Origin of the sequence: Streptomyces hilarionis (genome assembly GCF_024539675.1) — a bacterium.
Classification (GTDB): domain Bacteria; phylum Actinomycetota; class Actinomycetes; order Streptomycetales; family Streptomycetaceae; genus Streptomyces; species Streptomyces hilarionis.
Genome location: NZ_JAHHIT010000075.1, coordinates 1 through 49,200 on the forward strand (window position 1 = coordinate 1; position 49,200 = coordinate 49,200).

Sequence of the window (49,200 nt, forward strand, 5' to 3'; positions counted from 1 at the left end):
CCGCCGGACCGACCCCCGCCCCCCCCCGGAGCCGCCCGGCGGACCGGCGGACCGGCGGACCGGCGGGCCGGCGGGCCGGACGGACCGGACGGACCGGACGGACCACACGCGGTGTGCGCGGCCAGGCGGGTCGGGCAGGCCAGGCAGGTCAGGGAGGCCAGGCAGGTCGGGCAGGTCAGGCGGGGTCGCGCTCCGAAGGGCCCGCGGTCCTCGGGGTGAGGCGGAACACCCGGATCTCGCGCTCCACCCGCGCCTGGTAGGTCGCGTACGGCGGCCAGAAGGCCAGCAGCTCCTTCCACACCGCCGCCCGTTCCTCCCCCGCCAGCATCCTCGCGGTCACCGGGACGTCGGCGCCCTTCCAGCTGATCTCCGCCTCGGGGTGGGCGAGGAGGTTGGCCGTCCAGGCGGGGTGCCCGGTGCGGCCGAAGTTGGACCCGACGAGGATCCAGCTCCGGCCGTCGGGTTCGGGCATGCAGGCCAGCGGCGTCCGGCGCGGCGCCCCGCTCCTCGCGCCGGTGGCGGTCAGGATCACCCCCGGCAGCATCTGGGCGCTGAGCAGCACCTTCCCCCGGGTGAGCCGGTGGACGGCCCGGTCGAGGGCGGGGATCACCCGCGGGGCGACCTTCGCGAAGGCACGCGTCGAGGACACCTTCTGCACCAGCCGGACGCCGATCACACCGTCACCTCCGTCCGGGTGAACAGGGCGGCCCGCTCGGCCGCGTGGGCGCGCAGCCGGTGCACGGGCCCGAACAGCAGTTCGTCGCCGGCGGCCCGCTTGAAGTACAGGTGGGCCTCGTGCTCCCAGGTGAACCCGATGCCGCCGTGCAGCTGGACGCCTTCGGAGGCGGCGAGGCGCAGGGCCTCCAGGGCCTGGGCGAGCGCGAGCCCGCCGACGTGCTCCGCGGCGTCCCCCGTGGCGCCCTCCGGGACGCCGTCCGGGACGCCGTCCGGGACGCCGTCCGTCCGGCCGGCCGCCCACGCGGCGTAATAGGCGGCGGACCGGGCCGCCTGGAGCTGGACGTAGACGTCCGCCAGCCGGTGCTGCACGGCCTGGAACGAGCCGATCGGCCGTCCGAACTGCACCCGCTGCCCCAGGTGGTCGACGGTGCGCTCCAGCACCCGGCCGGCGGCCCCCACGGCCTCGCAGGCGAGGAAGGCGGCGGCGAAGTCACCGGCTTCGGCCAGGGCTCGCGGGACGTCCGCCGCCTCGTCCCCCAGCAGTTCGGCGGTCACGTGGCGCAGTTGGACGCGGGCCTGCGGTCTGGTCGCGTCGAGCGCGGTCTGCCGCGTCCGGACGACGCCGGGGGCGTCCCCCGCCACCAGGAACAGCAGGGTCCGCGACCGTACGAACCCGCCGGTGTGCGCGGCGACCAGCAGCAGCCCGGCGCTGTGCCCGTCGAGCACCTGCGCGGCCTCGCCGTACAGGCGCCAGCCGCCCTCGGCCGGACGGGCCTGGACGCCGCCCGCGCGGCCCCCGCCGGCCCAGTCGCCGCCGCCCGGCCCGGTCAGGGCGAGGGCGGTGGCGAGGGCCGGGGCGGGCACGGCGAGGGCGGCGGTGAGCGTGCCGTCGGTGATCGGCGGCAGCAGACGGGCGCGCTGGGCGTCGGAGCCGAGGGCGAGGATCAGGGGCGCGGCGAGGACGGACGTCGCGAGCAGCGGGGTGGGGGCGAGGGCCCGGCCGGTCTCCTCGGCGGCGAGCGCGAGGTCGGTGCGGGGGCAGCCGACGCCGCCGTAGCGCTCCGGGAGCGCGAGACCGGGCAGCCCGAGCTGTTCGGCGAGGGCGGCCCACAGGGCGGGGTCGTGTCCGGTGGGGGCGTCGAGGGCGGCGCGCAGCTCCCCGGGGCCGCAGCGTTTGTGGAGCAGTTCCCGCAGTGTGCGGCGGATCTCGTCCTGTTCGGCTGTGAAGCCGGGGTCCATGGCCGCCCCTTCCTCCCGATCTGACGGTCCGTCATATTAGGAGCCCGGGAACGAGATGCACAGAGGAAGGTGGCCTCTCATGACAGCGCGGACCCGAAACGTGGCCGTCGTCGGCGTCGCCCTGTCCGACTGCGGTCGGGTGGACGACGCCACCCCCTACGCCCTGCACGCCCAGGCGGCCCGCCGGGCGCTGGCGGACGCGGGGCTGGGGCGGGAGGCGGTGGACGGCTTCGCCTCCGCGGGCCTCGGCACGCTCGCCCCGGTGGAACTGGCCGACTACCTGGGCCTGCGCCCCACCTGGGTCGACTCCACCTCGGTGGGCGGCGCCACCTGGGAGGTGATGGCCGCGCACGCGGCCGACGCGATCGCCGCCGGGCACGCGAACGCCGTCCTGCTGGCGTACGGCTCGACGCCCCGGGCCGACATCAGGGCGGGTCGCCGCACGGGCACCTTCGCCTTCGGCGCACGCGGCCCCCTCCAGTTCGAGGCCCCCTACGGGCACACCCTGATCGCCAAGTACGCGATGGCCGCCCGCCGTCACATGCACCGGTACGGCACGACGATCGAGCAGCTGGCGCAGGTCGCGGTGCAGGCGAGGGCGAACGCGGCGCTGAATCCCGAGGCGATGCACCGCGACCCGATCACCGTCGACGACGTCCTGTCGGGGCCGATGATCGCCGACCCGTTCACGAAACTGCACTGCTGTCTGCGCTCCGACGGCGGCGCGGCCGTGCTGCTGGCGGCCGAGGAGTACGTACGCGACTGCCGCACGGCGCCGGTGTGGGTCCTGGGGACCGGCGAGCACGTCTCGCACGCCTCGATGTCGGAGTGGGACGACTTCACGGTCTCCCCCGCGGCGACGAGCGGCCGCCTGGCCTTCGCACGGGCGGGACTGCGCCCGGACGAGATGGACTTCGCCGAGATCTACGACGCGTTCACCTACATGACGCTGGTGACGCTCGAGGACCTGGGCTTCTGCGCCAAGGGCGAGGGCGGCCCGTTCGTGGAGAAGGGGCGGCTCCGGGTGGCGGGAGGGGAGTTCCCCGTCAACACGGACGGCGGCGGCCTGTCGGCCCAGCACCCCGGCATGCGCGGCCTGTTCCTCCTGGTCGAAGCGGTACGGCAGCTGAGGGGGGAGGCAGGGGCCCGTCAGGTGCGCGACGCCGCCGGCGACCTCCCCCGCCACGCGGTGGCCTCGGCCACGGGCGGCTGGTTCTGCTCCTCGGCGACGGTGGTCCTGGGCCGGGGGTGAGGCGGGCGGCCCGTCAGCCGGCCGGGGTGCGGTGGGTGACGGAGCCGTCGATGTCCGCGTCCAGGGTGCCCGTGCCGTGGGGGCCGGTCACGGTGACGCGCAGGGTCGGGGGGCCGGTGAGCCGGACCGCGGTGAGCTGCCAGGTGCTCGGGGTCCCGGCGCCGAGCGTGGTGCGCGCCTGCTCGACCAGGGCGGGGATGCGGGCGTAGGGCAGGGAGTCGAGGTCGAACCGCGGGACGCCGGCGACGTCCGGCGCGAACACCACCGACACGAGCCGCTCCTGGACGACGACGGTGACGGCCCGGCTCCCGCCCGCGCCCCGGTTCCTGGTCAGGGAGGCGACCGCGCGACGCAACTCGCCCGCGTCCAGCAGGGACTGCCGCGGTCCGACCGACACGGTGCCGGTCATCGACGTGGACGTGACCGTGGTGGACGACGTGGAGACCGACGGCTCGGCGGTGGCGGGCGGCCGCCCGGGGCCGTCGGAGCCGAACGCCTCGGACAGGTCGCCGCGGAACGGCACGACCACGGCGGCCGCCGCGAGCACCAGGCCGACGAGGCGGACGGCCGCGTGGTCGAACCGCGCCGACGGCCGGCGCACGAGGGCGGACTCCGGCGCGGAGTCGATCGCCGCGTCGGCCGCCCGCGCCGCCCACTGCGGCCCCGGCGGCTCGACGATCCTCGTCCGCCACGGCCGGTCCGGCGGGTAGGAGACCACGACCGTGCGACGCGGCCGGTACGCGGGAAGATCGACGAGGTTGACGTGCAGGCGGGTCGCCACCCGGAAGGCCGGCGCCGCGTCCGGCGCCACGGTGAGGACGAACCGGAGCGGCACGTCCCCGGTGTCGCTCGACTCCGCGCGCACGCTCTCGATCCCGGCGAGGGCCGTGACCGGCGTGACGGCCGCGCGCCGGGCCCGCCGGGGCCCGCCCGCCGCGAACGCGATCACGCCTGCCGCCAGGGGCAGTCCGAGCCCGGCGAGGAGGAGGGCGCCGCTCCCGACGACGTAGCCGACCGCCAGAGCGGCCAGGGACCCGCCGCCGACGGAGCCGGCCAGGAACGCGCGCACGAGCCGGGCCGGGTCGTCGCGCACGGGCGTGGGGCCGCCGGTCCACGGGTCGTCGGTCTGCGGGTCGTCGGTCTGCGGGTCGTCGGTCTGCGCGCCGCCCGTGATCGCCATGAGGCGATTGTGCCGCTCCCGGGTGGCCGCCGGAAGACCCCACGACAGCGGTCAAGGGCCCCTCGGGGAAAGGGCGGAGGCGGGCGGCAACCTTTTCGGCTCCGGCGGCCACTGGGAGTCGGCAGGTGCGGCTTTCCCGAGCCCTCTGCCGAACGTGCTCCGCCGACTCGCGTAAGGATCCCTCCGTGGCAAGCTCCTCGCACCGACGTTCCCGCCGCCCCGACGGGCGCCCGGGCCGTCGTGTCCCCGTCGTCACCGTGGTGGCCGTGGCCGCCGTCGCGCTCGTGGTGTCCCTGGTCGTGGCCCTCCGCCCCGGCGGCGGGGACGACGGCGGGGCGCGGGCGGTCGAGCCGGCGGCCGGGTCCGCGGTGAGCGCGACGCCCGCGGCGAGCCCGCCCGCGACGGCGTCCGCGTCACCGACGGCTTCGCCGTCGCCGTCGCCGAAGTCGTCCACGGCGTCCGGCAGCCCGAGCCCGGCCGGAACGGCCGGCGCCTCGAAGGCGCCGTCGCCGCGGCCCGCGGCCGGGTCCGCGGCCCGCACGGCTTCCGGCACGGCCGCGTCGGCCGGACGCGTCCGGCCCGGGACCACCCACACCGGGGTCGCCACCGCCTACGACATCGGCGACGGCAACGGCGCCTGCTCCTACGGCCCGACCTCCGACGTGATGACCGCGGCGATGAACACGGCCGACTACGACACGGCGCAGGCGTGCGGCGCGTACGTGTCCGTCCGGGCGTCGAACGGGGCGTCCGTGACGGTCCGGATCACCAACGAGTGCCCGGCGCCCTGCGCGGTCGGCCAGATCGACCTCAGCCAGCAGGCCTTCGCCAAGCTCGCGCCGCTCGTGACGGGCCGGATCCCGATCACCTGGAGCGTGCTGAGCCCGGCCACGTCCGAGACGATCTCGATCCGCTACAAGACCGGTTCCTCCCCGTACTGGTGCGGCATCCAGGCCATCGGCCACCGCAACCCGCTGGCCCGCCTGGAGGTCCGCACGGGCGCGGGCTGGACCCGGCTCGCGCGCACCGGCTACAACTACTTCCTCTCCGAGCACGGCGCCGGCTGCGGCAGCGCGATCCGGCTCACCGACGTCTATGGCGAGCAGCTCGCCGTCGGCGCGCCGGCCGTCCGGGCCGACGTGGTGCAGCCGACCCGCCTGCAGTTCGCCCGGCACTGACCGGATACTCGGTACATGACCGAGGATCTGCACGAACTGCTGAGGACGCTGCGGGTGTGGGACCCGGAGGTGACGGAACTGCCGCCCTTCGACCCGGCGTCGGCGCCCGCCGAACCGCTGCCCCTCTTCACGCGGTGGTTCGCGCAGGCGGTCGCGGCGGGCGAGCGGGAGCCGCACACCACGACCCTCGCCACCGTCGGCGAGGACGGTCTGCCCGACGCCCGCGTCGTCATGCTGCACGGCGCGGACGCGGACGGCTGGTCCTTCGCGTCCCACGCCACCAGCCGCAAGGGCCGCCAGCTCGCCGCCCGCCCCTACGCGGCGCTCACGTTCTACTGGCCCGTGCTCGGCCGCCAGGTCCGGGTGCGCGGCCCGGTCTCGTCCGCCCCCTCCGAGGAGGCCCAGGCCGACCTGCACGCCCGCTCGACCGGCGCCCTGGCCGCCGCGCTGACCGGCCGGCAGAGCGAGGTCCTGGCCTCGCCGGAGGAACTGGCGCGGGCCTCGGAGGCCGCCTGGGAACACGCCCGCCGCGACCCGACGGCGAGATCCGCGACCTGGACCCTGTACCGACTGCGCCCGCACGAGGTGGAGTTCTTCCAGGGCGACGCCGCCCGCCGCCACACCCGCCTGAGCTACCACCGCACGGACGACACCTGGACCACCCGCCTCCTGTGGCCCTGACCCCGTCAGCACCGATCGGTGACACGCGGGCGCCCTGCCGCCGGTCACCGGCCTCACCCGAAAGAGGGCGTGCGGCGACGCGCCCCTACGCGAACTCGTGGGCCGCGAAGTCGGCCACCGGGCGGTAGCCGATGCGCTGGTAGAGGCCGTTGCTCGTCGGGTTGGAGAGGTCGGTGAAGAGGAGCACCTCCGCCGCGCCCGAGGCCAGCGCCGCCCTGCTCACCTCGGCCGTGGCCGCACCCGCGTAGCCGCGGCCGCGCAGTTCGGCCGGGGTGTAGACGGGGGCGACCCTGATCTGGCCGGCCACCTCGGGGGTGACGCCGGCCATGGCGACGGGGACGCCGTCGGGCGTCTCCCAGAAGGTGATCCCGCCGTAGGAGACACGGGAGTCGGCCCACGCCCCGCCGTCCTGGACGGGGTGCCCGCCGACCTGGGCCGAGAACTCCTCGTACCAGCGCACGAGCAGGTCCCGGTCGGCCGCGTCCGCCACCCGCGCCCGGCCCGCGGGGGCGGGTTCCGGCGGCGTCAGCTCCGCCAGGCGGTACAGGCGCTGCCGTACGGTCACGCGGGACCCGGAGCCCGTCCGCCGCTGCCACGCCCGCGCGAACGCGGCCGCGGTGTCGCGGTCGGCGGAGACTCCGGGGAAGCGGTGACCGGCGGCGGCCAGCGTCCCCGCGAGGGCGTCGGCCTCCTGCGCCGTCAGGGACGTGAGGTAGATCCCGTGCGGCGGCGTCCGGAAGAACACCGCGCGGACCCCGCCGCCGGTCCCGGCCGGGGCGTCCCCGCCCAGCACGCCGAAGACGGGGTCTTCGTCGCCGTACACGTGCGGGCCCCTGCGCCGCAGGCTGTCGACGACGGTCAGCGGGACCGTGTGCAGGGCCGGGCGGGAGGCGAGGAAGTCGCCGGCGCGGTCGAGGAACGCGTCGAGGTCATGGGTGAGACGCCACTCGCCGGGACCGTCAGGGCTGTCAGGGCTGTCAGGGCTGTCAGGGCTGTCAGGGCTGTCAGGGCTCATGGTCCATCGTCGCCTGCGGGGGGCGTGGGCCGCCTGCGAATTACCGGGGGCTCAGGGGGACTCGGGGAACTCCGGCTCCGGGTCCGTCGCCAGGCGCGCGTGCAGATGGACGTCGCGGAAGGCGTCGCGGCGGCCCTCCTCCCACATCGCCCCGCGCAGGGTCCCCTCGTGGCGGAACCCGCAGCGCTCGGCGATCCGGCACGAGGCCTCGTGGCCGAGGGCATGACCCAACTCCAGCCGGTGCAGGCCGACTTCGGTGAACGTCCAGCGCGCCGCGAGCAGCAGGGCGCCGGTGGCGACGTGCCGGCCGCGCGCCTCGGGCAGGACCCAGTAACCGACCCGGGCGAAGCTCAGCACACGGTCGATCATGTTGACGGCGACCTGCCCGAGGATCGTCCCGTCGGCCGCGTCCGTGACGCAGAACGGCAGGGCGTGCCCGGCGGCGGCGTCCGCCTTCCTGCCCTCCAGGGAGGCCCGGGCGCCGGCGGTGTCGGCGACCGTGCGCAGCGGCGTGTTCCAGCGCCGGAACTCCGGGTCGAGATGCCCGCGCAGCCACGCCTCGACGTCGTCGGCGGACTCGGGGTCCCAGGCGCGCAGCCGCAGTCCGTGGCCTTCGAGCACGGGCGTCGCGCAGGACGTGGAGGGGGATTCACGAGTGTCGGTCATCCGGTCATTGAACACCCGTCCGGGCGGACGGCGGCGGGTCGTCCGCCGCCGCCCGGAACACCGGGATCCCGTCCCGGAAGGCGACCGTCAGCGCCATGCCGATGCGCGGCTCGGCGTCCCCCACCAGCTCGGTCGACATCCGCGGCCCCTCGGCCAGGTCGACCACGGCCGCGACGTAGGGCGTGCGCTCCCCGAACGGCGGCAGGTCGTTGCGGTGGACGACGGACCAGGTGTAGAGGGTGGCCCGGCCGCTCGCGTCCTCCCAGACCACGTCCTCGCTCCAGCAGTGCGGGCAGAACTCGCGGGGGTAGTGATGGGCCCGCCCGCAGGCCCCGCAGCGCCGGACGAGCAGCCGGCCCGTGGCGGCGGCCTCCCAGTAGGTGCGGGTGAAGGCGTCGGCCTCGGGGAGGTCGTACCGGGCGGCGGTCAGCGGAACCACCCCAGCGCGTTGTCCAGGGACCACGTCTGCCAGGCCATGCCGCCCAGCGCCACCGCCGAGATCAGCGCCATCATCGAGTTCTGCCCCTGCTCGGCCCAGTCGTGGATCATGAGGACGAGGTAGAGGAGGTTGAGGAGCAGGCCGCAGGCCAGCGCGACCGGGGTGAGGAAGCCGGCGACCAGTCCGAGCCCGAGCGCGAGTTCCGCGTACACCACGACGTACGCCATGACGCGCGGGCGGGGCCGCACCACCGCGTCGAAGCCGGAACGGACGGCGGTCCAGCGGTGCTTGCCCGCCACGTCCGCGGCCCAGGCGATGCCCGACCCCTCGGCGAACCAGGCCTTCTTGTCCTTGTGCCGCCAGCTCTCCAGCCACCACAGCCCGAGTCCGATCCGCAGCACCGCCAGCCACTCGGCCCCGTCGAGCCAGATCGCATCCATGAATCTGACGGTACGTCAGATGCGTGCTTCCCGGAACCCCGCGCGTGCGCGGCAGCGGGGCCGCCGCGCACCGCGCATGAGCACCCCCCCCCTTCGCCCACGACGAAGTGGCCTACGTCACCGAATCCGCACCCCTCTCCCCCACATGTGATCGATCCGCAACCAATTCCGGTCTTGACCGAGACCCATCAACGGATCGCGTGATTACGCTCGCGCTCATGGAAGACTCCGCACCGCGCCCGGCCTCCCAGGCGATCACCGCCGCGAACCCGGCCGACCGTCCCGTCTACGTGATCGGCGGCGGCCCCGGCGGCCTCGCCACCGCGTACGCGCTGCGTGCCCAGGGCATACGCGCGGTCGTGGTGGAGAAGGCCGGCACGGTCGGGGCGTCCTGGCGACGGCACTACGACCGGCTGCATCTGCACACCACCCGGGGGCTGTCCGCCCTGCCGGGCCTGAAGATGCCGCGCCGGTTCGGACGGTGGGCGGCCCGCGACGACGTGGTGCGCTACCTGGAGAAGTACGCCGAGGTGCACGAGCTGGAGATCGTCACCGGCGTCGAGGTCTCCCGCGTCGAGCGCACCGCCGACGGCGCCGGATGGCTGCTGCGCGCCACGGGCGGCCGTGAGCTGGTCGGCTCGGCGGTCGTCGTCGCCACCGGCTACAACCACACCCCGTACCTGCCGGACTGGCCCGGCCGCGAGGAGTTCTCCGGCGAGCTGACCCACGCCGGCTCCTACCGCGACGGCGCGCCCTACGCCGGCCGGGACGTCCTCGTCGTGGGCGTCGGCAACACCGGCGCGGAGATCGCCGTCGACCTGGTGGAACACGGGGCCGGGCGGGTGCGGCTCGCGGTGCGCACCGTCCCGCACATCGTGCGGCGCTCCACGGCCGGCTGGGCCGCGCAGTACAGCGGCATCCTGGTGCGCCGCCTGCCCGTGGCGCTGGTCGACCGGATCTGCCGGGTGATGGCCAGGGCGAGCATCCCCGACCTGTCCGCGCACGGGCTGCCGCGCCCCGACACCGGGCTCTACACCCGCGCCCGGCAGGGCGCCATCCCGGTGCAGGACGTCGGTCTGATCGACGCCGTGCGCCGGGGCCGGGTGGAGATCGTGGCCGCCGTCGAGGGCTTCGAGGACGGCGGCAAGGTCGTGCTCGCCGACGGGACGCGGATCTCCCCGGACGCGGTCGTCGCGGCCACCGGTTACGTCCGCGCCCTGGAGAGCCTGGTCGGCCACCTCGGGGTGCTCGACGAGCGGGGCAGACCCGTCGTCCACGGCGCCCGCACCGGCGAGCAGGCCCCGGGCCTGTACTTCACCGGCTTCACCACCCCCATCAGCGGCACGCTGCGCGAGCTGTCGATCGACGCCGCGAAGATCGCGAAGGCGGTGCGCCGCTCCCGGCGGTGAACACCCCCGCCGTCAGCTGTAACTGTCGGTAACTTCCTTGATTCCGCTGCCCGTTACATCTGTGCCAGATGTGGCGGGGACGTTGTCGTGCGCCCGTGCGCGGAGCCAGAATGTGAGCCCTGTTCACCTTTTCGGCTCCACCCACCTCTCGCTCCCGAAGCCCGACGGAGGACGCACGTGGCAAGTGAAAGACAGCCCACCCCCAGGATGTCCCGCCGCTCCCTGCTCGGCCGCACGGCCGCGGTGGCCGCCGGCGCGACCGCGCTCGGCGCGACCGCCGCGGGTCCGGCCGCCGCGGCCACCCGGGAGGTGGACGTCGCGATCGTGGGCGCCGGCCTGGCCGGTCTCACCGCGGCCCGCGACCTGGTGGCCGCCGGCCGCACGGTCGCCGTCCTGGAGGCCCGCGGGCGGGTGGGCGGCCGCGTCGTCAACCTCCCTCTCGCGAACGGCGGGGTCACCGAGGGGGGCGGCGAGTTCATCGGCCCCACCCAGGACCGCATCAAGGCGCTCGCCGACTCCCTGGGCGTCGCCACCTTCCCCACCTACAACGCCGGCAAGAACCTGCTCTACAAGGACGGCAGGAAGACCCCGTACGCCACCGACGGCCTGCTCGGCTCGGTGCCACCGGTCGACGCGGCCGGCCTGGCCAACGCGGCGATCGTGCAGGCCTCACTGGACGACATGGCCAAGACGGTCCCGGTCGACGCGCCCTGGACCGCCGCCAAGGCCGAGGAGTGGGACCGCCAGACCTTCGAGACCTGGCTGCGCGCCAACGCCGTGGTCCCCTCGGCCAAGTTCCTCCTGGACGTCGCCTGCACCTCGATCTTCTCGGCCGAGCCGCGCGAGCTCTCGCTGCTCTTCGTGCTCTTCTACATCGCCGCCGCGGGCAACGACTCCACGCCCGGCACCCTGGAGCGCCTCACCGAGACCGCGGGCGGCGCGCAGGAACAGCGCTTCGTCGGCGGGTCCCAGCAGGTGCCGATCAGGCTCGCCGCCACGCTCGGCGACCGGGTGGTGCTGAACGCCCCGGTGCGCACGATCGCCCGCTCCGGCGGGAAGTACGTGGTGACGGCCGACGGCGTCACCGTCACGGCCGGGCGGGTCGTCGTCGCCGTGCCGCCGCCGCTCGCGGCGCGCATCACGTACGACCCGCTGCTGCCCGCCGCCCGCGACCAGCTCACCCAGCGCCTGCCGATGGCCTCGGTCGGCAAGGCGATCGCGATCTACGACACCCCCTTCTGGCGGGCCGACGGCCTCAACGGCCAGGTCGTCAGCGACACCGGCGTGGTCAGCTCCACCTTCGACAACTCGCCGCCGGACGCCTCCTACGGCGCGCTGATGGGCTTCATCGAGGCCGACGAGGCACGGGCGTACGACGCCGCGAGCGAGGCGGAGGTCAAAGCGGCCGTGCTCAAGGACTACGTGACGTACTTCGGCCCGAAAGCGGCCTCCCCCACGTCCTTCGTCCTGCAACGCTGGAACAACGAGGCCTACACGCGCGGCGGCCCGGTCTCGCTCGCCGCGCCCGGCGTCCTGACCCGGTACGGCCGCGCCCTGCGCGAGCCAGTCGGCGGGATCCACTGGGCCGGGACGGAGACCTCCGTCCACTGGATGGGCTTCATGGACGGAGCCGTGCGCTCGGGCGAGCGGGTGGCGGCGGAAGTGCTGGCCGCCCTGTAGGCGAGGGGCGCGGGTCCGCCCTTTCTGTGTGCACGACCATTCCTGACGGACCGTCAGCTATGTAACCTGACAGAGCGTCAGTTACTCGACGGTCACTCACGGCAGTCACACAGGAACGGGCGGACCGATGCTTGGATCAACCCACGGCACCCTCACCACCGGTTCCCGCCGGGCCCGGGTCGTCGCGTGCGGCGAGACGCCCGGACCCGCCGTCCACGGCCGGCCGGACCAGGCGGACGACCTCGACGTCAGCGGCCGCCCGCTGTACGCGGACGTCCCCGATCTGGACCGGTTCTTCCGGCCCGAGTCCGTCGCGGTCATCGGCGCCTCGGACGCCGAAGGCCGCCCGAACACCGGCGTCACCCGGCAGCTGGTGAGCTGGGCGGAGCGGGTGGGGGCGCGGCTGCATCCCGTGCACCCCACCCGCGCGAGCGTGTTCGGCCTGCCCTGCGCCGCGTCCGTCGCCGACCTGCCCGACCAGGTCGACCTGGCCGTCCTGCTGGTCTCCGACCCGCTGCCGGTGATCGAGCAACTGGCCGAGACGAAGGTGAAGTTCGCGGTCGTCTTCGCCTCCGGGTTCGCCGAGACCGGCGAGGAGGGCGCGGCCGCCCAGGAACGGCTGGCGGCGGCGGTGGAACGTTCCGGCATGCGTCTGCTCGGCCCCAACACCAACCTCAACGCCTTCGAGCGGTTCCGCGACGACCTCACCGGACCGGCGATCGCGCTGATCACCCAGTCCGGTCACCAGGGCCGCCCGGTCTTCGCCCTTCAGGAGCTCGGCGTGCGCCTCTCGCACTGGGCGCCGACCGGCAACGAGGCCGACCTGGAGACCGCGGACTTCCTCTCGTACTTCGCCGAGCGCCCGGAGGTCGGCGCGATCGCCTGCTACGTCGAGGGTCTCAAGGACGGCCGGTCCTTCCTGCTGGCCGCCGACCGGGCCGCCCGGCGCGGGGTCCCGGTGGTCGCGGTCAAGGTCGGCCGCACCGAGGCGGGCGCCCGCACCGCCGCCTCCCACACCGGCAAGCTGACCGGTGCGGACGAGGTCGTCGACGCGGCGATGCGGCAGTACGGGGTGATCCGCGTCGACGGCCTCGACGAACTCCAGGACACGGCGGCCCTGTTGGCGCGGGCGCGGCCGCCGCGGGCCACCGGCGTGGCGATCTACTCCATCTCCGGCGGCACCGGCGCCCACGCGGCCGACCTGGCCACGGCGGCGGGCCTGCACCTGCCGGCCCTGTCGAGCGCGAAACAGGCCGAGCTGCACCAGTGGATCCCCGCGTACCTGAACGTGGCCAACCCGGTCGACAACGGCGGCCACCCGGTGGGCGACTGGCGCGGACGGAAGATCATCGACGCGATCCTCGACGACCCGGCGGTGGGCGTCCTGATCTGTCCCGTGACCGGCCCCTTCCCGCCCCTCAGCGACCGGCTGGTCCAGGACCTGGTGGACGCCGCGGAGCGGACGGACAAGCTGGTGTGCGTGGTGTGGGGCTCCCCGGTGGGCACGGAACCCGCCTACCGCGAGGTGCTGCTGGGCTCCTCCCGGGTGGCCACCTTCCGCACCCTGGCCAACTGCCTCTCGGCCGTCCGCGCCCACCTCGACCACCACCGTTTCGTCACCGGCTACCGGTCCCCCTTCGACCAGGCCCCGCGCACCCCGTCCCCGTCCTACCGCAAGGCCCAGCTGCTGATGCGGCCGGGACAGCAGCTGAGCGAGCACGCGGCCAAGCAGCTGCTGCGCGCGTACGGCATCCGGGTCCCGCGCGAGCAGCTGGTGACCAGCGCGGCGGCGGCCGTGCGGGCGGCCGGGCTGGTCGGCTACCCGGTGGTGATGAAGGCGTCCGGCGCGCAGATCGCCCACAAGACCGAACTGGGCCTGGTCAAGATCGGCCTGACCTCGGCGAGCCAGGTCCGCGACGCCTACCGCGAGCTGACCGACATCGCCCGCTACGAGGGCGTCGCGCTGGACGGCGTCCTGGTGTGCCAGATGGTCGAGCGGGGCGTGGAGATGGTGGTGGGCGTCACCCACGACGACCTGTTCGGGCCCACGGTCACGGTCGGGCTGGGCGGGGTCCTGGTGGAGGTCCTGCGGGACGCCGCCGTGCGCGTCCCGCCCTTCGGCGAGGACCAGGCCCGCGACATGCTGGCCGAACTGCGCGGCCGGGCGCTGCTGGAGGGCGTCCGCGGCCGCCCGCCGGCCGACGTCGACGCGCTCGTCGAGGTCGTCCTGCGGGTGCAGCGCATGGCCCTGGAGCTCGGCGAGGACCTGGCCGAGCTCGACGTCAACCCGCTGGTGGTCCTGGACCGGGGCCAGGGCGCGGTGGCGCTGGACGCCCTGGCGGTGTGCCGGTGACCGCCGCCGGCCCCGCGAGGGCCTCCCGTCCGGTGCGGGCCGCCGCAGCCGCGCGCCGCGGGCGGGGGAAGGGGGCATGAGCGCGCCCGAGCCGTCGGTACGGCGCCGGACCGACCGCCATGTCACCCAGCTGACCCTCGACCGGCCCGAGACCCTCAACGCCCTCACACCGGACGGGCGCGACCGGCTGATCACGCTCCTCGGCGAGGCCTCGGCGGACCCGGGCGTGCGGGCGGTGATCCTGACCGGGGCGGGGCGCGGCTTCTGCGCCGGGGCGGACCTGCGCGGCGGCGGCTCACGCGGCGAACGGATCGCCGGGGACGTGGCCCGCACCCTGCGCCTCGGGGCCCAGCGCCTGGTGGCCGCCGTCCTCGACTGCGAGAAGCCGGTGATCGCCGCGGTCAACGGCACGGCGGCCGGGCTCGGCGCGCACCTCGCGCTCGCCTGCGACCTGGTGCTGGCGGCCGAGTCGGCGCGCTTCATCGAGGTGTTCGTCCGCCGCGGCCTGGTCCCCGACGGCGGCGGCGCCTATCTGCTGCCCCGCCTGGTCGGCCCGCAGCGCGCCAAGGAGCTGATGTTCTTCGGCGACGCGCTCACCGCGGCCGACGCCGAACGCCTGGGGCTGGTCAACCGGGTCGTCCCGGACGCGGAGCTGGACAAGACGGCCCGTGACTGGGCGATGCGCCTGGCCGCCGGCCCGACCCGCGCCCTCGCGCTCACCAAGCAGCTCGTCAACGCCTCCCTGGAGTCGGACCGGGCCACGGCCTTCGCCGCCGAGGCGGCCGCCCAGGAGGTCAACATGACGACGAGGGACGCGCAGGAAGGCGTGGCGAGCTTCGTGGAGCGCCGGGCGACCGACTTCAGGGGACGGTGACGCGAGCCCGGTCCACGGGTCCGCACCCCTTCCCATCTGACGTACCGTCAGCTTCAATGAGGACATGATGGGACATGCGGGAATGGCGGCCGCCGCCGTCCGTTACCTCCGGGCGGGACCGGTCGAGCCGCTGCCGCGCCCCGCACTGCGCTGTGTGCGCGACGACGAGCGCGCGCCCGTCGACCCGGCCGAGTTCCGCAGGGTGCTCGGGAGCTTCGCCTCCGGGGTGACCGTCGTGACGGCGCCGACGCCGGAGGGGCCCGCCGGGTTCGCCTGCCAGTCCTTCTCCTCGCTCTCCCTCGATCCGCCCCTGGTCGCCTTCATGGTCGCCCGCACGTCCACGACCTGGCCGCGCATCGCCCGGGCCGGCGTCTTCTGCGTCAACGTGCTCAGCGCCCGGCAGGGGGCCCTGTGCCGCGCCTTCGCGGTGAGCGGCGCGGACAAGTTCGCGGGAGTCGACCACGACCCGGCCCCGGTCTCGGGCGCCCCGCGCCTGACCGGCGCGCTCGCCTGGATCGACTGCGCGATCCACGCCGTCCACACCGGCGGCGACCACCTGGTCGTCGTGGGCCGGGTGAACGCCCTCGGCACGGGCGAGGACGCGGACGAACCGCCCCTGCTGTTCCACAGGGGCCGGTTCCTCTGACCCGCCCGCCGTCCGCCGCTCAGTTCACGTACTCGACGACCTGCATCATGCCTTCGTCGCCGTGCTGGAGCTGGTGGCAGTGCAGCATCGAGCGGCCGGTGAAGTCCTCGGCGCGCAGCCGGAAGGTGACCGAGCCCTTCGGCGGGACGGCGACGGTGTCGTGCCAGATCGGCGTGGCCAGCCGGCGGTTGTCGACGGCCGTCAGGAGGAAGTGGTTGGTGTGCAGGTGGAAGGGGTGGTGGCTGTGGGCGTGGGAGTCGTTGACGACCGTCCACTCCTCCACCTCGCCGAGCCGCACCCGCTGGTTGACGAGGTCGGGCGAGTAGCGGCCCCAGGCGGTGTCCTGACGACCGCCCCGGGCGTCGGCGGGCGGCGTCTCGCCGTCGCCCAGGATGCGGTAGGCGTTCGGGAACGCGCCGGAGAAGACGTTCTCGTAGCTGCGGAAGGTCAGCGTGCGCCTGCGGGTGGGCTCGGGCAGCTCCGGGGGCCGGCCGGGCAGGGCGGCCGGCAGCGCCATCGAGCGGGCGGCTCCCGTGACGACGAGCGTGAGCAGGTGCTGGGAGGGGCCGCCGCCGGTCAGCTGGTAGGTGCCCGGTCTGCCGCCCTTGACCAGCACGTCCACCCGGCCGCCCATGGGCAGCGTCAGTCCGGTCGTCGCGACGGGTTCCATGAAGGTGACGCCGTCGCAGGCGATCTGATGCATCTCCTGCCCGGCCAGGCTCAGGAAGTGCGCCGTGAGCGCGCCGGCGTTGACGATCCGCCAGCGCTGGATCTCTCCCGGGGCGATGGTCAGCACGGGGTTCTTCACTCCGTTGACCAGGAACGTCGAGGCGATGCCGTCGTAGACGCCGTGCGAGGTCAGATCCGGCACCCGCCCGCCGGACACCTTGAGTTCGCTGACGCAGACGACGACCTCGCGGGCGGCGGCGATCTCGGGGACCTCGTCGACGTCCCCCTCGACGACGAGCACGCCCGCCATGCCGCCCAGCACCTGGGTGGCGGTGGATCCGTGGTGGTGGGGGTGGTACCAGTAGGTGCCGGCCGGGTGGTTCACCGGGACGTCGACGCGGGTGCGGTAGCCGGCGGCCGTCCCTCGCACGGCGGCGGGCTCGAAGACGCGGAAGACGTTGTCCGCCTCGCCCGTCGGGTCGACGTGCATGCCGTGGGTGTGCAGGTTGAAGCTGTTGAAGTGGTGCGGGAGGTTCATCTCCTCGTGCGTCGCGTCGCCGTTCGCCGGCAGCGCGTTGACCTGGGTGATGTCCAGGGAGTCCCCGGGGTGCACGCGCAGCGTCGGCCCCGGCACGGTCCCCTCGTAGGTGCGCGTGGACACCCGGCCGACGCCGGGGACGTCCAGGTCGGTGAACCGGACGGTCAGCCGGGTCGTCAGCCGCCCCGTGTCGGGCGACGAGCTGCGCGTCTCCGGCTCGGGGAAGGGCGGATCGGCCGCCTGCCGCGCCGCCGCGGGGGGACTCGCCGCCCCCGCGGCCACGACCGCCCCGGCGGCGAGAGGCAGGCTTTTCAGTACGCCACGACGGGACAGGGCTGTCATGAGGCGCCTCCACAGGCAGCGAACGGCAGAGCGGGTCGGAGAACCTCACATTACGGAAGGTAGCCGCCCGGCACGTGGAGTAGTCACCGGCGGGTTGCGCGCCCGCCCCACCGTCGCCTCCGCCCCGCCGCCGCCTCCGGGCCGCCGCCGCGTCAGGCAGCGGCGGCGGCCGGGGCCGGGGAGCCCGTCGCGACCGCGGGCCGGCGCCGGATCACCAGCGCCATCAGCGCGGCGGCGGCGCACAGCGCCCCGGAGCCGTACCAGACCACGTCGTAGGAGCCGAACGCGTCCCGGGCCACGCCGCCCAGGAAGGCCACCAGGGCCGCGCCCACCTGGTGCGAGGCCAGGACCCAGCCGAAGACGATCGCGCTGTCCTCGCCGTAGTGCTCACGGCACAGGGCGAGGGTGGGCGGGACGGTGGCCACCCAGTCCAGGCCGTAGAAGACGATGAAGAAGATCATCGGAGGGTGGACCGACGGGGCGAGCAGCATGGGCAGGAACAGCAGCGAGACGCCGCGCAGCGCGTAGTACACGGCGAGGAGCCGGCGCGCCTCGAAGCGGTCGGTGAACCAGCCGGAGGCGATCGTGCCGACCACGTCGAAGACCCCGATGACGGCGAGCAGCGAGGCCGCCGCCGTGACCGGCATGCCGTGGTCGTGGGCGGCCGGCACGAAGTGGGTCTGCACCAGGCCGTTCGTCGAGGCGCCGCAGATCGCGAAGGTGCCGGCCAGCAGCCAGAAGGGGCCCGTGCGCACGGCGGAGGCCAGCACCCGCAGGGTGCGGCGGGCGGCGCCCTGCACCGGCGCGGGCTTGGGCACGAACTCCGTCGCCCCGTAGGGCTTCTGGCCGACGTCGGCCGGGTGGTCCCGCAGCAGCAGCCAGACGAAGGGGACGACGGTGAGCGCGGCCAGCGCGACCGTCACGGCGGCCGGACGCCAGTCGTAGCGCGTGACCGTCCACGACAGCAGCGGAAGGAAGATCAGCTGACCCGAGGCGGAGGCCGCGGTCAGGATCCCGCTGACCAGGCCCCGCCGCTCGGTGAACCACCGGTTGGTGACCGTCGCGGCGAACGCGAGGGCCATCGAGCCCGAGCCGAGGCCCACCAGCAGGCCCCAGTACAGCATCAGCTGCCAGGCGGCCGTCATCCACACCGTGAGCAGCGAGCCGACGGAGATGACGGTCAGCGCGGCGGCGACCACCCGCCGGATGCCGAACCGGTCCATCAGCGCCGCCGCGAAGGGGGCGGTCAGGCCGTACAGCGCCAGGTTGACCGAGACGGCCGCGCCGATCGTGCCGCGCGACCAGCCGAACTCGTCGTGCAGGGGATCGATGAGCAGACCGGGGAGCGAGCGGAAGGCCGCCGCCCCGATGATCGTGACGAAGGTGACGGCGGCGACGAACCACGCCCGGTGGACGCGGAGCCGGAGAGGTCCGTCCTGCTTCGGTCGCCCTGCCGCCGCGGGCGTTTCGGTTGTCTGGGTCACGTCATCGAGCTTCGGCCACGCGCGCCCGCGGAACGAGTGGCCCGAAAGACAGCATTCGCTAGGATCGGGCCATGGCCGTAGATGAGGTCCCCTTCCGCCCCCACCGCGTCGTCGTGCTCGCGCTCGACGGTCTGCTCCCCTTCGAGCTGGGCATCCCGCACCGCATCTTCGGCCGCCCCAAGGACGCCGAGGGCAGGCTGCTGTACGAGGTCGTCACGTGCTCCGTGCGGCCGCCGGGCCCCGTCGAGACCGACGCCGACTTCGCCATCGACGTCGCGCACGGCCCCGAGGCCCTGGCCACCGCGGACACCGTGATCGTCCCGGCCTCCTACGAGCTGGGCCCGGTGTTCGAGCAGGGCGTCCTGACCGACGAGCTCGCCGCGGCGCTCGCCCGGATCCGGCCGGGCACGCGCCTCGCCTCCATCTGCACCGGCGTGTACGTCCTGGCCGCGGCGGGCTTCCTCGACGGCCGGCCCGCCACCACGCACTGGGCCGACGCCGAACGCCTCCAGCGGCTCTTCCCGCGCGTCGACGTCGATGCGGACGTGCTGTTCATCGACGACGGCGACGTGCTCACCTCGGCCGGCGTCGCCGCCGGGATCGACCTGTGCCTGCACATGGTGCGCCGCGACCACGGCACCGCCGTCGCCAACGACGTCGCCCGCCGCACCGTCGTGCCCCCGCACCGCGACGGCGGCCAGGCCCAGTACATCGAGCGCCCGGTGCCCGACCCGCGGCAGGCGACCACGACCGCCGCCCGCGCCTGGGCGCTGGACCGCCTGCACGAGCCGATCCTGTTGCGCGACATGGCCGAGCGGGAGTCCATGTCCGTGCGGACGTTCACCCGCCGCTTCCGCGAGGAGGCGGGGATCAGCCCGGGGCAGTGGCTCACCCGGCAGCGCGTCGAGCGGGCCCGGCACCTGCTGGAGTCCAGCGACCTGTCCGTGGACCGGATCGCCCGCGACGCCGGCTTCGGCACCGCCCAGTCGATGCGCCAGCACCTACAGGCCGCCCTCGGGGTCACCCCCACCGCGTATCGCCGCACCTTCCGCACCGGCGGCGGCCGCGAGGCCGGGAGCGGCCGCCCGCAGGTCGCCGGGCGCGCCGGCCACCGCCCGGCCGGCGCCCCGGTGTGACCGCGCGGCCGCCCGCGTCTCGCCCCACCAGCCGACCGCGGTGAGCAGCAGGGTCAGGGCCACCCCGGCCAGCATCGCCGTGGACGGCGCGACCGTCCGCAGCAGCGCGCCCGCCAGCGAGCCGGTCGCCGCGTACCCCGCGCCCGCGGCCGCGTACATGACGGAGTAGCCGGCGGCCAGGGCGTGCGGCGGCAGGGCCTCGCGCAGGGACAGGTTGCGGGTCAGCATGGCCGCCGACTGGAGCGTGCCGCCCACGACCAGCGCCACGGCGACCCCGGCCGCGCCCGGCGACAGCGCGGCCGCCGTCACGCACACGGCCACCCCCGCCATGAGCACCACGCTGCGGGTGCGCAGCCGGCCCGGCCAGGCGCGCAGGCCGTGGACGAAGCCGCCGATCCCGCCGCCCACCGCCATCCCGGTCAGCAGCGGGCCGGACCAGCCGACGCCTACGCCGCGCTGTTCGAGCAGGGCCGGCAGCACGAGTTCGGCGAGTCCGAGCAGGGCGAGACTGGCAGCGCCCGTGACGTAGACCGGCCAGGCGCCGGCCAGCAGCCGCGGCAGCGGCCCGCCGAAGGGACTCCCGCCGCCCGCACCGCCCTCGGCGCTTCCGCCGTCCCCGTCCCCGCCGCCGCCCCAGGCGGGCGGCAGCAGCCGCAGGCCCCCGACCGACGACGCCATCAGCGCGGCCGCCAGCAGCAGCGGGACGCGCGGCGCGACGCCGAGCGCCAGACCGGCGACCGCGGCCGGGGAGAGGGCCCACACCCCGGCGGTCAGCATCGACTCCACCGACAGCGCCTGCGCCGTCGCCCGCTCGGGGACGAGCGAGGTGAGCAGGGTGCGCAGCCCGCCGGTGGCGGCGGCCGGGGCGGCCCCGGCCGCGACGGCGAACCCGCACAGGATTGCCGGATGCGCGTCCGGCAGCGCGCCGAGCCCCGCGAAGCCCAGGGCGCCGCAGGCCAGCCCCCGGGACAGGTCCGCACGGGCGCGCTCGTGGCGCAGCCGCAGCCCGAGAACGGGCGCGCCCACGATCTCTCCGATCACATAGGCCGCCGCGAGGGCCGCGCCGAGGGTGTAGCCGCCGGGACGCTCGCGCACCAGGAACACCAGCGCCAGCGGGGCCATGGCGACCGGCATGCGGGCGCCGACGGCGGTGCAGGCCCACGTCAGGACCTGCCGGGAGGCGACGTCGCGGTAGCTCATGACCCGACCGTAGGGGGCGGCGCCGACATCGCCCCAGAGGTTTTCCGCAGCCTGTGGACAACCCCGGCCGGCCGCACCCGCCGGCGGTCAGAACGTGAGCACCGCGCGGGCCACCCGGCCCGCCTCCGCGTCCGCCGCCGCTTTCTCGAAGTCCTCCACCGGGTAGGTCTGCGTGACGAGTTCGTCGAGCAGCAGCCGCCCCTCGCGGTACAGCTGCGCGTACAGGGCGACGTCGCGCTGCGGGCGGGAGGCGCCGTAGCGGCAGCCCAGGATCGACTTGTCCAGGAACAGGGAGGACACGAGGAAGGACGCCTCGGCGGTCGCCGGCGGCACCCCCAGCAGCACCGCCTGACCGTGCCGGTCGAGCAGGTCGACGGCCGTACGGATCAGTTCGACCCGGCCGACGCACTCGAAGACGTGGTCCGCGCCCGTCGGCAGCACCTCGCGCACGCCGTCCGCCGACGGCAGGAAGTGGGTGGCCCCGAACCGCCGGGCCGCCGCCTCCTTCGCCGGGTTCGCGTCGACGGCGACGATCCGCGACGCGCCCGCGATCCGCGCGCCCTGGAGCACGTTGAGCCCGATGCCGCCGGTCCCGATGACGACGACGCTCTCCCCGTGCCCCACCCGCGCGCGGTTGAGGACCGCCCCGACGCCGGTCAGCACCCCGCAGCCGATCAGCGCGGCGGACGTCAGCGGAACGTCGTCCGGGATGCGGACCGCCTGCACCGCCTTGACGACCGTCCGCTCGGCGAAGGCGGAGTTCGCCGCGAACTGGAACAGCTGCCGTCCCGCGCGCGAGAACGGCCGCTGCGGCCGCCCGATGGCCTGCCGGCACATCGTCGGCCGGCCCCGGTCGCACTCCGCGCAGGCCCCGCAGTTGGCGAGCGTGGACAGGGCGACGTGGTCGCCCGGCGCGACGTGGGAGACCCCCGCGCCGACCGCCTCCACCACGCCCGCGCCCTCGTGCCCGAGGACGACGGGCGTCGGGAAGGGGATCGTCCCGTCGACGACCGACAGGTCGCTGTGGCACAGCCCGGCCGCCGAGATCGCGACGAGCACCTCGCCCGGCCCCGGCTCGCGGACCTGAAGATCGTCGACGACCTCGGCCCGTTCGCCGTCGAACACCACGCCTCGCATCACACTGCTCCCCTCCGCCTCATCCCTTGGGTTGCCTGGGCAGACCGAGCACGCGCTCGGCGATGATCGTGCGCTGGATCTGGTCCGAGCCGCCGTAGATCGTGTCGGCCCGCGAGAACAGGAACAGGTGCTGCGCGTCGTCGAGTTCGTAGGGCGCGGCCGGCGACCAGTCCGCCGGGCCCGCGCTCGCCGCCGCTCCCCGCACCAGCATCGCCGCCTCCCCCAGGCGCTGGTGCCAGCCCGCCCACAGCAGCTTCGCCACGCTCGGCGCGCCCGGTCCGCCCGAACCCCCCAGCGTGCGCAGCGCGTTCCACCGCATGGTGCGCAGCTCCGCCCACAACCGCACCAGCCGTTCGCGCACGACGGGGTCGTCGGCCGCGCCGCAGGCCACCGCCGTGCGCACCACCCGCGCCAACTCCTCCGCGAAGCCGATCTGCTGGGCGAGCGTCGACACCCCGCGCTCGAAGCCGAGCAGGCTCATCGCCACCCGCCAGCCGTCGCCCTCCGCGCCGACGACGTGCTCGGCGCGCGCGTGGGCGCCGTCGAAGAACACCTCGTTGAAGTCGCTGGTGCCGGTGAGCTGCCGGATCGGGCGCACGTCGATGCGGCCCGGCTGGTCCATGGGCAGAAGCAGGAAGGTGAGCCCGTGGTGCCGCGCGGACCGAGGGTCGGTGCGCGCCAGGACGAAGCACCAGTCGGCCTCGTGGGCGAGGGACGTCCAGATCTTCTGCCCGGTGATCCGGTAGATCCGTCCGTCGTCGCTCCGTCGCGCCCTCGTGCGCACCGCGGCGAGGTCGGATCCCGCGCCGGGTTCGCTGTACCCCTGGCACCACAGCTCGGCGCCGGCGGCGATCGGCGGCAGGAAGCGCGCCTTCTGCCGCGCCGTGCCGTGCGCGAGGAGGGTGGGCGCCAGGAGGTTCTCCCCGATGTGCCCGGACCGGGGCGGGGCGCCGCAGCGGGCGTACTCCTCGGCCCAGGCGACCTGCTGGGTCAGGGTCGCGGTCCGGTTGCCGTACCCGCCCTCCCCCCATCCGAGCCCGACCCATCCGGCCGCCCCGAGGACGCCTTCCCAGGCGCGGCGGCCGCCGGCGAGCGGGACGTGCTCGGCGAGCCAGGCCCGGGCCTCGGCCCGGAACGCGTCGTCCGCCGACGTGAATCCGAAGTCCACGTTCCCTCCTTGGACAGGGGCGGCCGGCGCCCTGCGGGGGCGCGGGCCTGCTTCGAGGTGCGGCTGCGCCGCGTGGGCGCCCCGGCCGCGAGACGGCGGCCGGCGCCCGTCGGAGCGCGCGAGGACGCTCAGGCGTTGGGCCGGCTCCCCTCCCGCGCCGCCCGGGCCATCTCCTCCAGCCGCGCGAGCATCGGCATGGGGTCCACCCCGACGGTCCCGGGCAGCGCGTCGGCGATCCGCTCCGGCGTCCAGGAGCCCCCTTCCGCGTACACCGAGCGCAGTTCCCTCGGCTGCGCCCACACCGCGATCCTCGGCCCCGCGACGGTGTACACCTGCCCGGTGACCCCGGCCTCCCGCGCCCGGTCCGACAGCAGGTAGACCACGAAGGCGGCCACGTCCTCCGGCTCGCCCATCTCCGCCAGTTCCATGGGCACGCCGGCCGACATGCGCGTGCGGGCCACGGGGGCGACCGCGTTGGCCGTCACGCCGTACTTGTGCAGGCCGAGCGCTGCGCTGCGCACCAGGGAGATGATCCCGCCCTTGGCCGCGCTGTAGTTGGCCTGGGACACCGAGCCCTGGTGGTTGCCGCTGGTGAAGCCGATCAGCGTGCCGGAGCGCTGCGCGCGCATCACCGCCGACGCGGCCCGGAACACCGTGAACGTGCCCTTGAGATGGGTGGCGACGACCGGGTCCCACTCCTCCTCGGACATGTTGAACAGCATGCGCTCGCGCAGGATCCCGGCCACGCACACGGCCCCGTCGAGCCGTCCGTACGCCGCCAGGGCCGTGTCCACGACCCGTTGTCCGCCCGCCATGGTGGAGATGTCGTCGGCGACGGCGACCGCCTCCCCGCCGGCGGCCTCGATCTCCTTGACGACGCCCTCGGCGATCTCGCTCGCGGGGGCGGCCCCGTCCACGCCGACGCCGTAGTCGTTGACGACGACCCGCGCGCCCTGCGCCGCCGCGGCGAGCGCCACCGCCCGTCCGATGCCCCGTCCCGCGCCCGTGACGGCGACGGCCTTGCCGGCCAGGAAGTTCGCCATGCCCAGCCCCCTCCCGAAGTTTCTGACGGACCGTTAGATTCTGGATGCGAGGACCAGACTGACCCGTCGCAGGGTCGGGGACAAGCCCCGGGGAGGCACGTAATGACACTGCCGGCCGAGTTCCACGACATCGCCAAGCGCGTGAACAACTGGGGGCGTTGGGGGGCCGACGACGAGATCGGCACGCTGAACCTGATCACCGACGACGTCGTGCGGGCCGCGGCCGCCGAGGTCCGCACCGGCCGGCGCGTCGCGCTGGCCCTGCCGCTGCGGGAGGACGGCGTGCAGACCGGGCTGATCCCGGGCCGGGTCAACCCGCTGCACGCCATGGTGCAGATCAACCAGGAGATCTTCGGCCCGGGCACGGTGGCGTGCAGCGACGACGCCGTGACGATGGGGCTTCAGGCCGGCACCCACTGGGACGCCCTGTCCCACGTGTCGCACTCGGGGAAGCTCTACAACGGCCGCCCGGCGGCCGCCGTCACGGCGCACGGCGGCGCCGGGTTCTGCGGCATCGACAAGGTGGGGCACGTCGTCTCGCGCGGGGTGCTGCTCGACGTGGCACGCGCGCGCGGCGTCGACCGGCTGGCGGGCGACCACGCGGTCACCCCGGAGGACCTGGACGCGGCGGAGGAGCTGGCGGGCACCCGGGTGCGCGCCGGCGACGTGGTCCTCGTGCGCACCGGGCAGATCCAGGTCTACCTGGGCGGCGACCGGCACGGGTACGGCTATCCGTCCCCGGGGCTGTCGCTGCGCACGCCGGAGTGGTTCCACGCCCGGGACGTGGCCGCCGTCGCCGACGACACGCTGACGTTCGAGATCTTCCCGCCGGAGATCGAGGACCTGTGGCTGCCCGTGCACGCGCTCCACCTGGTGGAGATGGGGATGATCCAGGGCCAGAACTGGAATCTCGAAAAGTTGTCCACAGCCTGTGGAGAAACCGGGCGCTACGCCTTCCTGCTGTCGGCGATGCCCGAGCCGTTCGTCGGCGGCACGGGCACCCCGGTGGCCCCCGTGGCCGTGCTCTGAAAGGGGACTCGGGCGGGGCGCCCCGGAGGTCGGGGCCCGCAGGGGCGTCGGCCGACGGTGCGCGGCCGTCCGCCCCGAGCACGGCACCGCGCACCGCCATCCGACTCCGGCGCACCCCCCCGACTCCCCTCGGGCCCTGAGGAAGCCGTCGGCGCCGAATCACGACCCACGCTCGACGAGGGCCCCCGTCACCGAGGCCCTCGCCGTCCCCTCACGGCGAATCGCTGCCCACAAGGGTGATCAAACGGACACCTCACGTCAACACCCGGACGGCGATTTGTTACTTACGTCCGATTCGCATCGGGCGCGCACGGGAGCACGGGCGGGCGCACCGCCCCGGCGCGGAGGAAGGAGCGGTGAGGCCCGGCTTCCGCGCACACCACGTCCCGCCGGGCGTTTCCCGACCGCGCGCCACTGTGAGCGCGCGATCGCGAGCGTGCGCCGACGGCTCGTCACACCACCTCGTAGGCGAGGCCTCCGTAAGCCGGTGCGGGCTCGGCGCGGACCGCGAGCGCGCGTTCGGCCACCACCGCGCAGTCCGCGACGCCGCCCCGGTCGGCCGCCGTCCGGCCCGGCGCGGCACAGCGGTCGAGCTCGCACCAGATGCGCTTGCCCGCACCCTCGACGTTCCAGCCCCAGCGGTCCGCGAGTCCGTCGACGAGGGCCAGGCCGCGGCCGCCGGTCGCCTCGTCCCCGGCGCACCGGGGAACCGGGGCGCGGTCGCTGGCGTCCGCCACCTCCAGGCGGACGACGGACGGCCCGCCCGCGGCGTCGGGCAGGGAGAGCCGCAGCACCGCCGGACAGCCGGTGTGCACCACGGCGTTGGTGACCAGCTCCGAGACGAGCAGGATCAGCGTCTCGGCGAGCGGCTCCTCGTCCCCTATCCCGGACCCGGCGAGGCGCGAACGGGCCCACCTGCGGGCGCGCCCCACCTCAGCGGGGTCGGGCCGGATCTCCAGTTGCACTTGAAGCACCTGCACCGCTCACACCATCCGAACCGGCGGACACATGGCCGTGCGCCACGCGAGCCACGCGATCCGCGTGGGCACCATGACGACGGGGGCCACGATCGTAGCCATTTTCTGCATGGCCAGAACAACAGCCAGAGGCAGGGTGACGGAACGTGAATCCCTGAGGAGACAGCTTGGTTGACCTACAGTCACCCCAACAAGCGCTTCGGGCATATTCCATCGCGAAGGAGTACCCGTGCGGCATACTGTGCGACGCTCGTTGCGGGGAGTCGAACAGGCGGGGGCGAGAAGGCCGTCCGCCCTGCGAGCGGCGGCGCGCACCGCCGGATCCGGCACCGCCCCAGGGGCACCGCCGGCATGGCTCATGCTCGGAACCACTCGCATCCCACAGAAGGTACCGGAGCCGCCCGCCGACTCCGGGCCGTGACGGGTCACGCATCGGACACAACCCGGTATCAACGCTCCGTGATTCCGGTATGCCACAATCCGCGACATCCGCGCGGCCGCCCGTCCGCCGGGCGCGCCGTCACCGCGGGCGGGCCCCCTGACGGTCCGTCGCGGACAGCAGATCGCGCGCGAGCAGCTCCTCACCCTCCGCGCCGCCGCCCGCACGACGGGTGCGCACCCAGGCGCGTTTCAGCAGCAGATGGACGTCCGATTCCCAGGTGAAGCCCATGCCGCCGTGCACCTGGAGGCAGTCGCGCGCGCCGCGCACGGCCGCCTCGTCGGCGAGCAGCCGGGCGGCCGCGATGTCGGCCGGGTCCGCGGTGACGGCGGCCGCGTAGACCGCGGCGCGGGCCGTCTCGACCCGCACCAGCAGGTCCGCGCACAGATGCTTGACCGCCTGGAAGGCCCCGACGGGCCGCCCGAACTGCTCACGCGCCCGGGCGTGTTGCACGGCCGTCTCGCACGCGCGCGTGGCCGTCCCGAGCTGCTCCGCGGCGGTGAGCAGGACCGCCACGGGATCCGCGGCCCCGCGCGCGGGGACCGTGTGCAGCGGGGTGAGGGGGTCCACGCCGTCCAGCGGCACGGCCCCGGCGGCGTCGCCGCGCACGACGTCCGCCTCGGCGAGCCACTCCACGAGGCCGCCGCCGTCGACGGCCGCGACGACGGTCTCCCCCTCGGCCGCTCCGGGCACCTCGCCCGCCGCGAGGTGCGTGGCCAGCAGGGGACCCGGCAGCAGGGCCCGGCCCGCCTCCTCGAAGGCCAACACCGCCTCCGGCAGCCCGAGTCCCACGCCGCCGTCCGCCTCGGGCAGCCGCAGCGCGAAGAACCCGGCGGCGCCCAGCTCGCGCCACAGCGCCCGGTCCAGCCGTCCCGGGCGGTCCACGGCGGCCCGCAGCGCCTCCCGGTCGAACCGGCGTGCCAGCAGTGTGCGCACGCCGTCCCGCAGCGCGCGCTGGTCGTCCGTCGGCCGAAAGCGCATGGCGGACGGTCACCTCCCCTTCGGCAGTCCCAGGATCCGTTCGCCCACGATGTCGCGCTGGATCTGCGAGGTGCCGGCCGCGATGGTGTACGACAGCGAGGACAGCCGGTCGCGGACCCATGGGTGGCCGAGGTCCAGCGCCGCGTCGCCCAGCACCTCGGCGGCCGTGTCGTACAGCTCCTGGCGGGCCTGCGAGTACCGCAGTTTGAACACCGAGCCGCCGACGCCGGGCACCCCGCCCCGGACGGTCTGCGCCTCGCTCACGTTCCACTGCGTCAGCCGCCACAGCGCCCGGAACTCGGCGTTGAGGCGGCCCAGCCGCCGACGCAGGACCGGGTCGTCCCAGCTCCCGTCGCGGCGCGCCCGCCCGGCCAGTTCGCCCAGCACCCGCCGGCAGGCGACGACCTCGCCCACGAAGGCGGTGCCGCGCTCGAAGGACAGCGTCACCATCGTCACCCGCCAGCCGTCGTTCTCCGCGCCCACCCGGTTGGCGACGGGCACCCGCACCTCGTCGAGGAAGACCTCGGCGAACTCGGTCGAGCCGGCCAGGGTGCGCAGCGGCCGCACGGTGACGCCCGGGGCGTCCATCGGCATCGCCAGCCAGGTGATGCCCCGGTGCCTGGGGGCCCGCGGGTCCGTGCGGACGAGGAGTTCGCACCAGTCGGCTACCTCCGCGTGCGAGGTCCAGATCTTGGATCCGCTCACCACGTAGTCGTCGCCGTCGCGCCGCGCGCGCGTGCGCAGGGCCGCGAGGTCGGACCCGGCGTCGGGCTCGCTGAAGCCCTGGCACCAGACCTCCTCGCCGCGCAGGACCGGCGGCAGCCAGCGGGCCCGCTGCTCGGCCGTCCCCTCGGCGGCGATCGTCGGCCCCGCGTGCAGCAGCCCGACGAAGCCGGCCCCCACGTAGGGCGCGCCCGCCCGCTCCGTCTCCTCCAGGAAGATCAGCCGGAGGCCGGGCGGGGCCTCCCAGTGCACGTCGGCGTAACCGGCCTCGTACAGGGTCCGCTGCCAGCCGAGGTCGTAGGCGCGCCGGGCGGGCCAGTCGTCCGGGGAGGGCTTCGGCGGGAGCGCGGGCAGCGCCTTGGCCAGCCACTCGCGCAGCCGGGCCCGGAACTCCGCGTCCTCGGGGCTGTCCGAGAGGTCCATGGTCGTCGTCCCTCCTCGTCCGCGGCCGCCGCGCCGGCTACTTGTCGAGGTCCAGGCCGAGCATGCGGATCGCGTTGCCCCGCATCAGCTTGTAGACGGTCTCGTCGTCCAGGCCCTTGACGTGGTCGAGGGCGACCTCCTTGGTGTGCGGGAAGGTCGAGTCCACGTGCGGGTAGTCGGTCTCGAAGGTCGCGTTGTCGCGTCCCACCGCGTCCAGGGACGCGACGCCGTGCTTGTCGCGGAAGAAGCAGCAGAAGATCTGCCGGTAGTAGTACGTCGACGGCGGCTCGGGCACGAGGTCGCGCACCCCGCCCCAGGCGCGGTGCTCCTCCCAGACGTCGTCGGCGCGCTCCAGGGCGTAGGGGATCCAGCCCATCTGCCCTTCCGAGTAGGCCAGCTTGAGGCGCGGGAAGCGCACCAGGACGCCGCTGAACAGGTAGTCCATCATCGAGGCCATCGCGTTGTTGAACGACAGCGAGGCCTGGACGGCGGGGGGCGCGTCGGGGGAGGCGGCGGGCATCTGCGACGACGAGCCGATGTGCATGTTGACGACCGTGCCGGTCTCCTCGCACACGGCGAAGAACGGGTCCCAGTAGCCCGAGTGGATCGAGGGCAGCCCGAGGTGGCTCGGGATCTCGGAGAAGGTCACCGCGCGCACCCCGCGGGCCGCGTTGCGCCGGATCTCGGCGACCGCGAGGCCGACGTCCCACAGGGGGATCAGGCACAGCGGGATCAGCCGGCCGCCGCTGCCGCCGCACCACTCCTCGACCATCCAGTCGTTGTAGGCGCGCACGCAGGCGAGCGCGACCTCCTTGTCGTGCGCCTCGGCGAAGGTCTGGCCGCAGAAGCGGGGGAACGAGGGGAAGCACAGCGAGGCCTCGACGTGGTTGAGGTCCATGTCCGCCAGCCGGGCCTTCGGATCCCAGCAGCCGCGGCGCATCTCCTCGCGGGTGATGCCCTCCAGCGTCATCTCGTCGCGGTCGAAGCCGACGGCGGCGATGTTGCGCTTGTACGGGAACTTCAGGTCCTCGTAGATCCACCAGTCGGTGGGCGGGCCGTCCGGGTCCATGGTGATCTGGTACTTCCCGGCGACGTAGGCGAGCTCGCCGATCCCGGCGGTGAGGGGCTGCGGCCCCCGGTCCCGGTACTTGCGCGGCAGCCAGGTCGCGAACAGGTGCGCGGGCTCGATCACATGATCGTCGACGCTGACGATGCGCGGCAGTTCGGTGCTCATGGCTTCCCCTCCGCCTGGCGGTGCGCCGGTCGTCCGACGCGCTGTCGCCGACGTCATCTGATGGACCGTCAGATACGTGCTCCCCAGCAGGCTAGTCCGCGCCCCCTGGACCGACAAGCGGGCCGGCCCTACGCTCTGCCGAAAACCTGACAGTCCGTCAGCTAGGTCAGGGGGCCGACGTGAACGACACCGCCACCGCCACCGCCACCGCCCACGAGCTGAGCGGCTCGCGCACGCTCTGGGAGCTGCTCGCCCGCCGCGCCGACCTCACCCCCGGCCGCCGGGTCCTCCTCCAGGAGGAGCGCGCCCTGACCTTCGGCGAGCTGCGCGAGCGGGCCGAGCGCACCGCGGCCGGGCTGTACGACATGGGCGTGCGCCCGGGCACGGTCGTCGCCTGGCAGCTGCCGACCCGCCTGGAGACCGCCGTCCTGTCCTTCGCCCTGGCCCGGCTCGGGGCCGTGCAGTCGCCCGTCATCCCGTTCTACCGCGACCGCGAGGTGGGCTTCGCCCTGCGCGAGTCGAAGGCGGAGTTCTTCGCGGTGCCGGGCGTCTGGCGCGGCCACGACCACACCGCGATGGCCCGGCGGCTGGGCGCGAAGGGCGTCTTCGAGGCGTACGACGACCTGCCCGAGGGCGATCCGGCCGTCCTCCCGCCGCCGCCCGCCGAGGGTGGCTCGGTGCGCTGGATCTACTGGACCTCGGGGACCACCTCGGACCCCAAGGGCGTGCTGCACACCGACCGTTCGCTGATCGCGGGCGGCTCCTGCCTCGCCCACGCGCTCCGGCTGACCCCGGACGACGTCGGCTCGATGGCGTTCCCCTACGCCCACATCGCCGGGCCCGACTACACCGTCATGCTGCTGCTGTACGGCTTCCCGGCCGTGATGTTCGAGCACTTCGCGCTGCCGGACGCGCTGGAGGGGTACCGCCGGCACGGCGTGACGGTCGCGGGCGGGTCGACGGCGTTCTACTCGATGTTCCTCGCCGAGCAGCGCAGGCGGCCGGGCGTCCCGGTGATCCCCACGCTGCGGCTGCTGGCCGGCGGCGGAGCGCCCAAGCCGCCGGAGGTCTACCACGCCGTCGTGCGCGAGATGGGCGTGCAGCTCACCCACGGGTACGGGATGACCGAGGTGCCGATGATCACCATGGGGTCGCCCCACGACAGCGCGGAGAACCTCGCGACCACCGAGGGCCGCCCTCCGGCGGGCATGGAGATACGCGTGGTGGACGGCGAGGTGCGGCTGCGCGGGGAGGCCGTGTGCCAGGGGTACCTGGATCCCGCCCAGAACGCCGAGGCGTTCGACGCGGACGGGTTCCTGCGCACCGGGGACCTGGGGCGCCTGACCGGGAGCGGCCATCTGGTGCTCACCGGGCGGCTGAAGGACGTGATCATCCGCAAGGGCGAGAACGTGTCCGCGAAGGAGATCGAGGACCTGCTCGCCGCGCACCCGTCGGTCGGGGACGTGGCGGTGATCGGCCTGCCCGACGCCGAGCGGGGCGAACTGGTGTGCGCGGTGGTGGAACGGGCGCCGGAGCCCGCCGAGCCGCTGACCCTGGCGGCGGTGACGGCGTATCTGCGCGCGGGCGGGCTGTCGGTCCACAAACTGCCGGAACGGCTGGAGGTGGTGGATGCCCTGCCGCGCAACGACACGCTGCGCAAGGTCCTGAAGTACCGGCTCCGCGAACGCTACGCGCCGGCCGCCCGGCCGCCCGCCGCGGACGGCGGGCCGCACGCGCCTACTCGGGAACGGTGAAATAGCGCGCGAAGGCGGGGACGATCTCCGCCTCGCCGACCTTGCCGTCGGCGTCGGCGTCGAGGACGGCGGCGGCCCCGCGGGCGACCTCGTCGGGCGCTCCGAGGGCGTGCAGCACCCGGACGGTGTCCTCGACCGTGGCCCGGCCGTCGCCGTCCGCGTCCGCGACGTCCAGGGCCGCGTGCAGGAAGGGGCGGGCGATCTCGGCGAACCGCTCCGGGTTGTCGCGCAGGCGCTTGACCGCGCTGTTCACGAACTCGTCGCGGCTGATGCGCTGGTCGCCGTCGCGGTCGGCGATCCCGGCCATGCCCTGCCAGAACGCCTCGGCGCCCGCGTACAGGGCCTGCCCCTTGTCGGAGCGGGCCGCGGTCGCGAACTCCGCGAGCACCGCCTTGGCCGCGGCGGCGAAGTCCACGCGGTCGATGTAGCCGTTGCCGTCCTGGTCGAAGGTGGCGAACCGGGCGGCGATCCTGCGCTCGTACTCACTGCTGACCATGTCTGCTCGGGCCGCCTTACGTCGTCACGTCGTGGGTGGATGGTGCCTGTGTCTGCGGGTGGTGCGCCGGGTGAGGCCACAGGGGCGTCTCCCGGTGGGTCCGAAGGCGGCTCCCGGCCGCCGTCCGGGGGTGTTTCCCGGCGGGCGGACGCGAGTGTCTTCCGGCAGGGAGCGTACGACGCCCGCGACGTCCGGGTGGCCGGAAGGCGGACGCTGTGCCAGGACCGGGGGAATTTCGGGACACACGTGTGGCCCGGAGGCGCACGGCTCACGCCGAGAGGGGCTCGGTCCCGTCGTCCACGGCGTCGGCGAGGTCGCCGTAGACGTCGAACAGCCGGCGCACGCCCAGCGCGCCCAGGACCCGGTTGACGTGGGAGCCGTCGGCAGCGCCGTGCGCGGGGAGGATCAGCCGCAGCCGGCCCCGGCACGAGCAGATCAGCCGGCGGGCCGCGATCAGGACGCCGACGCCGCTGGAGTCGCAGAAGTACACGTCGGAGAGGTCCAGGACCAGACGATGGCGACCCTCGGCCACCTCGTCGTGCACCCGTTGCCGCAGCACGGGCGACGTCACCAGGTCCAGCTCGCCCGACACGTGGAGCACGGCCCATCCGCCCTGCTCGCCGCCGGTCACTGTGAAGGCCACCACCACGCCCTTCGTTCGCTGTAGCTGGCTGGGAACGGAAGCTGTCCCTTCGCTTCCTTGCAGCGCGGCTGCCCAGCGGCCGTGCCCCGAAACACCGGCGGAAAAACAGGAACCAACGGAAAGAGGCTTGTTTCTGTCATATGCAGTCCGGTTCGATCCTTATCTGTCGGGTAGGCACCGCCCATACCACCTCCCAACGGACAGGGGGCGCACATTGCAACAAAGGGGCGTGCATTGTCGTACCTGCCGACTACATTCGAGGAGACGGTGGACGCACGCTGGACACACGCACGACCGAGGGACGCACGGCCAAAGGGACGGACACGGGTGAGGGGGCCGCATGGCGAAAAAGGACGCACCGCCCCGCTGGGACCGCAAGATGCAGCAGCGGCTCGCGCGCGGTGAGGCGGCCGCCCTCGGCGAGCTCTACGACCGTTTCGCTTCGCTCGTGCACGGTCTCGCGCATCGCGTGCTCGGTGACGAACGGGCGGCGGACGGTATCACCCGCGAGGTCTTCGCCCACCTGTGGGAGCACCCCGACGCCTACGACCCCCGGCAGGGCCCGCTGCGCACCTGGGTCGCCACGCTGACCCACCGTCTCGCCGTGCAGCGCCTGCACGCCACCGAGACCGCCGCGCTGGCCGAGACCGGCCACGGCTCGGCCGAGGCGCGGGAGGAACTCGAGCGCAGGGTGCGGCACGCCTCGGTCGCCGCCCGCGCCGACTACATCGTCCAGGCCATGCCCGCGCCCCTGCGCGCCGCCCTGGAGCTGGCCTACTTCCAGCGCCGCGACTACCGCCAGACCGCGGCCGACCTCGGCGTCACCGAGGACGAGGCCCGCCGCCGGCTCCGCCTCGGCCTCCAACTGCTGTCCACGGCCCACGACACCGCGGCCCCCGGGGCCCCGCCCGGATACGGGGGTGCCGCGTGAGCGATGCGAACCCCCGGCTGTCGTACGACGGCGGCGAGGACGGCGGAGACCGCGGAGGCGGCGAGGACAGGGAAGCCGGGGAAGACAGGGTGCCCACCGCGATGAACGGGCCGCACGACACGAACGGACCGGGCGAGCCGGGCGCACCGGGGAGTCCCGGCGACGGCAGCGGCGACGACGGCGGCCGGGACGCCGCCGCGCGCCCCGGTCCCGGCCGCCCGCCGCGCATACCGCTGCCCCGCGCGTCCGTCGAGGACGGCGGGGCGCCGCTGCCCGCCGCGCCCCCGCCGCCGCTCCGGCTGGAGCACCCGGTCCTGAAGTCGCTGCTGGGGGCGTGGGCGCTGGCCGCCTGCTCCGCCGAGGAGACGGCCGCCGTCGAGGAGCACCTCGGGGACTGCGGCGCCTGCGCCGACGAGGCACGGCGGCTGCGCGAGGCCGTCGGCCTGCTCCAGCGCCCCGAGAGCCTCGACCTGGACCCCGGCCTGCGCACCCGTGTGCTCGACGGCTGTCTGACCCGCCGTCCGCCCCGCATCCCGGTGCCGCCCTGGGCCCAGTCGTACGACGCGGAGACGGCACGGCTGGACGCCCTGCTCCAGGACTTCGGGGACGCCGAGTGGCACGCCCCCGTGCGACTGCGCTGGTTCCGCGGCCAGGAGGCCACCAGCCGGCGCACCACCGTCGCCGGCGTCATCGCCCATCTCCTGGCGGTGGACGGACTGGTCGCCCTGGCCCTGGGACTCGACGACCCGCTGGAGACGGGCGCGACGCGGGAGACGGACGGGACGCGCGAGGCGGGCCCCGACGCGGACTCGCCGGGCGCGGTGGACGGGCCGCCGGGCACCCCGGCGCGCCGCACCGAGGCCTTCTGGGCCGGCTCGCGCTTCCCGCCGACCCGCTCCGTGCGCGGCCCCTGGCGCGAGCAGACCCACGCCCTGGTGCGCACGGTGTCCTTCACCGGCGAAGAGGGCCACGGCGCCATGCCGGTGTCCTACGGCGGCTTCGCCCTGCCCCTGCGGGACGCCCTGCTGGACCGCGCCTTCGAATGCTGGGTGCACGCCGAGGACATCGCCGACGCCGTCGACTACCCCTACGCGCCGCCTGCCCCCCGCCATCTGCACGGCATGATCGACCTGGCCGCCCGGATGCTGCCGCAGACGCTCGCGGCGCGCCGCCGCGCCGGGCTCGCCACGCCCTCGCACCACACCCGCCACCTGGTGAGCGCCGGCCGCCCCGGCCGCAGCCTGCGGCTGGAGATCGAGGGCTCGGGCGGCGGCCAGTGGCTGATCCCCCTGGACTCACCGGCCGCGGTGGGCTCCGCCGACCACGAGGTGGCCCATGTGGCCCTGGACGACGTGGAGTTCTGCCGCCTCGCCGCGGGCCATGTGTCGCCCGAGGAGGCGGCGGCGGGTCAGATCGGCGACCGCGAGGCGATCAGGGACGTGCTGTTCGCGGCGGCGAGCCTGAGCCGGATGTAGGGGCCGCCGCTGCGGAAAGCGCGCAACCGCCGGCCCGCCGGAACCGCTAGGGCGTGTTTCGAAAGTAGCGTCGTCCGCCCGGAGGGCGGGCCCGGCGGCGTCTGGTGCGTGCGATCGCAAGGCGGAGGGTCACCCCGATACTGGTTGTATCGGGGTGATCCCGACAACGCGGCTGGGGGTGCCCCCTCCGGGGGAGTGCGTGCCAGGCGTCGCCGGGCAGACGGGACTATCGAAACACGCCCTAGGCGAAGACGACCGTCCGCCGGCCGTTGAGCAGGATGCGGCGCTCCGCATGCCACTTGACGGCCCTGGCCAGCGCCTGGCACTCCACGTCCCGCCCGATGGCGACGAGTTGGTCGGGGGTGACGCCGTGGCCCACCCGCTCGACCTCCTGCTCGATGATCGGCCCCTCGTCGAGGTCGGCCGTCACGTAGTGCGCCGTCGCGCCGATCAGCTTCACGCCCCGCGCGTGCGCCTGGTGGTACGGCTTCGCGCCCTTGAAGCTCGGCAGGAAGGAGTGGTGGATGTTGATGATGCGGCCGCTGAGCTGCTTGCACAGGTCGTCGGAGAGGACCTGCATGTAGCGGGCGAGGACGACCAGTTCGACGTCCTGCTCGCGGACCAGCTCCAGCAGCCGTGCCTCGGCCTGCGCCTTGTTCTCCTTCGTCACCGGGATGTGGTGGAAGGGGATGTTGTACGAGCCCACGAGCTCGGCGAAGTCGGTGTGGTTGGACACCACGGCCGCGATCTCCACCGGGAGCGCGCCGATGCTGGCGCGGAACAACAGGTCGTTCAGGCAGTGCCCGAACTTGCTGACCATGAGGACGATGCGCATCCGGTCGTCGGCCCGGTTGATCTGCCAGTCCATGTGGAACGAGTCGCCGATCGCGGCGAAGCTCGCCCGCAGCTTGTCCACGGTCACCGGGGACTCGGCGGAGAAGTGGACGCGCAGGAAGAACAGACCCGTGTCGTGGTCGCCGAACTGCTGACTGTCCTCGATGTTGCAGCCGGTCATGAAGAGGTAGCTCGACACGGCGTGCACGATGCCCTGCTTGTCGGGGCAGGAGAGCGTGAGGACGTACTGGTCGGCGGGGGTCGCCGGGGCTCGGCCGGACTGCGCGTTCATGCCCGACAGGGTCGCATACCGCCCGGCGGCGTGGACAACCCGTCCCGCAGGGCGGAACGAGGCGGCCGCCCCGCGCCCCCGCCCGGCTCGCGCCCCCGAGCCGCCCGCCGAGCCATGCGCCGAGCCGTGCGCCGAGCCGCCAGGCACGCAGGCCGCTAAGCCGCCCGCGTCATGATCCGCAGGACCTCCAGCGTCCGCGGCGGCGCGTCCGGGTCGTCGCCGTCGCTCGCCGCCATGCGCACGTGCGCGTCGCGTGCCGCCCGCACCGCGTCCGGCCACGCCTGGTGGTCGACGTACGCGGAGACGGGGGCGTCCGGCCCGACCTGGTGCATGATCCGCAGCACGCGCAGCACGGCGGTGTCGACCAGGGCCGCCTCCTGCGAGTCGCGGAAGATCGTCCCGACGTACTTCTCGGCGGACCAGTTGTCGAGCCAGGTGTCCTCGACCAGGCGGTACACGGCGTCGGTGACGTCCCCGTACCCCTCGACGCCGGCCAGCCAGACGTTCTGCTGGAACGCCGGATCGGAGAGCATGTGCAGCGCGGAGCGCACATTGCTGCGCCAGCGCCACCACGGCATGTCGTTGAGTGGCATGCCGCCCATGGTGAACGAGCGACGGCCGCGACGGGAAGAGTTCTCCGAACCTTGCACGGTCACCGATCGTACGTTTCGTCGCCCCAGGAGCTTCACGGACCCCGGCAATTCACCTTCCCGTCACCGTCCGTCGACCGAGGGTCACTCCCGGGTTGGTGATGTGACGGAATCGTGCGTGTCCATGACCGGCAGGCGACGCACGTCCACGCGAGGCACCTTCCTCCCCAGGTCCTTCCGCTTCACCAGGTCCGTCAGAGCAGCCGCCCTCTCGGCGGGCGCACTGACCGCCTGCGCGTCGCTCGCCGTCGGCTGCGGGGTCGTCCCCGGCACCACGGGGGGTTCCGGGGACGACCCGATCGTCGTGATGACGTGGGCGCCCGAGGGGACGTCCGCGACCAACAAGCCGGGCATGCCCGCCTTCGCCCGCGCCTACGCCCGCTGGATCAACGCGGCCGGAGGCCTGAACGGCCGCAAGCTCAAGGTCCTGACCTGCAACGAGGGCAACGACTCGGTGTCCACCGCGAAGTGCGCCCGGAGGGCCGTCACGGAGCACGCGGTCGCCGTCGTCGGCTCCTACAGCCAGCACTCCGACTCCTTCTTCCCGCACCTGGAAGGCGCCGGCATCGCCTACATCGGCGGCTACGGCGTCACGAACGCCGAGTTCACCAGCCCGCTGTCGTATCCGGTCAACGGCGGCCAGTCCTCGCTGCTGGCGGGCCTCGGCAAGGAGCTCGCCGCGAGCTGCGGCCCCGTCTCGCTGGTCCGCCCCGACACCATCGCGGGCGACTCGCTGCCCACGATGCTCGACGCCGGGCTGACGGCGGGCGGACACCACGAGGCCGTCGACGAGCGGGCGCCCGAGGACGCCACCGAGTACGCGGCACAGGCCGAGACCGCCCTGACGCACGCCAACGGCGGCGGCGGCACGCGGACCGGGACCGGGGCGGCCGGGCAGGGCGGGGAGAAGGAGAACGGGGGCGCGGGCGCGGGCGGGAAGGACAAGGGCTGTGTGGTCACCGCGCTCGGGGACCGCACCAGCACCTTCATGGACTCCTTCCGCCGCACCCGCGACGACCATCCCGAGGTGCGCACCGCCACCGTCCTCGGCAGCGTCGACCAGACGGTGATCGACGCGGCCGGCGCCGGATCCGGGCCCTTCGAGGGCGCGTACGTCACGGGCTGGTACCCGGCGGCGAACGACCCCGCCTGGGCGCCGATGAAGAAGGTGATCAGCGAGGCGGCCTTCTCCGACACCCGGATCGACCCGGCCGACACCGGCGTGCAGACCACCTGGATCGCCTACACCGTGTTCCGGCAGGCCGTGGAGTCGCTGGCCGGCGGCGACGTGAACGCCGACACCGTGCGCGGCGCGCTCGACGACGGACTGCGGATCACCACGGGCGGCCTCACCCCCACCCTGCGCTGGCAGTTCTCCGCCCCGCTCGCCTCCATCGGCTTCCCCCGCCTGGTCAACGCCGACGTCACCGTGCAGAAGGTGCGCGAGGGCCGGCTCGTCGCGGCCCGCAAGGGCTTCGTCGACATGACGAAGATCCTCCAGAAGGCGGACGTGGACTGACCGCGGCGGCGGCCCGCTCCGCACGGGGGCCGGGTCACAGCTGCGTGGGGCCTCGCTGGGTGAGGCCGTACTTCTTCGCGATCTCGTTCCAGAGCTGCGCGGCCCGGGTCTTCTGGGCGCTGGCGGTGCCGCTCGCCCGGTTGCCGGCCTGCGCCTCCCCGGTCGCCCGGGCCGAGCCCTTCCGGCAGTTCTTCTTCTTGTCGCCGGCGACCTGGTCGGCCCAGGCGGCGTAGTGGTCGTCGGCCGAGGCGGACGCCTGCCAGGCCTTGGTGAGGGCGGCGGTCAGCGCTTCGTGGTCCGGCAGCCGGTCGACCTTCAGCCCGGACAGCTTCGTGACCAGGCCGGTGCGCTGCTGGGCCGCGTCCCGCAGGTCCGCGGCCGCCTGGGAGAGGTTGCCGCACGCCTTCACCGAGGCCACCGCGCTGATCACGCTGGCCCGGCTGCTGCCGCTGTCGGCGAGCAGCTTGTCCAGCTCGACGGCCTGCTGCCGGGCCCCGTCGGTGGACGTCGACGCGGATCCCCCGGCGACCGGGGACGACGCGGCGACGGTCTTGTCGTCGCCGCCCTTGTCCCCGCCGCCGCCCGCGAGCAGCGCGCCCGCGCCGATCCCGACGACCGCGAGCGCCACGCCGATCGCCGCGAACAGCGGCACACGGGAGCGGCGACGGCCGTCGCCCGCGCCGTCGTCGTCGTGGGCCGCGCGTCTGCCGCCCGTCGCCGGGCCGCCGGGCGGGATGTGGGAGGGCTGCCCGTACGAGGGCCGGGGAGAGCGGGCGGCCGGTCCGGCCGCGTAGCCCTGCGGGCCGTGCCCGGGGCCGTCCGGCTCGCTGAAGCGCGGGAGCTGCTGCGTGGACCCGGCCTGGCCGTCGCCGCCCGGTCCGCCGCGGAAGAGGTTCTCGAAGCCGGCGGGCGGCTGTCCGTCCCCGCCGCCCTGGCCCGGGACGGGCGGGATGTACTGGGTGGCCTCGGAGTCGGGGTGCGCGCCCGGCTGACCGCCCGGGAAGGCTCCGGCGCCGGACGCCTGCGGCGCGGCGTCGCGCGGGGTGCGGCCCAGGAAATGGGTCGACTCGGCCGGGCTCTCGGGCGGCAGCGCGCCCGGCGCGACCGGCGGGAGGTACTGCGTCGCGCCCTCGTCGGCCCGGGCGGCCGGGACCGGCGGTATGTACTGGGTCGCGCCCTCGTCCGCGGGGACCGGGGGTATGTACTGGGTGGCCCCATCGTCGGCCGGGACGGGCGGTATGTACTGCGTCGCGCCCTCGTCGCCCGGGGGCACGGCCGGCGGCAGCGGCGCGCTGCGGCCGTACGCGGCGCCTCCCGGGGCCGGCGCGCCCTCCGGCGGCAGCGGGCCCGCCCCCGTCGGGGAGGCGCCGTTCCACGGCGCCTGGGGGCCGTTCCACGGGTCCTGCTGCCCGGCCTGCCCCGGATGGCCCGGCTGGTGCGTCCCGCCGTGCGGGCGCCCCGGGTCCGGCTGGTCGGCGGGAAGCGGCCAGCCCTGGCCCGGCTGCTGGGGGGCCGACGTCTGCCGGTCGGGGCCCCAGGGCTGCCCCCAGGTCTGCCCGCCGGCCGGCGCCTGCCCACCGCCGTCCGGCTGCCCGTAGTCCTGACTCCCGTAGTCCTGGCTCCCGTACCCCTGTGGCCCGGACTGCTGCTGCGGTTGCTGCTGCGGCTGCGCTGCGGGCTGCCCGTAGGACGGCTGCCCGTAGTGCTGCTGCCCGTACTCCTGCCGTCCCGGGTCCGGCTGTCCGTACGGCTGGGACGGGTCGGGCCGGTGGGCGCCGTAGCCGTCGGCGTGCCCGCCCTGCTGCGGTCCCGGCCGGGCCCCCGGTCGCGGCACGTTCGGCGTCGTTCCCGGCAGCAGGGGTTCCCCGCCGTCGGAGGGCAGCACGATGCCTTCGCGCGCGGGCTGCGCCGAGGGCTCCTCGCCCTGTCCACTCTGCGTCACCGGGGCTCCTACGAATGGGGGACTGTCGCAATCGTCGGCTCACGCTACCGGGTCCCCGGAACCCCGTGCTACGCAGCTCAGGACGTGACCTCCGGCTTCGGCGCCGGACAGTGACGTTCCCGACAGATCCGGAGCGCCGTGCGCCGCGTCCGCCGCCGCCCCGAGGACGGACGGCGTTCTCCGCACGTTCACGCAGCGGCGCCCCGCCCGTTCACGCCGCGGTCTGCAACTCCAGCCGCGCCCCGAACTCCCTTACCACCGACTCCTCGCGGAACGGGTCCAGCCGCTGCTGGAGGTCCTCCAGGTACTCCGCGCCGCGGTTGGAACGAAGCGTCCCCAGCAACTCCACGGCTTTCAGGCCGGTGTTGCAGGCCTGCTCGATCTCCCGCTGCTGCACCTGCGCGGTGGCCAGCAGGACGTACCCGATCGCGCGCCGGCGCGCGCGGCCCGGCGGATGCCCGGCGAGCGACTGCTCGGCGCAGCGCGCGGCCGCCTCGGCCTGACCGAGGTCGCGGTGGCAGTGCGCCAACTCGTCGGCCAGATACGCCTCGTCGAAGTGCGCGATCCACGCCGGGTCGTCGCCGGCGGCCGCGTCCGCCGCCTCCAGCGCGGACACCGCCCGCCCCGAGGCCGTCTGCGCGCCGTGGGCGTCGCCCAGCAGGGCGTGTCCGCGCGCCTCCGCGGCGTGGAACATCGCCTCCGCACGCGGGGTCACCCGCCCGCGCGCCCCTTCCTGCGCGGCCCGCGCCAACTGGGCGATCTCACGCGGGTTCCCGAGCTGCGCGGCGAGATGGCTCATGGAGGCGGCGAGGACGTACCCGCCGTAGCCGCGGTCGCCGGCCGCCTGTGCCAGCCGCAGCGCCTGGATGTAGTAGCGCTGGGCGAGGCCCGGTTGACCGGTGTCGACGGCCATGTACCCGGCGAGCTCGGTCAGCCGGGCGACGGCGGCGAAGAGTTCGCGGCCCACCGCCTCCCGGTAGGAGCCCGCGAGCAGGCCGGAGACGACGCTGTTGAGGTAGTGCACGACGACCGGCCGCACGTGCCCGCTGCCGTACTGGTGGTCCAGGTCGACCAGCGCCTGCGTCATCGCCTTGACGGCCGCCACGTCGGACTGGCCCACGCGGGGGCCCGCGGACCGCGCCACCTGGGCGTCGGGCGCGGAGATCAGCCAGTCGCGGCTGGGCTCGACCAGCGCCGAGGCGGCCACGGACGAGCCGGACAGGAAATCGCGCCGGCCCACGTCGCTGCGCCACAGCTCGCAGACCTGCTCGATGGCCCCCAGCACCGTCGGTGAGAACTGCAGGCCCACACCCGAGGCGAGGTTCTTGCCGTTGGCCATGCCGATCTCGTCGATCGTGACGGTCCGGCCGAGCTTGCGGCCCAGCGCCTCGGCGATGATCGCCGGCGCGCGCCCCCGCGGCTGCTGTCCGCGCAGCCAGCGGGCCACGGACGTCTTGTCGTAGCGCAGGTCGAGACCGTGCTCGGCGCCGCACATGTTGACGCGGCGGGCGAGCCCGGCGTTCGAGCACCCCGCCTCCTGGATGAGCGCCTGCAGCCGTTCGTTCGGCTGCCGCGCGACTAGCGGCCTTGCGGCCATGGGCACTACCCCCTGTGGCTGCGGTGACCGGGGCGGCGGGTGCCCGCCCACACACCGAGTTGACGTGTCTTCCACCGAAAAGTTCCGGCCGAGCAGATCAATGCCCCACGGACCGGCCGAAAATGCGAGGCATGTGAGGATTGCCGATGATTGCCCCGCAATGACGTGCGACGTCGTTCAGAGCCGTGCCATGCCAGGTGATGCCGTGTCATGCCGTGCGGTGCGGTGCGATACGGACGCTGTCCGGGCCGCCGACGGAGAAGCCGCCCCCGCTACCTGGTTACCCGTTCCCACGCTCCTTCCTCCCGCGCGCCCCCGCACATGCACCCATGCGCCCCGAACGCCGAATCGATGCTCCTCCCCCGCGCATTCGGGCGGGCGTAACCCCTGGTGACCGCTAGAGTTGTGTTCATCGTGGAAGAGACCATCGCGGGCGCCGACGTCACTCAAATCCCGAAGCAGCGCGGGGATTCGCTGCTCGAGACCGCTGTTCGCTACGCCGAGGAACGTCATTGGGACGTCTTCCCCGGCACCTGGCTGGAAGCCGTCGACGGGGTGCAGCTCTGCTCCTGCGGCGACGGCGCGTGCGCCGCCCCTGGGGCGCACGCCGCCCGGCCGGACTGGGCGACGCAGGCCACCGGCAGTGCGACGGTCGCGCGCCGGATGTGGCAGAAGCAGCCGACGGCCTCGATCCTGCTGCCCACCGGGCGCACGTTCGACGCGATCTCCGTGCCCGAGACGGCCGGGTTCCTCGCGCTGGCCCGGATGGAGCGCATGGAGCTGACGCTCGGTCCCGTGACCCTGACACCGGACCGGCGCATGCAGTTCTTCGTGCTGCCGGGCGCGTCGGCGAAGGTGCCGGACCTGGTGCGCAAGCTGGGCTGGTCGCTGGGCACCCTCGATCTGGTGACGCTCGGCGAGGGCGCCTACGTGGCCGCGCCGCCCACCCGGTTCGGGTCCCGGGGCGCCGTGCAGTGGGCCTGCCGGCCGACCGCCGCGAACCGTTGGCTGCCGGACGCCGAGGAGTTGATCTCGCCTCTCGCCTACGCGTGCGGGCGGGATCGGTAGGGCGCGTCCCGCGCCGCGTGCGTAGGGTTCGTGCATGACGTCCGTACGCGTGCGCAACCTCTGGAAGCGGTTCGGTCAGCAGGTCGCCGTCGCCGGGATCGATCTCGACCTTCCCTCGGGCAAGTTCATCGGGCTGGTCGGACCGAACGGAGCCGGGAAGACCACCACCCTGTCGATGGTGACCGGGTTGCTGCGGCCCGACCAGGGATCCGTCGAGGTCGTCGGGCACGACGTGTGGCGGGATCCCGTGGAGGTGAAGGCCCGGATCGGGGTCCTCCCGGAAGGGCTGCGCCTGTTCGAACGGCTGTCCGGGCGGGAACTGCTGTCCTACAACGGCCGGTTGCGGGGGCTGCCCGGCGCCGAGGTCGACCGTCGGGCCACCCAGCTCCTCGACGTCCTCGACCTGGCCGGCGCCCAGCACAAACTCGTCGTCGACTACTCGACCGGCATGCGCAAGAAGATCGGGCTCGCGGCCGCCCTGCTCCACAACCCCGAAGTGCTCTTCCTCGACGAGCCGTTCGAGGGCGTGGACCCGGTGTCCGCGCAGATCATCCGGGGGGTGCTGGAGCGGTACACGGCGTCCGGGGCGACGGTCGTGTTCTCCTCCCATGTGATGGAGCTCGTCGAGTCGCTGTGCGACTGGGTGGCGGTGATGGCGGCGGGGCGCATCCGGGCGCACGGCACGCTGGAGGAGGTGCGGGGATCCGCGCCCTCGTTGCAGCGGGCGTTCCTCGAACTCGTCGGGGCGCAGGGCCGGGACACCGGCTCCGACCTCGACTGGCTGGGCGGGGCGAGCCGTTGACCGCCCCCACCGCCGCCCGGGCCGCTGTGACGGCCGGCTCCGCGCCGGGCCTCGTCGCCACCGTCGTCCGGCTGAAGCTGTCCCTGCTGCGCAACGGGCTGCGGCAGTCGAGCGGGCGGCGGGCCGCGTACGTCGCCTCCGCCGTCGTCACCCTGCTGTTCGCCGCGCTGCTGGTGCTCGGCCTGACCGCCCTGCGGGGGCACGCGCACGCCGTGTCGCTGGTGGTGCTGCTGGTGGCGGTGTTCGGCCTGGGCTGGGCGGTGATGCCGCTGTTCTTCCCCGGCGGCGACGAGACGCTCGACCCGACCCGGCTGGTGATGCTGCCGCTGCGCCCCCTGCCCCTGGTGCGGGCGCTGCTGGCGGCCTCGCTGGTGGGCATCGGCCCCCTGCTCACGCTGCTGATGCTGGCCGGCTCCGTGGTGGCGGTGGCGCACGGGCCGGCGGCCTGGACGGTGGGGGTGCTCGCCGTGGCGCTCGCCCTGCTGGTGTGCGTGGCGCTGGCGCGCACCGTGGCCGCCGCGAACACCCGGCTCCTGACCAGCCGCAAGGGTCGCGATCTGGCGGTGCTGAGCGGCCTGGTCATCGCGGTCGGGGCGCAGGTCGTCAACTTCGGGGCGCAACGGCTCGGCACGTCCGGTCTGGGGGAGCTCGATCCGTTGGCGTCCGTGCTGCGGTGGCTGCCGCCCGCTTCGGCGGTCGGCGCGGTGGACTCGGTGAGCAAGGGGGACCACGGCGTCGCGGCCGCCCAGCTCGCCGTCAGCGCGGCGGCGCTCGTCCTGCTGGTGACGGCGTGGGCGCGGAGTATGACGCGGCTGATGACCTCGCCCGACGGCTCGACCCTGCACGCCGCCGAACCGGTCGCGCGCAAGCGGCGGGGCGGGGCGGGACCGGCGCGGCTGCTGCCGGGCGGGCGCACCGGCACGGTCATGGAACGCAGCCTGCGCTACATCTGGCGGGATCCGAAGACCAAGGCGGCCTGGGTGACGTCACTGGCCATCGGCCTGATCGTGCCCCTGTTCAACGCGCTCCAGGGCACCGGCTCGATCTACTTCGCCTGCTTCGCGGCCGGGATGCTCGGCATCCAGATGTACAACCAGTTCGGCCAGGACACCTCGGCGTTCTGGATGGTCGCCATGACGATCTCGTCCACGCGGGACGCCTACGAGGAACTGCGCGCCCGTGCGCTGGCCCTGCTGCTGATCACCCTGCCGTACGCGACGGCGGTGACCGTGCTGACGACGGCGCTGCTCGGCGACTGGGCGATGCTGCCCGAGGTGCTGGGGCTGTCCCTCGCGCTGCTCGGCGCGATGCTCGCGACGGGCGCGTGGACCTCGGCGCGCTTCCCCTACTCGATCCCGCAGGAGGGCTACAAGAACGTCGCCCCGGGGCAGGCCGGGCTCGCCTGGATCGCGGTCTTCGGCGGCATGGTGTCGGCGGCCCTGCTGTGCGCGCCCGTCATCGCGGTGACGATCTGGCTCAACGTCAGCGCGGGCGGGGACGCGTGGACGTGGCTGCTGCTGCCGGGAGGGGCGGTGTACGGCGCGGGCATCACCTTCCTGGGGCTGCGGCTGGCCGCACCGCGCACGGCGGCGCGTCTGCCGGAGATCCTGGCGGCCGTGAGCAAGGGCTGACGGCCCCGACGGCCTCCCGCGCCGGTCCGGCCGCCGCGGCTCCACCGGTCGGCCGCCCCCTCCGGCCCGGCGGCCCCTCCGGTCCCGCCGGGGGGCGCGGGCTCCTGCTCAGGGGGCGTCGGGGGTGAGCACCGCGTCGAGGAAGGGCTCGATCGCCGTGCGCCATCCCTCCGGCTGGTCGTAGTGGACGAGGTGCCCGGCGTCGGCCACCTCGGCGTACTCGCCGCGCGGCAGGACGCGCACCATCTCCTGCGCCTCGGCGCGGCCCAGCTCGCCGTCCAGGCCGCGCACGACCAGGGCGGGGCAGCGGACCTGGGTCAGCTCCTCCCAGTGCGCGTCGTAGACCCAGGTCTCGCGGGACTTGAGCATCTGCTCGGGCTCGAAGACGGGACGCCAGCCGTCCGGCGACTCGTGCATCGCCTCCGCGTAGAACTCGCCCCGGGACGGGTTCGGGCGCTCCACCCAGGGGTCGTCCTCGCCGAACCACTTGCGGACGTCGGCGAGGGTGGCGAAGGGGAGCGGCCAGGAGGCGAACCAGTCGGCCCACTCGCGCTGCGAGGCCGCTCCGAGCGCCGAGGCCCGCATGTCGCAGACGACCAGGCCGCGCACCAGGTCGGGGCGCTTGGCCGCGAGCTGCCACGCGGTGAGCGCGCCCATGGCGTGCCCGATGAGGACGGCCGGGGCCAGCCCGAGCTGCTCGAGGGCGGCCTCCGCGTCCTCGACGTAGGCCTCGCGGGTGAACGCGGCCTGCGGCGGCTTCTCGCTCTGCCCGTGGCCGCGCTGGTCGAGGGCGACCGCCCGGTGCCGCTCGGACAGCCAGCGGGCGGTGGACGCCCAGTGCGAGGCCCGGCCCATCAGGCCGTGCAGTAACAGGACCCCGGAGGTCCGCTCGGGTTCCGCGGGCCGCGGCCGCCCGCCGGAGGACTGCGCCGGGATCCCCTTGGGCGGGTCCCCGAACTCCCAGGCCGCCAGACGTACGCCGCCCGCCCCCGTCACGTCGATGCGTCGCGCCATAGGTCCTGGCACCCCCTAGCCGTCGTACCGCTGCGCTGTCGATGCTCCGTACCGCTTCGATCACCCGCAGGCTATCGAATGCCCTTTCGAGAATGACACTCTCCGCGCACAACACCCCTCGTTCGAGTGACCACCCTCAAGGAATGATCCCCGTCGCCGAGGGGAGATCTTCAGCGGGAGGCGGACCGCTCGGGGAAAACGGTCCGAGGGGAATGACCCTGAGAGCTCGGGGCTCCGGGTCAGCACAGGGGAGGACAGGCCCCGGCGCCGCACGGCGTCGGGGCCCTCCCTTGCTTCGCGGCACACCATCCCGGCCCCCTCAGGTCATATGCCTCACGCGACAGCCTGGCACGACAAGCGCCGCCGCGCTGCGATTCGACACAGGGAATCCCCGATTCGACGAGATCGACGGCGCGCCACAACTTCCCCGTCGGCCCCAGGAGTTGAACAAGGCTCAGGCTCAGGAGGATGCCCCCGGGCAGGCCGGGCGCCCTGGGCGGGCCGGCTCCTCGCCCCGCTTCCCGCCCCGGCCCCGCGCCCTACCGCTTCGCGACGAACACGTGCGACGCGACGTCCGACTCCAGCTCCGCGGCCTCGCCGCCGCTGCCCACCAGCACACCGCCCGGCGACTCCGTCACGCTCACCACCGAGCCCGGCTGCACCCCGGCGCGGCGCAGCGTGTACATCAGCTGCGCGTCCGTCTGGATCGGCTCGCCGATCCGGCGCACGACGACCGTCTTGCCCTCCGAGCCCGGGTCGAGATCGGCCAGCGAGACCATGCCCTCGTCCAGGAACGGGTCCGCGCCGTCCTTCTCGCCCAGCTCCTCCAGGCCCGGGATCGGGTTGCCGTACGGCGACTCCGTGGGGTGGCGCAGCAGCTCCAGGACCCGCCGCTCCACCGCCTCGCTCATCACGTGCTCCCAGCGGCACGCCTCCGCGTGGACCTGCTCCCACTCCAGTCCGATCACGTCGACGAGGAGACACTCGGCGAGACGGTGCTTGCGCATCACGCGCGTGGCCAGCCGGCGGCCCTCGTCCGTGAGCTCCAGATGGCGGTCGCTGGCCACCGCGACCAGTCCGTCGCGCTCCATGCGCGCCACCGTCTGGCTGACCGTCGGGCCGCTCTGGTCGAGCCGCTCGGCGATCCGGGCACGCATGGGGATCACACCTTCCTCCTCCAGCTCGAGGATGGTGCGGAGATACATCTCCGTGGTGTCGATCAGTCCGGACATTCGTGCCCCTCGATTAGCTCTGCCGAAAAGCTCGACCGCTCTACGGCGCGTGCGCTGGCCCTGCACCCAATTCTGCCGGATACCACTGACAAGCGTGCCTCGCCGTCCGAACGCGCGGGCCGCTTCCCGGGCCTTGCGGCCGCACCCGGAGCGTCCCGCGCCCCCACCCGCGCCCCCGTCCACGCCCCCCGCGGCCGTCGGCGCCGGCCGTATTGACAGCGCACTGGTCCAGACCGCACGGTGATCCGCGACACGGACAGCGACACCTCCACCGACACGGCAAAGGGGCCCCTCGGATGAGCGACCGCAAGCTCGCCGCCCAGTTCTTCGACGCCGCCGTCGCCCTGCTGCAACGGGTCCGCGACGAGGAGGCCGAGGCCGTCGACGCCGCCGGCACGCTCCTCGCCGACACCGTGGCCGCCGGCGGCCGCCTCTTCGCCTTCGGCGCGGGACACTCCTCGCTCGCCGCCCAGGACGTCGTCTACCGGGCGGGCGGCCTCGCGCTCATGAACCTGCTCGTCGTGCCCGGCGTCGTCGGCGTGGACGTCGTCCCCGCCACCCTCGGCTCGGCCCTCGAACGCGTGGAGGGGCTGGCCGGCGCCGTCCTCGACACCTCGCCGCTGCGCGCGGGCGACGCCCTCGTCGTCGTCTCCCTCTCGGGCCGCAACGCGCTGCCCGTGGAGATGGCGCTGAACGCCCGCGCCCTGGGCGTGAAGGTCATCGGCGTGACCTCGGTCGCCTACGCGACGCAGACCACGTCCCGCCACGTCACCGGAACGTTCCTGAAGGACCACTGCGACGTCGTCCTCGACTCGAAGATCGCGGTCGGCGACGCCGAGCTCGCCCTCGACACCGTCCCCGCGCCCTTCGCGCCCGCCTCCACGGTCGTGACCTCCGCCCTCATGCAGGCCGTCCTGGCCACCGCGGCCGGCGCCCTCGCCGAACGCGGCATCGAGCCCCCGCTGCTGCGCTCGGGCAACGTCGACGGCGGCCACGAATGGAACGGCCGGATCCTGGACGAGTACCGGGACCGCATCTTCTACCGGCACTGACCCGGACCCGCCCAC

At 74.5% G+C, this 49,200-nt stretch carries 42 protein-coding genes; 18 read left to right on the forward strand and 24 right to left on the reverse strand.

Annotated features, from left to right (window positions below):
* Positions 1-175: 175 nt before the first annotated feature.
* Positions 176-676: a nitroreductase family deazaflavin-dependent oxidoreductase gene (locus KMS84_RS19465; protein ID WP_256917547.1), complete on the reverse strand. Its 501-nt coding sequence runs from the start codon at positions 674-676 to the stop codon at positions 176-178.
* On the reverse strand, positions 673-1,917 hold the full coding sequence (locus tag KMS84_RS19470) for an acyl-CoA dehydrogenase family protein (RefSeq protein ID WP_256917548.1): 1,245 nt from the start codon (positions 1,915-1,917) through the stop codon (positions 673-675). The genes KMS84_RS19465 and KMS84_RS19470 overlap by 4 nt, the downstream gene beginning before the upstream one ends.
* A 79-nt stretch (positions 1,918-1,996) precedes the next feature.
* Between KMS84_RS19470 and KMS84_RS19475 the strand changes: the two genes are divergently transcribed.
* Positions 1,997-3,169 carry a thiolase C-terminal domain-containing protein gene (locus KMS84_RS19475; protein ID WP_256917549.1) on the forward strand — a complete coding sequence of 391 codons (1,173 nt, stop codon included), beginning with the start codon at positions 1,997-1,999 and terminating at the stop codon, positions 3,167-3,169.
* A 13-nt stretch (positions 3,170-3,182) separates the two neighbouring features.
* Here KMS84_RS19475 and KMS84_RS19480 read toward each other — a convergent pair whose 3' ends face one another.
* Positions 3,183-4,349: a hypothetical protein gene (locus KMS84_RS19480; protein ID WP_256917550.1), complete on the reverse strand. Its 1,167-nt coding sequence runs from the start codon at positions 4,347-4,349 to the stop codon at positions 3,183-3,185.
* Positions 4,350-4,534: 185 nt separating this feature from the next.
* Between KMS84_RS19480 and KMS84_RS19485 the strand changes: the two genes are divergently transcribed.
* Both KMS84_RS19485 and KMS84_RS19490 read left to right on the forward strand, forming a co-directional pair.
* On the forward strand, positions 4,535-5,527 hold the full coding sequence (locus tag KMS84_RS19485) for an expansin EXLX1 family cellulose-binding protein (protein WP_256917552.1): 993 nt from the start codon (positions 4,535-4,537) through the stop codon (positions 5,525-5,527).
* A gap of 15 nt (positions 5,528-5,542) precedes the next feature.
* Positions 5,543-6,208: a pyridoxine/pyridoxamine 5'-phosphate oxidase gene (locus KMS84_RS19490; protein ID WP_256917553.1), complete on the forward strand. Its 666-nt coding sequence runs from the start codon at positions 5,543-5,545 to the stop codon at positions 6,206-6,208.
* An 85-nt stretch (positions 6,209-6,293) separates the two neighbouring features.
* Here the strand turns inward: KMS84_RS19490 and KMS84_RS19495 are convergent, their stop codons facing one another.
* The 4 genes from KMS84_RS19495 to KMS84_RS19510 are packed head-to-tail and all read right to left on the reverse strand — an operon-like array spanning position 6,294 to position 8,768.
* Positions 6,294-7,223, reverse strand: a complete 930-nt coding sequence (locus KMS84_RS19495) for a GNAT family N-acetyltransferase (protein ID WP_256917555.1) — start codon at positions 7,221-7,223, stop codon at positions 6,294-6,296.
* Between the two features lie 51 nt (positions 7,224-7,274).
* A complete protein-coding gene (locus tag KMS84_RS19500; RefSeq protein WP_256917557.1) occupies positions 7,275-7,889 on the reverse strand; it encodes a GNAT family N-acetyltransferase in 615 nt (204 codons plus the stop codon).
* A gap of 4 nt (positions 7,890-7,893) precedes the next feature.
* A complete protein-coding gene (locus KMS84_RS19505; RefSeq protein WP_438818960.1) occupies positions 7,894-8,328 on the reverse strand; it encodes a Zn-ribbon domain-containing OB-fold protein in 435 nt (144 codons plus the stop codon).
* Entirely contained in the window at positions 8,316-8,768 is a 453-nt protein-coding gene (locus KMS84_RS19510; RefSeq protein WP_256917559.1) for a DoxX family membrane protein, read from the reverse strand. The genes KMS84_RS19505 and KMS84_RS19510 overlap by 13 nt, the downstream gene beginning before the upstream one ends.
* Positions 8,769-8,986: 218 nt before the next feature.
* Here KMS84_RS19510 and KMS84_RS19515 point away from each other — a divergent pair, with 218 nt between their 5' ends.
* The 5 genes from KMS84_RS19515 (at position 8,987) to KMS84_RS19535 (ending at position 15,730) form a co-directional block, all read left to right on the forward strand.
* Positions 8,987-10,177: a flavin-containing monooxygenase gene (locus KMS84_RS19515; RefSeq protein WP_256917560.1), complete on the forward strand. Its 1,191-nt coding sequence runs from the start codon at positions 8,987-8,989 to the stop codon at positions 10,175-10,177.
* Between the two features lie 207 nt (positions 10,178-10,384).
* The gene (locus KMS84_RS19520) at positions 10,385-11,857 is read left to right on the forward strand and encodes a flavin monoamine oxidase family protein (protein ID WP_256917631.1); all 1,473 of its coding nucleotides are present in this window, start codon (positions 10,385-10,387) and stop codon (positions 11,855-11,857) included.
* Positions 11,858-11,984: 127 nt separating this feature from the next.
* Positions 11,985-14,210, forward strand: coding sequence for an acetate--CoA ligase family protein (locus KMS84_RS19525; RefSeq protein WP_256917561.1), 2,226 nt, complete (start codon positions 11,985-11,987; stop codon positions 14,208-14,210).
* Between the two features lie 76 nt (positions 14,211-14,286).
* The gene (locus KMS84_RS19530) at positions 14,287-15,084 is read left to right on the forward strand and encodes an enoyl-CoA hydratase/isomerase family protein (RefSeq protein WP_256917562.1); all 798 of its coding nucleotides are present in this window, start codon (positions 14,287-14,289) and stop codon (positions 15,082-15,084) included.
* Between the two features lie 67 nt (positions 15,085-15,151).
* Entirely contained in the window at positions 15,152-15,730 is a 579-nt protein-coding gene (locus tag KMS84_RS19535) for a flavin reductase family protein (protein ID WP_256917632.1), read from the forward strand.
* A 19-nt stretch (positions 15,731-15,749) separates the two neighbouring features.
* On the opposite strand, the gene KMS84_RS19540 is transcribed toward KMS84_RS19535, so the two are convergent.
* On the reverse strand, positions 15,750-17,279 hold the full coding sequence (locus tag KMS84_RS19540; RefSeq protein WP_256917564.1) for a multicopper oxidase family protein: 1,530 nt from the start codon (positions 17,277-17,279) through the stop codon (positions 15,750-15,752).
* A 152-nt stretch (positions 17,280-17,431) separates the two neighbouring features.
* Positions 17,432-18,763, reverse strand: coding sequence for an MFS transporter (locus tag KMS84_RS19545; RefSeq protein ID WP_256917565.1), 1,332 nt, complete (start codon positions 18,761-18,763; stop codon positions 17,432-17,434).
* A gap of 71 nt (positions 18,764-18,834) precedes the next feature.
* Here KMS84_RS19545 and KMS84_RS19550 point away from each other — a divergent pair, with 71 nt between their 5' ends.
* Positions 18,835-19,899, forward strand: coding sequence for a GlxA family transcriptional regulator (locus KMS84_RS19550; RefSeq protein ID WP_256917567.1), 1,065 nt, complete (start codon positions 18,835-18,837; stop codon positions 19,897-19,899).
* Positions 19,900-21,186: 1,287 nt separating this feature from the next.
* Here KMS84_RS19550 and KMS84_RS19560 read toward each other — a convergent pair.
* The 3 genes from KMS84_RS19560 to KMS84_RS19570 all read right to left on the reverse strand — a co-directional run bounded on the left by KMS84_RS19560 (position 21,187) and on the right by KMS84_RS19570 (position 24,447).
* Positions 21,187-22,236 (reverse strand): Zn-dependent alcohol dehydrogenase, encoded by a 1,050-nt coding sequence (locus KMS84_RS19560; RefSeq protein ID WP_256917569.1) that lies wholly within the window; start codon positions 22,234-22,236, stop codon positions 21,187-21,189.
* 19 nt (positions 22,237-22,255) lie between these two features.
* Entirely contained in the window at positions 22,256-23,404 is a 1,149-nt protein-coding gene (locus KMS84_RS19565) for an acyl-CoA dehydrogenase family protein (protein ID WP_256917571.1), read from the reverse strand.
* Between the two features lie 128 nt (positions 23,405-23,532).
* Complete coding sequence (locus KMS84_RS19570) at positions 23,533-24,447, reverse strand: SDR family oxidoreductase (RefSeq protein WP_256917574.1); 915 nt, start codon at positions 24,445-24,447, stop codon at positions 23,533-23,535.
* 102 nt (positions 24,448-24,549) lie between these two features.
* Between KMS84_RS19570 and KMS84_RS19575 the strand changes: the two genes are divergently transcribed.
* Positions 24,550-25,476 carry a cyclase family protein gene (locus KMS84_RS19575; protein WP_256917575.1) on the forward strand — a complete coding sequence of 309 codons (927 nt, stop codon included), beginning with the start codon at positions 24,550-24,552 and terminating at the stop codon, positions 25,474-25,476.
* Between the two features lie 452 nt (positions 25,477-25,928).
* On the opposite strand, the gene KMS84_RS19580 is transcribed toward KMS84_RS19575, so the two are convergent.
* The 4 genes from KMS84_RS19580 to KMS84_RS19595 all read right to left on the reverse strand — a co-directional run bounded on the left by KMS84_RS19580 (position 25,929) and on the right by KMS84_RS19595 (position 30,253).
* Positions 25,929-26,441 carry an ATP-binding protein gene (locus KMS84_RS19580; protein WP_256917633.1) on the reverse strand — a complete coding sequence of 171 codons (513 nt, stop codon included), beginning with the start codon at positions 26,439-26,441 and terminating at the stop codon, positions 25,929-25,931.
* A gap of 532 nt (positions 26,442-26,973) precedes the next feature.
* A complete protein-coding gene (locus KMS84_RS19585) occupies positions 26,974-27,873 on the reverse strand; it encodes an acyl-CoA dehydrogenase family protein (protein WP_256917576.1) in 900 nt (299 codons plus the stop codon).
* A gap of 9 nt (positions 27,874-27,882) precedes the next feature.
* A complete protein-coding gene (locus tag KMS84_RS19590) occupies positions 27,883-29,019 on the reverse strand; it encodes an acyl-CoA dehydrogenase family protein (RefSeq protein WP_256917584.1) in 1,137 nt (378 codons plus the stop codon).
* A gap of 37 nt (positions 29,020-29,056) precedes the next feature.
* The gene (locus KMS84_RS19595) at positions 29,057-30,253 is read right to left on the reverse strand and encodes an amidohydrolase family protein (RefSeq protein ID WP_256917586.1); all 1,197 of its coding nucleotides are present in this window, start codon (positions 30,251-30,253) and stop codon (positions 29,057-29,059) included.
* A 179-nt stretch (positions 30,254-30,432) separates the two neighbouring features.
* Between KMS84_RS19595 and KMS84_RS19600 the strand changes: the two genes are divergently transcribed.
* Positions 30,433-32,007 (forward strand): class I adenylate-forming enzyme family protein, encoded by a 1,575-nt coding sequence (locus tag KMS84_RS19600; protein WP_256917592.1) that lies wholly within the window; start codon positions 30,433-30,435, stop codon positions 32,005-32,007.
* Here the strand turns inward: KMS84_RS19600 and KMS84_RS19605 are convergent.
* Both KMS84_RS19605 and KMS84_RS19610 read right to left on the reverse strand, forming a co-directional pair.
* Entirely contained in the window at positions 31,991-32,503 is a 513-nt protein-coding gene (locus tag KMS84_RS19605) for an EF-hand domain-containing protein (protein WP_069769508.1), read from the reverse strand. The genes KMS84_RS19600 and KMS84_RS19605 overlap by 17 nt on opposite strands.
* A 268-nt stretch (positions 32,504-32,771) precedes the next feature.
* Complete coding sequence (locus KMS84_RS19610) at positions 32,772-33,152, reverse strand: STAS domain-containing protein (RefSeq protein WP_256917593.1); 381 nt, start codon at positions 33,150-33,152, stop codon at positions 32,772-32,774.
* Between the two features lie 334 nt (positions 33,153-33,486).
* Between KMS84_RS19610 and KMS84_RS19615 the strand changes: the two genes are divergently transcribed.
* Together KMS84_RS19615 and KMS84_RS19620 are read left to right on the forward strand one after the other, a co-directional pair.
* Positions 33,487-34,077: a sigma-70 family RNA polymerase sigma factor gene (locus tag KMS84_RS19615; RefSeq protein ID WP_256917596.1), complete on the forward strand. Its 591-nt coding sequence runs from the start codon at positions 33,487-33,489 to the stop codon at positions 34,075-34,077.
* 101 nt (positions 34,078-34,178) lie between these two features.
* Positions 34,179-35,552, forward strand: a complete 1,374-nt coding sequence (locus KMS84_RS19620) for a zf-HC2 domain-containing protein (protein WP_256917634.1) — start codon at positions 34,179-34,181, stop codon at positions 35,550-35,552.
* A 241-nt stretch (positions 35,553-35,793) separates the two neighbouring features.
* On the opposite strand, the gene purU is transcribed toward KMS84_RS19620, so the two are convergent.
* Both purU and KMS84_RS19630 read right to left on the reverse strand, forming a co-directional pair.
* Positions 35,794-36,678, reverse strand: a complete 885-nt coding sequence (gene purU / locus KMS84_RS19625; RefSeq protein ID WP_256917599.1) for a formyltetrahydrofolate deformylase — start codon at positions 36,676-36,678, stop codon at positions 35,794-35,796.
* Between the two features lie 155 nt (positions 36,679-36,833).
* Entirely contained in the window at positions 36,834-37,334 is a 501-nt protein-coding gene (locus KMS84_RS19630; RefSeq protein ID WP_190150010.1) for an SCO4402 family protein, read from the reverse strand.
* Between the two features lie 118 nt (positions 37,335-37,452).
* Between KMS84_RS19630 and KMS84_RS19635 the strand changes: the two genes are divergently transcribed.
* Entirely contained in the window at positions 37,453-38,847 is a 1,395-nt protein-coding gene (locus KMS84_RS19635; protein WP_256917602.1) for an ABC transporter substrate-binding protein, read from the forward strand.
* Between the two features lie 34 nt (positions 38,848-38,881).
* On the opposite strand, the gene KMS84_RS19640 is transcribed toward KMS84_RS19635, so the two are convergent.
* A complete protein-coding gene (locus KMS84_RS19640; RefSeq protein ID WP_256917603.1) occupies positions 38,882-40,789 on the reverse strand; it encodes a hypothetical protein in 1,908 nt (635 codons plus the stop codon).
* A gap of 211 nt (positions 40,790-41,000) precedes the next feature.
* On the reverse strand, positions 41,001-42,386 hold the full coding sequence (locus KMS84_RS19645) for an NsdA family TPR-like regulatory protein (protein ID WP_256917604.1): 1,386 nt from the start codon (positions 42,384-42,386) through the stop codon (positions 41,001-41,003).
* A 405-nt stretch (positions 42,387-42,791) separates the two neighbouring features.
* Here KMS84_RS19645 and KMS84_RS19650 point away from each other — a divergent pair, with 405 nt between their 5' ends.
* From KMS84_RS19650 to KMS84_RS19660, 3 genes are read left to right on the forward strand one after another with little or no spacing between them, the layout of a single operon-like run.
* The gene (locus tag KMS84_RS19650; RefSeq protein ID WP_256917606.1) at positions 42,792-43,454 is read left to right on the forward strand and encodes a bifunctional DNA primase/polymerase; all 663 of its coding nucleotides are present in this window, start codon (positions 42,792-42,794) and stop codon (positions 43,452-43,454) included.
* 34 nt (positions 43,455-43,488) lie between these two features.
* Positions 43,489-44,256, forward strand: coding sequence for an ABC transporter ATP-binding protein (locus tag KMS84_RS19655; RefSeq protein ID WP_256917608.1), 768 nt, complete (start codon positions 43,489-43,491; stop codon positions 44,254-44,256).
* 26 nt (positions 44,257-44,282) lie between these two features.
* The gene (locus KMS84_RS19660) at positions 44,283-45,887 is read left to right on the forward strand and encodes a transporter (protein ID WP_256917635.1); all 1,605 of its coding nucleotides are present in this window, start codon (positions 44,283-44,285) and stop codon (positions 45,885-45,887) included.
* Positions 45,888-45,995: 108 nt separating this feature from the next.
* On the opposite strand, the gene KMS84_RS19665 is transcribed toward KMS84_RS19660, so the two are convergent.
* Positions 45,996-46,901 carry an alpha/beta fold hydrolase gene (locus KMS84_RS19665; protein WP_256917609.1) on the reverse strand — a complete coding sequence of 302 codons (906 nt, stop codon included), beginning with the start codon at positions 46,899-46,901 and terminating at the stop codon, positions 45,996-45,998.
* Positions 46,902-47,440: 539 nt separating this feature from the next.
* Positions 47,441-48,133, reverse strand: coding sequence for an iron-dependent transcriptional repressor DtxR (locus KMS84_RS19670; protein WP_256917610.1), 693 nt, complete (start codon positions 48,131-48,133; stop codon positions 47,441-47,443).
* Between the two features lie 296 nt (positions 48,134-48,429).
* Between KMS84_RS19670 and KMS84_RS19675 the strand changes: the two genes are divergently transcribed.
* Positions 48,430-49,185, forward strand: coding sequence for an SIS domain-containing protein (locus KMS84_RS19675; protein WP_256917629.1), 756 nt, complete (start codon positions 48,430-48,432; stop codon positions 49,183-49,185).
* The last annotated feature ends 15 nt before the right edge of the window (positions 49,186-49,200 follow it).

Excerpts from the sequence above, each read along its gene's own strand:
- KMS84_RS19470 (WP_256917548.1), bottom strand. The coding sequence starts at position 1,917 with ATGGACCCCGGCTTCACAGCCGAACAGGACGAGATCCGCCGCACACTG.
- KMS84_RS19475 (WP_256917549.1), top strand. The coding sequence starts at position 1,997 with ATGACAGCGCGGACCCGAAACGTGGCCGTCGTCGGCGTCGCCCTGTCC.
- KMS84_RS19480 (WP_256917550.1), bottom strand. The coding sequence starts at position 4,349 with ATGGCGATCACGGGCGGCGCGCAGACCGACGACCCGCAGACCGACGAC.
- KMS84_RS19490 (WP_256917553.1), top strand. The coding sequence starts at position 5,543 with ATGACCGAGGATCTGCACGAACTGCTGAGGACGCTGCGGGTGTGGGAC.
- KMS84_RS19495 (WP_256917555.1), bottom strand. The coding sequence starts at position 7,223 with ATGAGCCCTGACAGCCCTGACAGCCCTGACAGCCCTGACAGCCCTGAC.
- KMS84_RS19500 (WP_256917557.1), bottom strand. The coding sequence starts at position 7,889 with ATGACCGACACTCGTGAATCCCCCTCCACGTCCTGCGCGACGCCCGTG.
- KMS84_RS19510 (WP_256917559.1), bottom strand. The coding sequence starts at position 8,768 with ATGGATGCGATCTGGCTCGACGGGGCCGAGTGGCTGGCGGTGCTGCGG.
- KMS84_RS19515 (WP_256917560.1), top strand. The coding sequence starts at position 8,987 with ATGGAAGACTCCGCACCGCGCCCGGCCTCCCAGGCGATCACCGCCGCG.
- KMS84_RS19520 (WP_256917631.1), top strand. The coding sequence starts at position 10,385 with ATGTCCCGCCGCTCCCTGCTCGGCCGCACGGCCGCGGTGGCCGCCGGC.
- KMS84_RS19525 (WP_256917561.1), top strand. The coding sequence starts at position 11,985 with ATGCTTGGATCAACCCACGGCACCCTCACCACCGGTTCCCGCCGGGCC.
- KMS84_RS19530 (WP_256917562.1), top strand. The coding sequence starts at position 14,287 with ATGAGCGCGCCCGAGCCGTCGGTACGGCGCCGGACCGACCGCCATGTC.
- KMS84_RS19535 (WP_256917632.1), top strand. The coding sequence starts at position 15,152 with ATGGGACATGCGGGAATGGCGGCCGCCGCCGTCCGTTACCTCCGGGCG.
- KMS84_RS19540 (WP_256917564.1), bottom strand. The coding sequence starts at position 17,279 with ATGACAGCCCTGTCCCGTCGTGGCGTACTGAAAAGCCTGCCTCTCGCC.
- KMS84_RS19550 (WP_256917567.1), top strand. The coding sequence starts at position 18,835 with ATGGCCGTAGATGAGGTCCCCTTCCGCCCCCACCGCGTCGTCGTGCTC.
- KMS84_RS19560 (WP_256917569.1), bottom strand. The coding sequence starts at position 22,236 with ATGCGAGGCGTGGTGTTCGACGGCGAACGGGCCGAGGTCGTCGACGAT.
- KMS84_RS19570 (WP_256917574.1), bottom strand. The coding sequence starts at position 24,447 with ATGGCGAACTTCCTGGCCGGCAAGGCCGTCGCCGTCACGGGCGCGGGA.
- KMS84_RS19575 (WP_256917575.1), top strand. The coding sequence starts at position 24,550 with ATGACACTGCCGGCCGAGTTCCACGACATCGCCAAGCGCGTGAACAAC.
- KMS84_RS19585 (WP_256917576.1), bottom strand. The coding sequence starts at position 27,873 with ATGCGCTTTCGGCCGACGGACGACCAGCGCGCGCTGCGGGACGGCGTG.
- KMS84_RS19590 (WP_256917584.1), bottom strand. The coding sequence starts at position 29,019 with ATGGACCTCTCGGACAGCCCCGAGGACGCGGAGTTCCGGGCCCGGCTG.
- KMS84_RS19595 (WP_256917586.1), bottom strand. The coding sequence starts at position 30,253 with ATGAGCACCGAACTGCCGCGCATCGTCAGCGTCGACGATCATGTGATC.
- KMS84_RS19605 (WP_069769508.1), bottom strand. The coding sequence starts at position 32,503 with ATGGTCAGCAGTGAGTACGAGCGCAGGATCGCCGCCCGGTTCGCCACC.
- KMS84_RS19615 (WP_256917596.1), top strand. The coding sequence starts at position 33,487 with ATGGCGAAAAAGGACGCACCGCCCCGCTGGGACCGCAAGATGCAGCAG.
- KMS84_RS19620 (WP_256917634.1), top strand. The coding sequence starts at position 34,179 with ATGAACGGGCCGCACGACACGAACGGACCGGGCGAGCCGGGCGCACCG.
- purU (WP_256917599.1), bottom strand. The coding sequence starts at position 36,678 with ATGAACGCGCAGTCCGGCCGAGCCCCGGCGACCCCCGCCGACCAGTAC.
- KMS84_RS19635 (WP_256917602.1), top strand. The coding sequence starts at position 37,453 with ATGACCGGCAGGCGACGCACGTCCACGCGAGGCACCTTCCTCCCCAGG.
- KMS84_RS19645 (WP_256917604.1), bottom strand. The coding sequence starts at position 42,386 with ATGGCCGCAAGGCCGCTAGTCGCGCGGCAGCCGAACGAACGGCTGCAG.
- KMS84_RS19655 (WP_256917608.1), top strand. The coding sequence starts at position 43,489 with ATGACGTCCGTACGCGTGCGCAACCTCTGGAAGCGGTTCGGTCAGCAG.
- KMS84_RS19665 (WP_256917609.1), bottom strand. The coding sequence starts at position 46,901 with ATGGCGCGACGCATCGACGTGACGGGGGCGGGCGGCGTACGTCTGGCG.
- KMS84_RS19670 (WP_256917610.1), bottom strand. The coding sequence starts at position 48,133 with ATGTCCGGACTGATCGACACCACGGAGATGTATCTCCGCACCATCCTC.
- KMS84_RS19675 (WP_256917629.1), top strand. The coding sequence starts at position 48,430 with ATGAGCGACCGCAAGCTCGCCGCCCAGTTCTTCGACGCCGCCGTCGCC.